General features: G+C 58.2%; 52 protein-coding genes and 5 tRNA genes (2 of these 57 cut by a window edge). 40 read left to right on the top strand and 17 right to left on the bottom strand.

The genetic code is table 11. From position 1 onward, the window contains the following. Together KTF55_RS03060 and KTF55_RS03055 are read right to left on the bottom strand one after the other, a co-directional pair. Positions 1–203 carry the start of a helicase C-terminal domain-containing protein gene (locus KTF55_RS03060; protein ID WP_217107361.1) on the bottom strand. Its footprint begins 2,692 nt before the window's first position, so the window shows 203 of its 2,895 coding nt (coding positions 1–203); its start codon is at positions 201–203; its stop codon lies off the left edge, out of view. Then, positions 197–1,162, bottom strand: coding sequence for a D-alanine--D-alanine ligase (locus KTF55_RS03055; protein ID WP_035136496.1), 966 nt, complete (start codon positions 1,160–1,162; stop codon positions 197–199). The genes KTF55_RS03060 and KTF55_RS03055 overlap by 7 nt, the downstream gene beginning before the upstream one ends. A gap of 85 nt (positions 1,163–1,247) precedes the next feature. Between KTF55_RS03055 and rlmN the strand changes: the two genes are divergently transcribed. After that, entirely contained in the window at positions 1,248–2,300 is a 1,053-nt protein-coding gene (gene rlmN / locus KTF55_RS03050) for a 23S rRNA (adenine(2503)-C(2))-methyltransferase RlmN (RefSeq protein ID WP_217107362.1), read from the top strand. Positions 2,301–2,499: 199 nt separating this feature from the next. Here the strand turns inward: rlmN and KTF55_RS03045 are convergent, their stop codons facing one another. The 9 genes from KTF55_RS03045 to rpmH all read right to left on the bottom strand — a co-directional run bounded on the left by KTF55_RS03045 (position 2,500) and on the right by rpmH (position 7,539). Then, positions 2,500–2,754: a hypothetical protein gene (locus tag KTF55_RS03045; RefSeq protein WP_148331771.1), complete on the bottom strand. Its 255-nt coding sequence runs from the start codon at positions 2,752–2,754 to the stop codon at positions 2,500–2,502. Then, the gene (locus KTF55_RS03040) at positions 2,744–3,649 is read right to left on the bottom strand and encodes a ParB/RepB/Spo0J family partition protein (RefSeq protein WP_217107363.1); all 906 of its coding nucleotides are present in this window, start codon (positions 3,647–3,649) and stop codon (positions 2,744–2,746) included. The genes KTF55_RS03045 and KTF55_RS03040 overlap by 11 nt, the downstream gene beginning before the upstream one ends. After that, the gene (locus KTF55_RS03035; protein ID WP_022093800.1) at positions 3,642–4,442 is read right to left on the bottom strand and encodes a ParA family protein; all 801 of its coding nucleotides are present in this window, start codon (positions 4,440–4,442) and stop codon (positions 3,642–3,644) included. The genes KTF55_RS03040 and KTF55_RS03035 overlap by 8 nt, the downstream gene beginning before the upstream one ends. Positions 4,443–4,576: 134 nt before the next feature. Further along, entirely contained in the window at positions 4,577–5,242 is a 666-nt protein-coding gene (gene rsmG / locus KTF55_RS03030) for a 16S rRNA (guanine(527)-N(7))-methyltransferase RsmG (protein WP_254179402.1), read from the bottom strand. A 168-nt stretch (positions 5,243–5,410) separates the two neighbouring features. Next, the gene (locus tag KTF55_RS03025) at positions 5,411–5,980 is read right to left on the bottom strand and encodes a R3H domain-containing nucleic acid-binding protein (RefSeq protein WP_148331769.1); all 570 of its coding nucleotides are present in this window, start codon (positions 5,978–5,980) and stop codon (positions 5,411–5,413) included. A gap of 44 nt (positions 5,981–6,024) precedes the next feature. Next, positions 6,025–6,795, bottom strand: coding sequence for a YidC/Oxa1 family membrane protein insertase (locus tag KTF55_RS03020; protein ID WP_217107365.1), 771 nt, complete (start codon positions 6,793–6,795; stop codon positions 6,025–6,027). A 29-nt stretch (positions 6,796–6,824) separates the two neighbouring features. Continuing rightward, the gene (yidD, locus tag KTF55_RS03015) at positions 6,825–7,049 is read right to left on the bottom strand and encodes a membrane protein insertion efficiency factor YidD (protein ID WP_148331768.1); all 225 of its coding nucleotides are present in this window, start codon (positions 7,047–7,049) and stop codon (positions 6,825–6,827) included. Then, positions 7,046–7,384 carry a ribonuclease P protein component gene (gene rnpA / locus KTF55_RS03010; protein WP_148331767.1) on the bottom strand — a complete coding sequence of 113 codons (339 nt, stop codon included), beginning with the start codon at positions 7,382–7,384 and terminating at the stop codon, positions 7,046–7,048. The genes yidD and rnpA overlap by 4 nt, the downstream gene beginning before the upstream one ends. A 20-nt stretch (positions 7,385–7,404) precedes the next feature. Next, positions 7,405–7,539: a 50S ribosomal protein L34 gene (rpmH, locus tag KTF55_RS03005; protein ID WP_019127408.1), complete on the bottom strand. Its 135-nt coding sequence runs from the start codon at positions 7,537–7,539 to the stop codon at positions 7,405–7,407. Between the two features lie 345 nt (positions 7,540–7,884). On the opposite strand from rpmH, the gene KTF55_RS03000 reads away from it, so the two are divergent. From KTF55_RS03000 to KTF55_RS02920, 17 genes are all read left to right on the top strand, one after another. Further along, entirely contained in the window at positions 7,885–9,237 is a 1,353-nt protein-coding gene (locus tag KTF55_RS03000) for an ATP-binding protein (RefSeq protein WP_217107366.1), read from the top strand. A 15-nt stretch (positions 9,238–9,252) separates the two neighbouring features. Beyond that, positions 9,253–10,977: a DnaA ATPase domain-containing protein gene (locus tag KTF55_RS02995; RefSeq protein ID WP_117848455.1), complete on the top strand. Its 1,725-nt coding sequence runs from the start codon at positions 9,253–9,255 to the stop codon at positions 10,975–10,977. 238 nt (positions 10,978–11,215) lie between these two features. After that, entirely contained in the window at positions 11,216–12,319 is a 1,104-nt protein-coding gene (gene dnaN, locus KTF55_RS02990; RefSeq protein WP_022094338.1) for a DNA polymerase III subunit beta, read from the top strand. Positions 12,320–12,328: 9 nt separating this feature from the next. After that, complete coding sequence (locus tag KTF55_RS02985) at positions 12,329–13,435, top strand: DNA replication/repair protein RecF (RefSeq protein ID WP_217107367.1); 1,107 nt, start codon at positions 12,329–12,331, stop codon at positions 13,433–13,435. Beyond that, a complete protein-coding gene (locus KTF55_RS02980) occupies positions 13,422–13,985 on the top strand; it encodes a DciA family protein (RefSeq protein WP_226790509.1) in 564 nt (187 codons plus the stop codon). Before KTF55_RS02985 ends, KTF55_RS02980 begins: the two co-directional genes overlap by 14 nt. A 105-nt stretch (positions 13,986–14,090) precedes the next feature. Continuing rightward, the gene (gene gyrB, locus KTF55_RS02975; RefSeq protein WP_217107368.1) at positions 14,091–16,121 is read left to right on the top strand and encodes a DNA topoisomerase (ATP-hydrolyzing) subunit B; all 2,031 of its coding nucleotides are present in this window, start codon (positions 14,091–14,093) and stop codon (positions 16,119–16,121) included. A gap of 41 nt (positions 16,122–16,162) precedes the next feature. Next, positions 16,163–18,874: a DNA gyrase subunit A gene (gene gyrA / locus KTF55_RS02970; RefSeq protein ID WP_217107527.1), complete on the top strand. Its 2,712-nt coding sequence runs from the start codon at positions 16,163–16,165 to the stop codon at positions 18,872–18,874. Positions 18,875–19,175: 301 nt separating this feature from the next. Next, positions 19,176–19,252, top strand: a tRNA-Ile gene (locus KTF55_RS02965). A 67-nt stretch (positions 19,253–19,319) separates the two neighbouring features. Then, positions 19,320–19,395 (top strand) — tRNA-Ala (locus tag KTF55_RS02960). Positions 19,396–19,399: 4 nt separating this feature from the next. After that, positions 19,400–19,476: transfer RNA gene (locus tag KTF55_RS02955), tRNA-Ile, on the top strand. Between the two features lie 159 nt (positions 19,477–19,635). Continuing rightward, on the top strand, positions 19,636–20,136 hold the full coding sequence (locus KTF55_RS02950) for a bifunctional nuclease family protein (protein ID WP_217107369.1): 501 nt from the start codon (positions 19,636–19,638) through the stop codon (positions 20,134–20,136). Next, complete coding sequence (locus tag KTF55_RS02945; protein WP_217107370.1) at positions 20,137–20,526, top strand: hypothetical protein; 390 nt, start codon at positions 20,137–20,139, stop codon at positions 20,524–20,526. It abuts the gene before it with no gap. A gap of 30 nt (positions 20,527–20,556) precedes the next feature. Then, complete coding sequence (locus KTF55_RS02940; protein ID WP_035136509.1) at positions 20,557–21,006, top strand: hypothetical protein; 450 nt, start codon at positions 20,557–20,559, stop codon at positions 21,004–21,006. 117 nt (positions 21,007–21,123) lie between these two features. After that, positions 21,124–22,962 carry a translational GTPase TypA gene (gene typA / locus KTF55_RS02935; RefSeq protein ID WP_217107371.1) on the top strand — a complete coding sequence of 613 codons (1,839 nt, stop codon included), beginning with the start codon at positions 21,124–21,126 and terminating at the stop codon, positions 22,960–22,962. A 219-nt stretch (positions 22,963–23,181) separates the two neighbouring features. Continuing rightward, entirely contained in the window at positions 23,182–23,640 is a 459-nt protein-coding gene (gene tnpA / locus KTF55_RS02930) for an IS200/IS605 family transposase (protein ID WP_055287554.1), read from the top strand. A gap of 500 nt (positions 23,641–24,140) precedes the next feature. Then, entirely contained in the window at positions 24,141–27,893 is a 3,753-nt protein-coding gene (locus tag KTF55_RS02925) for a Spy0128 family protein (RefSeq protein ID WP_217107372.1), read from the top strand. Beyond that, positions 27,847–29,529, top strand: coding sequence for an isopeptide-forming domain-containing fimbrial protein (locus KTF55_RS02920; RefSeq protein WP_217107373.1), 1,683 nt, complete (start codon positions 27,847–27,849; stop codon positions 29,527–29,529). The genes KTF55_RS02925 and KTF55_RS02920 overlap by 47 nt, the downstream gene beginning before the upstream one ends. A gap of 221 nt (positions 29,530–29,750) precedes the next feature. Here the strand turns inward: KTF55_RS02920 and KTF55_RS02915 are convergent, their stop codons facing one another. The 4 genes from KTF55_RS02915 to KTF55_RS02900 form a co-directional block, all read right to left on the bottom strand. After that, on the bottom strand, positions 29,751–30,896 hold the full coding sequence (locus KTF55_RS02915) for a polymer-forming cytoskeletal protein (RefSeq protein WP_217107374.1): 1,146 nt from the start codon (positions 30,894–30,896) through the stop codon (positions 29,751–29,753). A 107-nt stretch (positions 30,897–31,003) separates the two neighbouring features. Beyond that, on the bottom strand, positions 31,004–31,693 hold the full coding sequence (locus KTF55_RS02910) for a trimeric intracellular cation channel family protein (protein WP_226790508.1): 690 nt from the start codon (positions 31,691–31,693) through the stop codon (positions 31,004–31,006). Positions 31,694–32,063: 370 nt separating this feature from the next. After that, positions 32,064–32,154, bottom strand: a tRNA-Ser gene (locus tag KTF55_RS02905). Positions 32,155–32,202: 48 nt separating this feature from the next. Further along, positions 32,203–32,293, bottom strand: a tRNA-Ser gene (locus KTF55_RS02900). Between the two features lie 504 nt (positions 32,294–32,797). Here KTF55_RS02900 and rpsF point away from each other — a divergent pair. The 15 genes from rpsF (at position 32,798) to KTF55_RS02825 (ending at position 49,805) form a co-directional block, all read left to right on the top strand. After that, on the top strand, positions 32,798–33,091 hold the full coding sequence (gene rpsF / locus KTF55_RS02895; protein ID WP_006235831.1) for a 30S ribosomal protein S6: 294 nt from the start codon (positions 32,798–32,800) through the stop codon (positions 33,089–33,091). A gap of 48 nt (positions 33,092–33,139) precedes the next feature. After that, positions 33,140–33,592, top strand: a complete 453-nt coding sequence (locus KTF55_RS02890) for a single-stranded DNA-binding protein (RefSeq protein ID WP_006235830.1) — start codon at positions 33,140–33,142, stop codon at positions 33,590–33,592. A gap of 72 nt (positions 33,593–33,664) precedes the next feature. Then, on the top strand, positions 33,665–33,931 hold the full coding sequence (gene rpsR, locus KTF55_RS02885) for a 30S ribosomal protein S18 (protein WP_006235829.1): 267 nt from the start codon (positions 33,665–33,667) through the stop codon (positions 33,929–33,931). A 15-nt stretch (positions 33,932–33,946) separates the two neighbouring features. Continuing rightward, positions 33,947–34,486: a 50S ribosomal protein L9 gene (gene rplI, locus KTF55_RS02880; protein WP_022094073.1), complete on the top strand. Its 540-nt coding sequence runs from the start codon at positions 33,947–33,949 to the stop codon at positions 34,484–34,486. Positions 34,487–34,705: 219 nt separating this feature from the next. After that, positions 34,706–36,103 (top strand): replicative DNA helicase, encoded by a 1,398-nt coding sequence (dnaB, locus tag KTF55_RS02875; protein WP_006235827.1) that lies wholly within the window; start codon positions 34,706–34,708, stop codon positions 36,101–36,103. Between the two features lie 93 nt (positions 36,104–36,196). After that, positions 36,197–37,483 carry an adenylosuccinate synthase gene (locus KTF55_RS02870; protein ID WP_161160904.1) on the top strand — a complete coding sequence of 429 codons (1,287 nt, stop codon included), beginning with the start codon at positions 36,197–36,199 and terminating at the stop codon, positions 37,481–37,483. Between the two features lie 118 nt (positions 37,484–37,601). Next, the gene (purD, locus tag KTF55_RS02865) at positions 37,602–38,906 is read left to right on the top strand and encodes a phosphoribosylamine--glycine ligase (protein WP_217107375.1); all 1,305 of its coding nucleotides are present in this window, start codon (positions 37,602–37,604) and stop codon (positions 38,904–38,906) included. Positions 38,907–38,927: 21 nt separating this feature from the next. Further along, entirely contained in the window at positions 38,928–39,623 is a 696-nt protein-coding gene (locus KTF55_RS02860) for an NUDIX domain-containing protein (protein WP_195232596.1), read from the top strand. 82 nt (positions 39,624–39,705) lie between these two features. Beyond that, complete coding sequence (locus tag KTF55_RS02855) at positions 39,706–41,478, top strand: ABC transporter ATP-binding protein (protein ID WP_217107376.1); 1,773 nt, start codon at positions 39,706–39,708, stop codon at positions 41,476–41,478. Positions 41,479–41,497: 19 nt separating this feature from the next. Further along, positions 41,498–42,463, top strand: a complete 966-nt coding sequence (locus tag KTF55_RS02850) for a hypothetical protein (RefSeq protein WP_161144963.1) — start codon at positions 41,498–41,500, stop codon at positions 42,461–42,463. A 206-nt stretch (positions 42,464–42,669) separates the two neighbouring features. Beyond that, a complete protein-coding gene (gene carA, locus KTF55_RS02845) occupies positions 42,670–44,109 on the top strand; it encodes a glutamine-hydrolyzing carbamoyl-phosphate synthase small subunit (RefSeq protein WP_217107377.1) in 1,440 nt (479 codons plus the stop codon). A gap of 1 nt (position 44,110) precedes the next feature. Continuing rightward, the gene (carB, locus tag KTF55_RS02840) at positions 44,111–47,425 is read left to right on the top strand and encodes a carbamoyl-phosphate synthase large subunit (protein WP_195193236.1); all 3,315 of its coding nucleotides are present in this window, start codon (positions 44,111–44,113) and stop codon (positions 47,423–47,425) included. A gap of 268 nt (positions 47,426–47,693) precedes the next feature. Then, entirely contained in the window at positions 47,694–48,170 is a 477-nt protein-coding gene (locus tag KTF55_RS02835) for a PTS sugar transporter subunit IIB (protein ID WP_006235818.1), read from the top strand. 14 nt (positions 48,171–48,184) lie between these two features. Continuing rightward, positions 48,185–48,961, top strand: coding sequence for a PTS sugar transporter subunit IIC (locus KTF55_RS02830; RefSeq protein WP_006235817.1), 777 nt, complete (start codon positions 48,185–48,187; stop codon positions 48,959–48,961). Further along, on the top strand, positions 48,945–49,805 hold the full coding sequence (locus KTF55_RS02825; protein ID WP_006235816.1) for a PTS system mannose/fructose/sorbose family transporter subunit IID: 861 nt from the start codon (positions 48,945–48,947) through the stop codon (positions 49,803–49,805). The genes KTF55_RS02830 and KTF55_RS02825 overlap by 17 nt, the downstream gene beginning before the upstream one ends. On the opposite strand, the gene KTF55_RS02820 is transcribed toward KTF55_RS02825, so the two are convergent. Then, positions 49,802–50,557, bottom strand: a complete 756-nt coding sequence (locus KTF55_RS02820; protein WP_006235814.1) for a GntR family transcriptional regulator — start codon at positions 50,555–50,557, stop codon at positions 49,802–49,804. The genes KTF55_RS02825 and KTF55_RS02820 overlap by 4 nt on opposite strands. Before the next feature lie 124 nt (positions 50,558–50,681). Between KTF55_RS02820 and KTF55_RS02815 the strand changes: the two genes are divergently transcribed. From KTF55_RS02815 to KTF55_RS02790, 6 genes are all read left to right on the top strand, one after another. Beyond that, positions 50,682–51,749 (top strand): alpha/beta hydrolase, encoded by a 1,068-nt coding sequence (locus tag KTF55_RS02815; protein WP_217107378.1) that lies wholly within the window; start codon positions 50,682–50,684, stop codon positions 51,747–51,749. A gap of 331 nt (positions 51,750–52,080) precedes the next feature. Then, positions 52,081–52,401, top strand: a complete 321-nt coding sequence (locus tag KTF55_RS02810) for a type II toxin-antitoxin system prevent-host-death family antitoxin (RefSeq protein ID WP_055287606.1) — start codon at positions 52,081–52,083, stop codon at positions 52,399–52,401. After that, positions 52,398–52,748: a type II toxin-antitoxin system RelE/ParE family toxin gene (locus KTF55_RS02805; RefSeq protein ID WP_006235811.1), complete on the top strand. Its 351-nt coding sequence runs from the start codon at positions 52,398–52,400 to the stop codon at positions 52,746–52,748. Before KTF55_RS02810 ends, KTF55_RS02805 begins: the two co-directional genes overlap by 4 nt. 336 nt (positions 52,749–53,084) lie before the next feature. After that, complete coding sequence (gene purE / locus KTF55_RS02800; protein ID WP_006235810.1) at positions 53,085–53,549, top strand: 5-(carboxyamino)imidazole ribonucleotide mutase; 465 nt, start codon at positions 53,085–53,087, stop codon at positions 53,547–53,549. A gap of 35 nt (positions 53,550–53,584) precedes the next feature. Continuing rightward, entirely contained in the window at positions 53,585–54,583 is a 999-nt protein-coding gene (locus tag KTF55_RS02795; protein WP_217107379.1) for a class B sortase, read from the top strand. Between the two features lie 67 nt (positions 54,584–54,650). Then, positions 54,651–55,067 carry a molybdenum cofactor biosynthesis protein MoaE gene (locus tag KTF55_RS02790; RefSeq protein WP_254179292.1) on the top strand — a complete coding sequence of 139 codons (417 nt, stop codon included), beginning with the start codon at positions 54,651–54,653 and terminating at the stop codon, positions 55,065–55,067. Between the two features lie 90 nt (positions 55,068–55,157). On the opposite strand, the gene KTF55_RS02785 is transcribed toward KTF55_RS02790, so the two are convergent. Beyond that, positions 55,158–56,387 carry a putative ABC transporter permease gene (locus KTF55_RS02785; protein ID WP_217107380.1) on the bottom strand — a complete coding sequence of 410 codons (1,230 nt, stop codon included), beginning with the start codon at positions 56,385–56,387 and terminating at the stop codon, positions 55,158–55,160. Positions 56,388–56,681: 294 nt separating this feature from the next. On the opposite strand from KTF55_RS02785, the gene KTF55_RS02780 reads away from it, so the two are divergent. After that, positions 56,682–57,671, top strand: the 5' portion of a protein-coding gene (locus KTF55_RS02780) for an amidophosphoribosyltransferase (protein ID WP_118289420.1). It continues 681 nt past the right edge of the window; the window shows 990 of its 1,671 coding nt (coding positions 1–990); it begins with the start codon at positions 56,682–56,684; its stop codon lies off the right edge, out of view.

Here is a 57,671-nt window from a genome sequence, read left to right as displayed (position 1 = left end):
ACCTCGCGGCCCGAAAGACGGGCCGCCGAGATCTCGATCAGCTCGTTGTCCTGCACCGAAAGACCTGTGGTCTCGGTATCGAGGACAATCACATCTTCCTCGATAAGGCCGAAGGACTGCGTTTTGGCGCGTTCGGCAAGCGTGGCATAGGAGTCGATGACAAACTGCGGCGTTCCTGACGAAACCGCGTCCTCGATTAGCATGCAATGCCCGCTCGACGAAGGCCCATACGGATCAGGCTGTCACAGACCTGCGGGAACGTCATGTCGTCGGTGTGGCGAATCTCATCCGGATACAGCGACGTATCGGTCATGCCGGGAATGGTATTGGTCTCGAGGATAACGGGGCCGTCCTCGCTCACGATAAAATCGCTGCGCGAGATACCCAGGCAACCGAGGGCCTTGTGAGCGGCGCAGGCAAGCTCCTGAGCGCGAGCGTAATTCTCGGGTGAAATCTGCGCCGGAATGCGATGAATGTCCGTAGGGTCGACATATTTCACGTCCAGATCGTAGAACTCGCAGTCCTCGGGCTTACGAATCTCGACAATCGGCAGAGCGCGCACGTCATCTTCGCCGTATACGCCGACGGTGATCTCGGTACCCTCGATGCACTTCTCGACCAGCACTTTGTCGCCGTACTCAAACGCCTTGGCGATTGCCGCGGGCAGCTCGGAGGGCTCATGGACCAGGGAAATGCCATAGCTGGAACCGTTGACGGCCGGCTTCACAAAGCAGCGCTCGCCACAAACCTCGACGATATGATCGATATCGACTTCATCGCCCACCTCGAGCGCAAGGCCGGGGGCAATGGGAATGCCCGCCTTGGCGTACAGGAGCTTAGAGACCTCCTTGTCGGCACCGCAGGCGCTGGCAAGCACGCCCGAAGCCGTGTAGGGGATACCCAGGGTCTCCATGGCGCCTTGCATGGCGCCATCCTCGCCGCCGGCACCGTGCATGGCGATAAACGCCACGTCAAAGCCGCCGGTCGCCATGGTTACCATAAAATCATCGGCAGCCGTGTCGAGCAGCTCCACCGAAGTGTAGCCGGCCTCCTTCAAGGCAACCACGACGTTCTTTCCCGAATTGAGCGAGATCTCGCGCTCAGCGGAATGACCGCCCGCCAAGACCGCTACGTGCATGTTCTCTAGGCTTTTACCCGGCATGGGCAGACTCCTCCTCTATAATTTCTGCAGCTGATACCATATTGTAGCGATACCCTCTACGTTTCCCCAAAATCGAAAGGCTTCCATGAATCCCAGGACTAAATCTCAGGACATTCGCGACTTGAGCCAAAACGATATTCGCGAGCTCGTGGCCGAGCTTGGCCAGCCCGCCTTCCGCGCGAAGCAGCTCATCGAATGGGTCTTTGAGAAGAACGTTTGTTCGTTTGACGATATGACCAACCTTCCCAAGGCTTTCCGCGAGCAGCTTAAAGAGGCTTTTGCCTTTGACACGCCGACTGAACTCACCAAGCAGGTTTCCAAAGATGGCTCTCGCAAGTATCTGCTCGAGTACCACGACGACGTTTCCGTCGAGACCGTCGGCATGCCCCGTCGTAACAAGCTTTCCGTCTGCGTTTCCACCCAGGCAGGCTGTGGCATGGGCTGTGCCTTTTGCGCTACCGGTCTCAACGGCCTCAAGCGCTCTCTGACCGCTCAAGAGATCGTCGACCAGGTACTTCATGTATCCAACGACTTTGGCGAGCGCGCCACGAGCGTTGTCTTCATGGGCCAGGGCGAGCCGTTTGCCAACTACGACGAGGTTCTCAAGGCGCTGCGAATCCTCAACGACCCCGATGGCATTGGTATCGGTGCTCGTCACCTCACCGTCTCCACCAGCGGCGTTATTCCCGGTATTCGCAAATTTGCCGATATCCCCGAGCAGTTCACGCTTGCCGTTTCTCTGCATTCCGCCATTCAGTCGACGCGCAATAAGCTCATGCCCGGTGTTAAGAAGTACACGCTGCTTCGCCTTCACGAGGCGCTTCAGCTCTACACCGAGAAGACTGGCCGCCGCCCGACCTATGAGTATGCCATGATCGAAGGCGTTAACGATACGAATCCCGAGATGCAGGCGCTCTGCGACTTCTGCGAGGGAACGCTGTGCCACGTTAACCTGATTCAGCTTAACGACATCGAGGGCAGCCCGCTCAAGCCGTCGCCGATTCATAAGGTTGAGGATCTTCAGCGTCGTCTTGAGTCCCGTGGCATCGAGACCACGATTCGTAACTCCCGTGGTAACGATATTGACGCCGCTTGCGGACAACTGAAGCAGCGCTTCAAAGTTCAGAAGAACGCATAGGGGAGTCGCACCCCAAAACGTTTCATGTGAAACATCGAACGACCCCGGTTACAGAATATGCAACCGGGGTCGTTTCATTTATTGACCTTTATTTTGAATCAGCTGCTACCTGTCCCATTTTTTACGGCCAAAATAAGGGGTCCTTGTCTCGTGAACCGGACAAGGACCCCTCAATATATGCTGAGTAATTGTTAGGTACCTAATAGCCTACATTTTCCCATTGGTTGCTAACCCAACCTTGATTAATCTTGGGATTCTTCGTTACCTGAGCAGTACGCATGGCAACATCTTCCGTCATAACATCCATTTTCTTTTTGGAAGTATCGACGATATCTTGCGCGCCACGAAGCAAACGACCTCGAAGTTCATCGTCTGTCGCGATCTTATAGCCAGCAAAGGTACCAGCCGCGACAGTCGTCACCAATGCAATCGCTGTTAAAATCTTATTCCTCATCTTGGCCTCCTTGATCGAACTGAATCATTTCGCCAAGAATACGAGAGAGCTCTTCCTCGTCTTTAAACTCAATCTCAATCTTATTCTTTCCACGCGAGCTCTTCACACGCACGTTGGTATTAAAAAACTGACGAAGCACACGGGCAGCCTTTTTAAAAGACTGAGGCGTTGCAGGCCTCGGAGTCTTAGGTGTCTCTCCGGCAGAAAACAACGGAGCAAGATTTTCTGTCGCTCTTACGGAAAGACCCTCTGCAACAACTTTCTCTGCAAGTCGAATTCGAGCATCCTCATAGGGAACCGCAAGAATTGCACGTGCATGACCAGCAGTAAGTTTGCCCTCAAAAATCATCTGCTGAACTACTTCGGGGAGATCGAGAAGACGCAGCGAGTTTGTAATTGCAGAGCGTGACTTGCTTACCGCCTTCGACAATGCCTCCTGGGTCATACCGCTGGCGTCGATGAGCTGGCGATAACCCTTAGCCTCTTCGACGGGATTCAGATCAGAACGCTGAAGGTTTTCGATAAGAGCAAGAGCCAGCATCTCTTCATCATTAACATCTTTAATGATGACAGGCAGCTCCTCAAGACCAGCAAGCTTTGACGCCTGATAACGACGCTCACCAGCGATGATCTCATAGCCGTTTCCATGCTTGCGAACCAAAAGCGGCTGCAAGACGCCATGTTCTTGGATTGACTCGCTCAACTCACGAAGTTCAGTTTCGTTAAAGTGAATTCGCGGCTGATTAGGGTTGGGAACGATATCCTCAATAGGTAGTTTTGTTTCAGATGCGACATTTGAACCCGATACAGCCGAACCACCGGTCTCATACTCGGCCTCTGAGACCAAAGCATTGAGTCCACGTCCCAATCCGCCACGTTTCTTTACACTAGGCACGCTTGATCACCTCTTTTGCAAGGTTCATATATGCTTTTGCACCCTTATTTTGAGGTGCATAGGTAATTACCGGTTCTCCAAAAGACGGAGCTTCGGAGATTTTAACCGTACGGGGTATCAACGTCTTAAACGCCTTATCACCAAAGTACGATTGAACCTCCTCAACAACCTGATTCGATAGAGAAGTACGCGAGTCATACATGGTCATAAGCACACCGTAGGTGTCTAAGCCCTTGTTCAGACGAGATTTGACCATCTTCATTGACTCAAGCAGCTTCGTAACGCCCTCGAGTGCGTAATACTCGCACTGGATCGGAATCAAAACGCTGTCTGCTGCGGTCAAAGCGTTGATAGTAAGCAGTCCGAGCGAAGGAGGGCAGTCAATGAAAATAAAATCGAACTCGTCCTGAATCGGCTCAAGCAAATCTTTGAGGCGGGTTTCACGAGCAATTGCGCTTACGAGCTCAATTTCGGCGCCTGCAAGCTGAATTGTAGCCGGAATTACGAATACCTTTTTGCAATTTGTATCAAGAACCAGCGATTCTGCCGGCACATCATTCAACAACGCATCATAGATGCAGTGATCAAGGTCTTCTTTTTCAATTCCGAATCCACTGGTGCTATTTCCTTGCGGATCAAAATCGACAATCAGTGTCTTACGACCCTGCTCACCCAGTGCTGCTGCAAGGTTTACAGCCGTCGTTGACTTACCGACGCCGCCTTTTTGATTGATGATTGCAATGATACGCGTGTCTTTTGCGCTCTTAGAACGCTTAACGTCGCGAAATCCCACGGTCCCTCCTGGTGTGTATTAAAGCTGTCAAACGGAGGATGTTTCACGTGAAACATTCCGATTCGATATCAACCGCCCTGTTTCACGTGAAACACTGCAAGTTGTTAGTATCCATTATGTTTCACGTGAAACATCTAGGCAAGCGGATTCTTCTTTGCCACGCCATTTGCACGAGGCAGTGAGACGGATGCTGGATGACTCTTCTTAAGAACAATGAACTCCCTGTGACCCAAGCCTTCAGGCAAATCAATTGCGTCATTCAGAAGCAAAGTGAAGCCGCAAATCTTAGCTGCTGACATGCCGGAAGCAAGCTCCTCAACCGAAGGATTGCCCTTGGTTATAACAAATAGCCCTCCATCCTTCAGATACGGAGCCGCATACTCAACAAGAATCGGTAGAGGGGCCAGTGCGCGGGCGGTTACAACAGAGAACTGCTTCTTATGGCTTCGAGCATATTCTTCAAGACGATCATGAACCGCATGAGCATGTTTCAATCCAAGAGCATGGACAAAGGAATTGACTGCATCAACCTTCTTACCAACAGAGTCAATATAAGTAGCTTTACGATGCGTGGTTATGGTTAATGGAATACCAGGGAAGCCCGCACCTGTTCCCATATCGAGCAAAGCTCCCTCAGGAGCCTTGTTGATATAGGGGAGCAAAACAAGTGAGTCGAGGATATGCAGTACTGCAGCATCTTCTACGTTAAGAATACGGGTGAGATTGGTTGTCTTATTTGTTTCTAGAACCAAATCCAAATGCTGAATACATTTCCTCAGCTCAACATCAGTTACGCTCAAGGAATACTCTTTGCAATAGGAAGTTAGACGACTCAACATCTCGTCAGCCTGCTGATCAGTAAGTACTAACAACGAAAGCTCCTTTCTGACAAAAATCAGTGTATCGAGAACTTTTGACAAAAAAAGGGGACGTGGAAACCACGTCCCCTTAGCATAAGCTCGAGAAGATTATCGAGCAACAATCACCACATGGCGATCAGGGTCAGAACCCTCAGAATGAGTATCGACGGCATCATTGCTACGAAGTGCAATGTGAACCAGTCGACGCTCGTAGGCATTCATGGGCGGAAGCGAAACACTCTTATGAGTGCGGATGGCACGCTCGGCAGCAGACTGAGCCATGGAAGCAACCTTGTCCTGACGGCGACTCTTGTATCCCTCTACGTCCACTACAACCGGATACCTAAAGCCAAGTTTGCGGCTCACCAGCAAAGAGAACATAACCTGAAGGGCATCAAGGGTGCGACCATGACGGCCAATGAGAACAGCAAGGTCGGGAGCCGTTACATCCAAAATCAGCTCACCCTCGTCGCCCTCATACTCATCGATAGGAGAGTTGGCGGCATCGAAGTGCGAAAGGATGGAACGCAGGATGGAAATCGCAACATCGGCAATGGTGTCGAGCTCCTCATCGGTCAGCTCTTCACCAGCCTTGTAGCGCTGTGCAATCTCGGGATAATCGCCCGCGACCTGCGGGGCAACCTCCTCAAGCATATCCTCGATGATCTCTTCAGACATAACGTACTCCAAAAGTTAGGTACCTAAATAAGATTGATATCCCACTACTTCTTCTTGTGCGGGCGCGGCTTCTTCTCTCGACGAGTGACCTCAACCTGCAGCGGAGTGTTCTTAAGACGCTCCTCCTCATCGGCCTTCGCCTTATCGATGACCTTCTGCGTCACAAAAATCTGCTGGATAACCTGCCAAGCAGACGAGACGTCGTAGTACAGCAGAACACCAACGGGAAGGCTCCAGCCCATCCAAAGCATCATGACCGTCATGACAACGGCCATCATACGCATGCTCTGAGCCTGCTGGCCGGTCTGGTTGCGCGACATATAGAGCTGCGGAATCAGGGTCAGGACGGCGAACAGGATCAGGCAAACCAGCGCAGGCAGTGCAACCATAAAGCCATCGGCAAAGGAAGCGCTCGGCGTGGTGGTCAGGTCGGGCAGGATGTTGAAGAACGAGAACGTGCCGTCGTTAAAGTACTGCGGCAGGTTGCGCAGCAATGTAAACAGGGCGAACAGGATAGGCATCTGAATCAGCAGCGGCAGACAGCCAGCCATGGGGTTGAACTTGTTCTCGCTGTAGAACTTCTGCATCTCCTCGGCCTGACGCTGGGGATCGTCGGCATAGCGCTCCTGGATCTCGAGCATCTTGGGCTGCAGCACCTGCATGCGAGCCGTCGACTTGGTCGACTTGAGCATGAGCGGCGTCAGCAGCAGACGGATGATGACCACCAGGATGATGATGGACAGGCCCCAGTCGACCGCAAAGGTCTGGATGAGCTTGAGCAGCTCGAAAAGGATGTTAACGATCCAATCCCACATGTAAGTTTTCCTCCGATAGCGAGTGCCCGCTAGGGCACAGGGTCATAACCGCCGACGTGCAGGGGATTGCAGCGAACGATGCGCCTCACGGCAAGCCAGCAGCCTCTCAAAACACCGTGCTTCTCAATCGCCTGGACGGCGTATTGCGAGCACGTTGGGTAATAAATGCAGGCGTCAGGCAATAAGGGCGAAATAACCTGTTGATATATGCGAATAGGAGCGATGGCAACACGTCGCAAAACGTGATTGCTCATCGCTCCTCCCCGGCAACGCCGGCGCGCTTCATAAGCGAACGCAACGCCTTGTCCATCTCCTGCGGCGAGGAAACCCTCGTCTTGGGAGTTGCAAACAAGATGATGTCATAACCCGCAACGGGAAATCCGCAGCTGCGGGCGGTCTCGCGCATCACACGCTTAGATCGGTTGCGCACGACGGCACAACCGAGTCGCTTAGCACCAACGAAGGCGACCCTTCCGGAGTCGCCTTCGCCAACCGATTCACATATGGTCATTCGAATCAGAGGGTGATTGAAACGACGCCCCTGACTGAACACATGCTCGAAATCTTGCCGAGACTTAATAGTCTTCATGCGAGATGTGTGTATCGCTGCTAGACAGTGAGACGCTTGCGGCCCTTGGCACGACGACGGGCGAGCACGGCACGACCACCCTTAGTGGCCATACGGGCACGGAAGCCATGGGTCTTGGCACGCTTACGCTTATTAGGCTGATACGTACGCTTCATCTTAAGTTCCTCCTGCTGCATTTCGAGTGTCCGCGGGGACGCGGACGCAGATATAGACACGTGAGCTTGAAGATTGTAGGGAAATCAATGTTCAAATGTCAAGAAATCAAAGGTAAAAGGTTGCGCAGTTCACACGGTTCCCCCATAAGCGCAACCGAAATTTGCGCCTCATGGCAACCTTTCACGATATTTCATCGAGTTTTCAACAGGTCATGTTGGCAATGTTGAGAACTTTTCGCCCGTTTTCCAAAGTTTTCAACAAGTTTTGAAAAGTTGTCGAAAGATGAGAAACGTTGCACGGTGAGCTACTATTTGTTCGAAACCTTTTGAAAGATTGCGAGCGGCATGTCTGACGACTTTTACACCATGGTCGATTCCGGAGACCCGGCACCCGACAACGAGCACATCACCGGCGTGCGCGAAGAGCGTGCGGAAGGCGAGCAGGCGACCACGCAGGCGCCAAAAGCCATGTACGCCGCGCGCATCGCCGTCTATGACGACATGCTGTCGACACCGCGGGTGATCGTCATTGATCCGCAAGATGTCCGCACGTATTTGGAAGAGACGACCAACACCGTCTACCAGTGCATGAAAGAACAAGGTGGCCATATCTCGCTCATGGTCATCCGCGAGATTGTCGAAAACTTTATCCACGCACACTTTGCCGAGCCCATCATCTCGATTCTGGACGACGGAGACACCATCCGCTTTGCCGATCAAGGACCCGGCATCGACGACAAGGAACGTGCTTTCGACTTTGGCGTTACCAGCGCAAACAGCAAGATGAAGCGCTATATCCGTGGAACCGGAGCAGGGTTTCCCATGGTGCAGGAGTATTTGGAAAACGCCGGCGGTGCCGTATCCATCGAGGACAACATGGGCAACGGCACCGTGGTTACGGTAAGCCTGAACCCTAAACGCGTGCAGGAAATCGAGCGTGCCGGCGGACGCGGCGCTGCCGTGCGGCCCGAGACGGAGCAGCCCACATATCCCCTGCCGGGAGCTTTTGCGCAGCAGCCCGTGGCAACGCAGCAGATGCAGCCCCCCGTGGGACAGATGCAGCAGCCCGGAATGCTTCCCACACAAGAACCCCAGGCGGCATCTATGTCGATGCCGCCAAACATGCCAGAGGCCATGCCGCTGGCTGATCAGGATGCAGCAGCAATGCAGCAGGCGACGGGGGCGCCGGGTGGCCAGCAAATGGGCTATCAGCCGTACCAACAGGGATATCCATATCAGCAGATGCCGCCACTGGGGTATGGCCAGCAGTTCCCGCAGCAGTACCAGCAGGGATATCAGCAGCCGTACCAGCAGATGCCGCAGCAGCAGTACAACCCCTGGGCCCAGCAGACGCCTCCGCAGCCTTACCAACAGTGGCCTCAAAGTTTTCAACAGCAAATGCCGCCGACGCAGAGTTCTCAACAACCAGCAGCTCAAATGATGTATCCTAATGCAGTAAATCAGTATGCACAGCCACAACCGGACGTGTTCGTAAGCGATCGCGGCAACGCCGCGCTGGGCTATCTGGCGCAAAATCAAGCGTGCGGCGCAACCGATCTTGCGAGGGCGTTTGGAAACTCGGCCCCCACTTGGTCACGCACGCTCAATGACTTGGCGCAGGCCGGCTTGGTCATCAAGCATGGCCAGAAATACCATCTGACCGAACTCGGCGCCGCTCGCGTGCGAGCTCAGAGCTAAAGAACGGGAGAGACAGTGGACGAGGAAGCAAGCATCATCCTGGGGGATGCCATCGCCTTTTGCCAGCGCGACGGCCAAGATGCACGCCTCATCAACATGCTGGGGCAATCGCGCGCCATAAGCCTGACCGAAGATACGCTCACGATCGAGGCCCCCTCGCGCTTTGCCATCGCGCAGCTCAAAAAGCATCAGCCGACTATTGAGGCCTATCTGGAAGAAATCGCCTTTGCACCGATTGCTCTCGACATCGTGGCACCGCAAGGCGCCGCGACGGAATCCGCTGCCGCCACGGCGCCCGCCACGGCTCCCGCTGCTTCCCCGGCGGTGCCGGCCTCCGCAGGCGATGTGCCGACAATCGAGCACCAGCACAGCGATGTTTCCCGTGAAACAATGGCACCGTTGACGAGCGCGGCGGCGACGTCAACGAACGCACCCGTCACGCACATGCCCATCGCTCACGACGCAGCGGCGGGCGCGGATTCGGGCATTGCAATCAAGAACACGCTCTCGGCCGACGATTTTCGTCGCATGATGAACCAGATGAAGGGCGGAGCGCCGACTAAATCCACGCAAGCTGCGGCCCCCGCTTCACCCATGCCAGCACCGACCGTGCCGGCCGAGCAGAATACGGATGGAGCCCCGCTCGCCGCGAACTCAAAATTTACCTTTGAGAACTTTGTCTACGGCCCCGAGAACAGCCATGCCTATCGCTCGGCACTCAAGTTTGCCGCCCTCGCGGACGAGCGCGGCACATGCACATCCCTGTTCATCTATGGCAAATCGGGGCTGGGCAAGACCCATCTGCTGCTCGCCATCAAAAACGAGCTCGCCGAGAAGTCGCCCGAGATCAAGGTCAAGTATGCCAACTCCCAGGCATATCTGGACGACCTGATGACCGAGTTCGACCGTCAAAAGAAGAGCAACGCCCCCATCATGCAGGCGTACCACGGCGTGGACGTGCTCATCATCGATGACATCCAAAACATCATCGGCAAGCGCGCGAGTGTGGACTACTTTTTCCAGCTCATGGACGAGTTCATCCGCAACAACAAGAAGGTCGTCATCGCGGCAGACCGCGCCCCCAAGGACCTGAGCATGGACGAGCGTCTGACCAGCCGCTTCAACGCCGGAATGCTCTGCCTGGTCGCAGAGCCCAGCTACGAGATGAAATACAAGATCTTGCAGCGCTATTACGAGAACACCATCGTCGCCGCTCCCGAGGCGGGCGACGACTCACTGCTGGCGGCCTATGGGGGCGACGGCGGGCACCTGACCGACGAGCACTTTAAACACATGGCCGAGGTCTCGGGCACCAACATCCGCGAACTCGAGAGCTTTTGCGAGCGCTGCGCCGGCGAGGCGGGCGACCGCGAGCGCGAGGGCGGAGAGCTCACCTTTGACGATATCGACGCCATCGCCAGCCAGTACTTCGACACATCGGCCAAAAAGATCAACGTCCAGACGGTTCAGTCCGTCATCGAAGAGCAGTACGGCGTGACACACGAGGAGCTCATCGGCCCGCGTCGCAACGCCAATATCGCCAAAGCACGCCATATCGCTATCTACCTGGCCATCGAGATGTGCGAAATGACGACCACGGCGGTGGGCGCCGAATTTGGCAACCGCAACCACTCGACCGTCAGCACGAGCTACAAAAAGGTCCAGAAGATGATCCAGGAAGACCGCACCGTCACCGAAGACCTCAAGTCGCTGCGCGATAAAATTACACTGCGCTCGTAGGGAAATAGAGACACCTGTTGAAAACTTGTCGAAACCACGGGCATAAGGTGTCTAAAACCCAACCCGCGGTGATGAAAAGTTTTGCGCAGGTTTTGAACGTGGAAAACCACCCCCGTTGCACACAGGTTGCTGTCGATTCTCTTTCTGGGTCTGACCTGCGTCTTTGGGAGTAATCAACAGTTTCGTCAGTGCTATTACTATTATTAAGATATTTATATCTATAGAAAGGTATTAAAAGATGAAGTTCACCGTCAGCCAGAGCTCGCTTACACAAGCCATCGGCGTCGTTATGAAGGGTGTCGCTTCGGCATCCACCCTTCCCATCCTGTCGGGCGTGCTCGTCAAGGCGCAAGACGGCATCTTGGAATTCCAGACCTCTAACTACACCATCTCGATCCGTCATCGCATCGCGGCGCATGTCGAAGAAGAGGGCGAGATGGTTATCCCCTGTAAGATGCTCTCCAATATCACCAAGACCCTCCCCGATGCCCCGGTCACCTTTGAGCTGTCCGAGCGCCAGGTGCTGATTGGTTGCGAGAAGAGCTCTTTTAGGCTGAACACGCTCGATGCCAATGACTTCCCCGAGTTTCCGGCCTATGCCATCGAGAGTGCCGTGGAGCTGCCGACCGATATCTTGTCCGAGATGGTCGGCCGCGTGTGGCGCGTCACCTCGACCGACAAGGCCCGCCCCATCCTGGGCGGCGTGCACATGAAGGTCGAGAACAACACCGTGCGCCTGGTAGCGACCGATTCCTTCCGTTTGGCCGTGTGCGATACGCAGGTCGAGACCTCGACCCTCGAAGGCTCCTTTGAGCTCAACGTTCCGGCCGACGCCTTTAACGACGCACTGAACATCATGGCCAGCCAGGCGACCATCATGATCGGGGCTACCGACACCCAGGTCGTCTTCGAGGCCGGCAACACCACCTACGTGTCGCGCCGCATCGAGGGCGTGTACCCCAACTACAAGCAGCTCATCCCCGATTCGTGCGTGACGAGCGTCAAGATCGACGTCGCCGCCTTTAACGCCGCCCTCAAGCGCGTGGCCGTTATCGCGAGCGCCAACCCCGCCGTCAAGTTCGAGATCGATGTCGAGAACGGGCAGATGGGCCTGTCCTCCATCTCCAATGACCAGGACCTTGCGCAGGAGACGATCGATGTCGAGGCCGAGGGCGAGTCGGGCACCATCGCCTTCAACTACCACTACATCTTCGGCTGCCTCAATGCCCTATCCAAGGAGAAGGAGATCACGCTGGAGCTCAAGAGCTACTCGCAGGCGGGCATCTTCAAGTCCTACGACAAGATCAACTACCTGTACCTGGTCATGCCGGTCCGCATCTAGCGCTGCGCTATGACCATGTTCGCCCGCGATCTTTCCGTCGCGCACTACCGCAGCTTCGATAGCTATCGTCTTGCCCTGGACGAGGGCGTGACGATACTTGCGGGACCCAACGCGGCGGGAAAGACCAATCTCATAGAGGCGCTGCAGCTGCTGACGAGCGGCGCCTCGTTTAGGCATCCGACCGCAGCCGAGCTCGTCCATGACGGCGTGGGCTCGTGCAAGGTCGAGCTGAGGCTCGAGGGCGACGGCCGCGTGCTTGATATGGGATTGAGCGCGGAGGACGGTAAGCGCTCGTTTAGCCGCAACGGCAAGAGATGCTCTGCCGCCGGTGTGCGCGGGGTTCTGCCGAGCGTGCTGTTTTGCCCCGACCATCTGGACATGGTTAAGCGAGGCGCCAGTGTGCGCCGCGCCGCCCTCGATGACTTTGGCATGCAACTGAGCGCACGCTATGCCGATCTTGCGAGCACCTATGCGCGCTGCGTGACCCAGCGTAACGCCTTGCTCAAGGAAACCTGGTGCTGCCGTGAGATGCTCGGCGCGTGGAACGATTCGATTGCCCGCGCGGGCTCGGCCCTGCTCGTGCACCGGTTGGCCCTGCTCGACCGGCTGGCGGGCCATGTGCGTACTGCCTACGGGCAAGTGGCGTCCGGTGAAGCCGCCAACGTGTCCTATGCGTCCACACTGGGGGATTTGCCCCAGGTCGAGGATCGCGAAGAGCTGAAGGGCTGGGCGTACGAGCGCATGCTGGCCGCCCTTGATGAGCACGCCGACGAGGAAATTCGCCGCGGCGTGACGTTGGTGGGACCGCATCGCGATGAGATTGAGTTTACCGTGGCGGGTCGCTCCGCTCGTTCATTTGCCAGCCAAGGACAGCAGCGAACGTTGGTGCTGTCCTGGAAGGTGGCCGAGGTGGCCGTGGCTCGCGATGTTCTGGGTACTGCTCCGCTGTTGCTTCTGGACGACGTGATGAGCGAGCTCGACGGCGAGCGTCGCGGTGCTTTTCTGCGGCTGATCGGCGATGATATCCAGACGGTCATAACCACGACCAACCTTGGGTATTTTACCGATGACCTGCTTGATCGAGCCAAGGTGGTGAGCATGGGTGAGACGTACTAATTACGAGCGCGAGAGCGAGACGGTCGCCTTCAGTGGGTTTTTAAACGCAGAGCGCCAGCGCATCCTGGCGGCTGCAACGCCTGAGCGCCGTGCACAGATGGAGGCTGCCGAGGAGTCGCGCGCGGTCTATCGCGCGTGGAACGCGGTGTGCTCGGGCACGCGCGAGGGGCGGCATGTGACGGGTCTGCGCTACCTGCCCGAGTCCAATGAGCTGCTGGTATATCTCGATTCGCCCTCGTGGACGCAGGAAATGACGCTGTTGCGTGAGATCATCCGCGCGCGCATGGAGCGCGCCGGTGCACATGTGGACGGCCTGGTGTTCAAAACCACCGCGCCCGGCCACACGCCACCCGCCGCCAGGGAGCGCCTGCGCCCGGCGACGACCGAGCGCCCGCCGGCTCCGCACGCCGACCTCAGTGAGGCCGAGCGCACCGAGATCGAGTGCCAAGTGGCGCCCATCGAAGACCAAAAACTGCGCGAGGCCCTCGAGAACGCCATGAGAGCCAGCGCCGAGTGGGCCAAGGGCGTGCAAAGCAAAAAAGAGCCTTAAATCGCATCTGGTGGCCTTGTAGAGCCAAACACCCTCGTTCCCGAGGGTATTTTTTTACGATAAACTAGTAAGGCTGTACACATTTTCTTGACTGAAGGAGGACGTGTGGCAAACGAAAACGATTACGATGGCGGCGAGATTAAGATTCTCGAAGGTCTCGAGGCCGTTCGTAAGCGCCCGGGCATGTATATCGGCTCGACGAGCGCCAGCGGTCTGCATCACCTGGTGTGGGAGATCGTTGACAACTCCGTCGACGAGGCCATGGCCGGTTTCTGCACCGAGATCCAGGTGACGGTCCACGCCGACAACTCCATCACGGTCGTCGACAACGGGCGCGGCATCCCCGTCGACGAGCACCCTGTTAAAAAGATTCCGACGCTCGAGGTCGTCATGACGATTTTGCACGCCGGCGGTAAGTTCGATAATTCGGCCTATAAGGTCTCGGGCGGCCTGCACGGCGTTGGCATCTCCGTCGTCAACGCACTGTCCAGGCGCGTGGTCGTTCAGGTTCGTCGCGACGGCAACATCTACGAGATGGAGTTCTCGCGCGGCAAGACCGTCAAGAAGATACAGGTCGTGGGCACCTCGGATTCGACGGGCACCACCGTCACCTTCTGGCCCGACGACGAGATCTTCGAGACCTGCATCTACGATTTCGATACGCTGCACAACCGTCTGCAGGAGACGGCGTTCCTCAATAAGAACCTCAAAATCGTGCTGACCGACGAGCGCGATGCGACTCCCCGTGTGGAGGAGTTTTGCTACGAGGGCGGCATCATCGACTTCGTCAAGTTCCTCAACGAGGGCAAGGACGTCCCCGAGGCCTTTAAGGAGCCCATCTACATCGAGGGCAAATCGGACCCGGACGCGCCTGTGGCCAAGATGGGCGAGGTCGAGGTTTCCCTGCAGTGGAATAGCGGCTACGGCGAGAACGTCATGTCGTTTGCCAACGACATCTACACCCCCGAAGGCGGCATGCACCTTGAGGGCTTCCGTACCGCGCTCACCCGCGTGATCAACGATTACGCGCGCAAGCAGAACCTGCTCAAGGAAAAAGACGCCAACCTGACCGGCGACGATGTGCGCGAGGGCCTTTCGGCCGTTATCTCGGTCAAGCTGCCCGACCCGCAGTTTGAGGGCCAGACCAAGGCCAAGCTCGGCAGCTCCTATATGCGCGCGCTCACGCTCAAGATCGTGACCGACGGCCTTGCCGATTACCTCGAGGAGCATCCCAAGCCCGCTCGCGAGATCGTCAAGAAGGCGCAACAGGCCTGCAAGGCGCGCAATGCCGCCCGCAAGGCGCGCGAGGCGACCCGCCGCAAGAGCCTGCTCGAGACAGCGTCCCTGCCCGGTAAGCTCGCCGACTGCTCGGTGCGCGATGCCGAGCTGACCGAGCTCTTTATCGTAGAGGGCGACTCGGCAGGCGGTTCGGCCAAGGACGGCCGTCGCCGAGACATCCAGGCGATTCTGCCCCTGCGCGGCAAGATTTTGAACGTCGAACGCGTTGGTGACCATCGCGCGTTCTCGAGTGACACCATCCAGTCGCTGATTACCGCGATCGGCTGCGGCGTCACGACGAGTGCCGGCGACGGCGGCGACTTCGATATCACCAAGGCGCGCTACCACAAGATCATCATCATGACCGATGCAGACGTCGACGGCGCGCATATCCGCATCCTGCTGCTGACGTTCTTCTACAAGTACATGCGTCCGCTGATCGATGCCGGCTACGTCTATGTTGCCTGCCCGCCCATCTTTGGCATTAAGGTTCGCAACAAGATCCACTACGTGTATCCCAACGGCCGCCAGCCCGAAGACGAGATCCTGCGCGACACCATTCAGAGCCTGGGTTTGAACCCCGACGATAACGACGAGGACGGCAAGGCCAAGGACGGCAAGATCACCAAAAAGCGCAAGGGCTATACCGTCCAGCGCTACAAGGGCCTGGGCGAGATGGACCCCAAGCAGCTTGCCTCGACGACGATGGACCCCAAGACCCGCATCCTGCAGCGTGTGTCGATCGAGGACGCCGTGGTGGCGGACCGCGCCGTGCGCGAGCTGATGGGTTCCGAGGTCGGCTATCGCCGCGAGTACATTGAAAAACATGCGCATGACGCGCGTTTCCTTGATGCTTAAGAGGAGGTAACGTGGCAGACGATATCAACAACAACGAGGGTATGGACGAGGCCGGCGACGCCGGTATGCCCGATGATCTGAAGCGCCTGCTCGCCCGCGCTGAGCAGGGCGAGGACGGCGATCCGGATTCCTATAACCCCGACGCCGAGGATGAAGAGGAAGAGGATGACGACGCCGAGCTCGAGGAGAGCTTCGGTGCGGTCGATCGCGGCGCCTCGGCCGGCGAGGATATTAACGGCGGTCAGCTCCAGATTTCGGAGTTCGGCCGCGAGATGAAGCAGTCGTTCATCGAGTACTCGATGTCGGTCATCACGGCGCGCGCCCTGCCGGACGTGCGCGACGGCCTAAAGCCGGTGCACCGCCGCATCCTGTACGCCATGAACGAGAGCGGCATCTACCCCAACCGCCCGCATAAGAAGTCGGCCTGGACGGTCGGCGAGGTTATCGGCAAGTACCATCCGCACGGCGACTTCGCGGTCTACGAGGCCATGGTTCGTCTGGCGCAGTGGTTCTCCATGCGCACGCCGCTCATCGACGGCCACGGTAACTTCGGCAATATCGACGGCGACGGCGCCGCCGCCATGCGTTATACCGAGAGCCGCCTGGCAAAGCCCGCCATGGAGCTGCTGCGCGACCTGCAAAAGGATACCGTCGACTGGCAGCCCAACTACGACGAGTCGCTCGCCGAGCCCGTGGCGCTGCCCGCGCGCTTCCCCAACCTGCTGGTCAACGGCAGCCAGGGCATCGCCGTCGGCATGGCCACCAATATCGCCCCGCACAACCTCACTGAGGCGATCGAGGCCACCTGCTACCTGATTGACAATCCCGATGCCACCGTCGACGAGCTTATGCAGATCATGCCCGGTCCGGACTTCCCCACCGGCGCCATCATCATGGGCAGCGCCGGCATTAGGCAGAGCTACGAGACCGGCCGCGGCTCCATTACCGTGCGCGCCAAGGCCCACGTGGAATCCACCAAGACCGGCCGCAGCCGCCTGGTCTTTACCGAGATTCCCTACATGGTCAACAAGGGCACCCTGCAGGAGAAGATCGCCCAGCTCGTAAACGACAAGCGCATCGAGGGCATCTCGGACATGCGCGACGAGTCCAACCAGAAGGGTATCCGTCTGGTCATCGAGCTCAAGAAGGGCGTTATTCCGCAGGTCGTGCTCAACAACCTGTATAAGTACACCTCGCTGCAGACGACCTTTGGTGCCAACAACCTGGCGCTCGTAAACGGCGTTCCCAAATGCCTGAGCCTGCGCGAGATGCTGCAACACTACATCGACCACCAGGTCGACGTCGTCACCCGCCGCACCCGCTTTGACCTTAAGAAGGCCCAGGCGCGCGCCCATATCCTCGAGGGCTACTTGATGGCTCTCGACCATATCGACGAGGTCATCAGCATTATCCGTTCCTCGCAGACCGACTCCGAGGCAAGCGGCCGCCTGATCGAGCGCTTTGGCTTTACGCCCGAGCAGACCACGGCCATCCTCGAGATGAAGCTGCGTCGTCTGACCGGCCTGGAGCGCGACAAGATCCAAGAAGAGCTGGACGGCCTGCGCCGCGCCATCGCCTACTACGAGGACCTGCTGGCGCATGAGGAGAAGATCCTGGGCGTCATCAAGGAGGAGATGCGCGAGATCTCGAAGAAGTTCGGCGACAAACGCCGCACCGAGATCAGCCATGTCGAGAAGGATCTGGATGTTGAGGACCTCATCGCCGACGAGGACATGGTCGTGACCATCACCCACACCGGCTACGTGAAGCGCATCCCGGTGGCTGCCTACCGCGCCCAGAAGCGCGGCGGCAAGGGCGTGTCGGGCGTCAACCTTAAAGAGGACGACGTCATCGACGAGATGTTTATCGCATCCACGCACGAATACGTGCTGTTCTTCTCGAGCAAGGGCAAGGTCTACCGCCTGAAGGTGCACGAGCTGCCGGTGGGTACGCGCCAGGCGCGCGGTACCGCGATCGTCAACCTGCTGCCCTTTGAGGAGGGCGAGAAGATCGCGAGCGTCATCAGCTGCCGCGAGTTCCCCGCCGACGAGTACCTGATGTTTGCCACCAAGAGCGGCATGGTTAAGAAGACCGTGATGAGCGCCTACGACCGCAGTCGCCGTGATGGCCTGATCGCCATTAACCTGAGGGACGACGACGCACTGCTCGCCGTGCGCCGTGTGCGCGAGGGCGACAAGATCATCCTGGCCACCACTGCGGGCAAGGCGATCATGTTCCCCGAGGACCAGGTTCGCGCCACGGGACGCGACACCAGCGGCGTTCGCGGCATCGGCATGAAAGACGGCGTGAGCGTTTTGGGTATGGAGGTTACCAACGGCAACGGTGACCTGTTTGTCATCACCGAGCGCGGCTACGGCAAGCGCACGCCGGTCGCGGACTATCCGGAGCAGAACCGCGGCGGTCAGGGCGTCTATACCATCCAGATGACCGAGCGCAAGGGCAACCTCGCGGCCATGAAGACGGTGGGCCCACAGCACGAGCTGTTCATCGTGACGGAAGGCGCGACGGTCATTCGCGTCAAGACCGACGAAATCAGCCAGACCGGCCGAGCCACCCAGGGCGTCAAGATGATGACCGTCGACGACAACGACCGCGTATGCGCTGTCGCCCGCATGACGGCAGCCAAGGAAAAACCCGAAGGCGAAGGCGCCGAGGCCGCAGCCGACACCGAAGAGGCCCCAGTCGACCTAGGCGACGGCAACGACATGCCAGAGGATCTCCTGGACGAGTAAGAGGCCCTAACTGGTAAAAATCATCAGACCCCTCATATCGGCGGTCGGCGCACCGCGCGCCGACCGCTTTTTTTGAAAACCTTGGGACTCGCGTTCGCCCCGGTCGCACGGCGGCATGTGAAGTCGATCGCGAGTTCCGCACGAGCCAGAGAGCACTTAATGTGCTCTCTGCGCGAGTCAGGACTGTCCGAGCAGGCGACTTCACATGCCGCCGTGCGACCGGGGCGGGCACCCTCCAAAGATTTTCAAAAAAGTTGTTGACGCGCGCGTAACGACTCGTCTAATATATCCCTTGCGCGATGGACCTGTAGCTCAGTTGGTTAGAGCGTCCGGCTGATAACCGGGAGGTCACAAGTTCGAATCTTGTCAGGTCCACCACTTTCTTTCGCAATAAACACCCCAGCGAGAGCCGAGTCGCCGCTGGGGTGTTTATTACTGTCTCCGTGGGGGTTTAGCTCAGCTGGGAGAGCGCGGGCTTTGCAAGCCTGAGGTCAGGGGTTCGATCCCCCTAACCTCCACCATGATGGACCTGTAGCTCAGTTGGTTAGAGCGTCCGGCTGATAACCGGGAGGTCACAAGTTCGAATCTTGTCAGGTCCACCATCAAAACTGTGAAGAGCCTCGAGGCATGGCCTCGGGGCTTTTTTCTTGTGTGCTATAAAACTCATTTTGGTTTTGTGTGCTGTGCGAAAGATTGGGTAGTATAGCTATTCAATGCGGCGAAGGCGCCGCGTGTTAACCGCTACGTACCGGAGGTGTTCCATGGTTCGTGTCGACATAGAGACCATCGTCATGGCCGCCGGTCCCGTGCCATCGCTTATCGTACTTCGCGAGCGCTGCAGCAAATCGGACTCCCCCGCGCCGCTGCGCTCCCTCTCTATCCAAACTGGTTCCTTTGAGGCTGCGGCTATTAGCCGTGGTATCGACAGCGGTCGTGCCGAGCGCCCGATTGCCCATGACCTGCTGCTCGACACGCTTGATGCCCTAGATGCAAAACTCGAGCGTATTGAGATTGTCCGTGCCGAGCCGCCCGTGTTCTACGCGACGGTCGTCGTTTTGGCCGGCGGCAGCGAACACGGCATCGATGCCCGTCCGAGCGACGCCATCGCCCTCGCCGTGCGTAGCAATGCCCCCATGTTTGTGGAGGACGACATCATGAACCGCCTGGGGACCGTCTCTCCGGTTGCCGAGGAAATCGATGACGAGCAGGAATTTGAGAAGTTCGACGAGTTCGTCCATACGCTCTCGCCCGATGATTTTTAAATGACGGGTAGCTATGAGACGGAGTGTACGCTGATGGAGCGTGGCGTCTCGGCCGAGGTCGCCGCCATCGCCCGCGAGGCCCAGATGCGCTCGGAGGCGTCCGAGGCCGCGCGCATCGCCTACGTGACGCAGGCCCGTACGCTTCGCGAGCGCCGTACCTCCTTTATCAAGATGGTTGCCGTCTCCGCACTTGTCGCGGCAATCTCATCGCGCCTTCGTGGTACAGTTGGTGCGCTTGGGTTTTCGATTTCGACGGGCTTGGTCATCTGGGGCGTAGTCGACGCCGTGATGCTGACCAACCAGATCAAGGTACTCGATAAGCGCGCGGCCGATATGATGCGCGCCCGCGACGCCGCCGCCAAGATCGCTGCCGAGGCACAAGAGATGTAACGACGCCGGACTCGATGGGAAGGTCTAAAAATGGCACAGGATATGCAGGACGCCGGAAACGTCTCCGCCGAGCTCGACGCCATGGTGTGCGACCTCATCGGGGCATTTTTAGACGATCTTGCCGCTGGTGAGAACCCCGGCGTTGTCGTTGCGATCGAAGACGCCGCGTCCAACCGCTATCTGGCGGCACTCGACGAGGACGGCGAGGAGGCATGCCTCGAGGCTGCCACCAACTTTATCTCCGAGCACAAGATGGGCCTTAAGGACGAGGGGCTGGGCCGCATCGCCCGTTACGCCATCGGCTACACCGGATGTGTCGAGATCGATGGCGGCTACCATGACGCCCTGCTCGTGAGTTTCTTTGAGACGACGCTCGAGAGCGGCTTTTCGGCATACGTACTGTACGAGGGCGTGGGCGCCGGCGATGGTTTTATGTGGAGCGACCCTGAACCTGCAGGCGAGGAAACCCCTCTTATCTAAAATCGCTAAAATAAACGAGTTTTCGGTAAAAGGCTCAATATTCCCGCCGAGCGTTGTGTTGCTGGGTGGGTCGCATACGCGTGCCGGTTGTATATAGATAGAAGATAGGGGAACTACATGCGCGTAGACAATCTGAGGAACATCGCCATCATCGCTCACGTCGACCACGGTAAGACGACGATGGTCGACAAGCTCCTGCGTGCCACGGACGCCTTCCGTGCCAACCAGCAGGTCGAGGACCGCGTCCTGGATTCTAACGACCAGGAGCGCGAGCGCGGCATTACGATTCTCGCCAAGAACATCTCTATCGAGTACAAGGACGTTAAGATCAACGTCATCGACACCCCGGGCCACGCCGACTTTGGCGGCGAGGTCGAGCGCGTGCTGCGTATGGCCGACGGCGCCCTGCTGCTGGTCGACGCTTTTGAGGGCCCCATGCCCCAGACCCGCTTCGTGCTGCGTCACGCCATCGACACCGGCCTCAAGATCATGATCGTCATCAACAAGATCGACCGTCCGGGCGCCAACCCCGAGAAGGCCTACAACGACTGCCTGGACCTGATGGCCGACCTGGGCGCCACCGACGACCAGCTTGAGTTCGCCATGGAGCATGTGGTTTACGCCAGCGCCATGAATGGCTTTGCCCGCCTCGACCCCAACGACGGCAACATGGACATGTATCCGCTGCTCGATATGATCATCGACGACATGCCCGCGCCCGAGGTTGACGAGAACGCCCCGCTCGCTATGCAGTGCGTGACCATCGACCACTCCAACTTCGTCGGCCGTATCGGCATCGGTCGCGTGTACTCCGGCACCATCCACCAGGGCGACCAGATCTTGGTCGTCAAGAACGACGGCTCCAGCGCTACCGCTACCGTCAAGCAGCTCTTTACCTTCGACTACCTGGGCCGCACCGAGTGCCAGGAAGTCGGCGCCGGTGACATCGCCGCCGTCGTGGGCATCGACCGCACCGATATCGGCGATGTCTACACCGATCCCGAGAACCCCGTCGAGCTCGAACCCATCGAGATCGACCCGCCGACCCTGTCCATCGTCTTTGAGGCCTCCACCTCCCCGCTCGTCGGCCGCGACGGCGATATCGTGGGCGCCCGTCAGCTCAAGGAGCGCCTGTTCAACGAGGCCGAGAACAACGTGACCATGAAGATCGAGGAGCTCGAGGACAAGAGCGGCATCGAGGTCTCGGGTCGCGGCATTCTGCACCTGTCCGTCCTGATGGAGTCTATGCGCCGCGAGGGCTTTGAGTTCCAGGTCGGTCGTCCCCGCGTTCTGTTTAAGAAGGACGAGAACGGCAACAAGATGGAGCCCGTCGAGCAGGCCGTCGTCGAGTGCCCGGACGAGTACTCGGGCAAGGTCGTTGAGGTCTTCGGCACCTCCGGCGGTATCATGACGAGCATGGATACCTCGGGCATCGTGACGCACCTCGAGTTTAAGATCCCGACCCGCGGCATCATGGGTCTTAAGAACCGCATCATGAACGTCACTCACGGCGAGGGTGTGTTCTACCATACCTTCCTGGAGTACGGCCCCTATGCCGGCGAGATCGGCAACCGCCAGAACGGCGCCATGATCTCCATGACCACCGAGAAGGCCGTTGCCTACGCCCTGGGTACGCTGCAGGAGCGCGGCCAACTGTTTGTTGAGCCGGGCACCGAGTGCTATGAGGGCATGATCGTGGGCGAGCGCAGCAAGGCAGGCGACATGGTCGTCAACATCGCCCGTACCAAGAACCTGGGCAACCAGCGTTCCTCGACCTCCGATATCTCCGTCCAGCTGGTGCCGCCCCGTACCTTCTCGCTGGAGGAGGCACTGGAGTACATCGCCGACGACGAGCTGGTGGAGATTACTCCCAAGAACATCCGCCTGCGCAAGCGTCTGCTCAATGCCACCGACCGCAAGAAGGCTGCCGTCCGCGCCGGTCAGGTCAACAAATAAGCGCTGGGCTTTATAACGTCTAACGAGAAAGGGCGTCGACCGCAATGGTCGGCGCCCTTTCTTTGGTTGCTTCAAGACTTTAGTCTGCTGGCCGCGCAGCGGCCAGCTTTAAACCACCCGCTACGCGGGTGGAGACGAACGGCTTTACAAAGCCACCCCTCCGACCGATATTGACGATTGTTCAGGCCGTCAAGAATTCGAGTCGAAGGGGTGGTCGCCATGGCCCAGAAGGCCTACAGCCTTTCCCACACGAAGTGGATGTGCAAGTACCACATCGTGTTCACGCCGAAGTATAGGCGCAAAGTGATCTACAACCAAATCAGGAGCGACATAGGGGAGATCCTCAGGAAGCTGTGCGAGTACAAGGGGATCGAGATAATCGAGGGGCACCTGATGCCCGACCACGTGCACGTGCTGCTGGCGATCCCGCCGAAGTACAGCGTCGCGAGCGTCATGGGCTACCTGAAGGGGAAGAGCTCGCTGATGATATTCGACAGGCACGCCAACCTCAAGTACAAGTTCGGCAACAGGAAGTTCTGGGCGGAGGGCTACTACGTGTCCACCGTCGGCCTGAACGAGGCGACGATCGCCAAGTACATCAGGGAGCAGGAGTCCCACGACATCGCGCTGGACAAGCTGAGCGTGAAGGAGTACGAGGACCCCTTCAAGAGGGGGTGATGCTGCCGGTTCGACCGGCGCGCCACGGGTCAAGATGCACTAGGCCTGGACGAAGTCCGGGCCCGCGCCTTTAGACGCGAGCCCGGGGCCCGTGGGTTATACCCTAAGAGCAAACCACCCTTTTTAAGGGTGGTTCTGATGTAAGGGGACGGGTTCGTTTGCACCACAGCTGGGGCGGCTATCCCCCCCAATCGGCTTTCCAACCAAAGTTAAGTTGTTTAAACATATACATAATTCCACTGAATATAGCCGGTATGATGCAAAACTGTTAACAGATAAATATCAACTGGTATTAAATTAAAAGACCTATTGACCTGCGGTTTACATGATTGGTATCTATATATTATTTTATGCATTGTGGCATAGACGAACCGTCTTAGAAGGTGCTCCCCAATGGGTTCTTGCAATGCGCTAGGTAGGTTCTCGTTGATGTTGGGGCTTGTGTTCGATCCGACGATTCGCCGTATTCCACACTGTGTTGTAGGAATTAGGGGACAACTATGGACGCACACCGCTCACGGTCGCTGGGTATGGCGGCCCTGATCTTTATTCTAATTAGCCTCACCGCCGCAGTTTTTCACGGCGCAGCCCCCGTGCGCGCCGAGGACGTGAGCACGCCGACGCCGATTGTGATTGATGGGACGACGGCGGACGTTACGGTTGGGCTGTTTACCGACGAGAGCCATACTCAAAAGCTCGATAGCGCTGTAACGTCTACTTCGAAGCTCTATGGAGCTTTCTCGGCAATGTTCAACACCGGCAAGGAGCCTAAGCCCGGGAATAACATCGCTGTCTATGAGTTTCTCGATACCATTGTCGTCGACGATAACGACGGTGGCGACCTCATGGAGGGTCCGGAGGCTACCGCCGCCAAGGCTGGCACATGGAAGATCAAGGGCAACAAGGTTATCTTTACGTTTGACGAGGCGTGGCTCTCGTCCAATCCCGCAGACGTTCATGTCGCGGCGAACTTCTCGTTCCAGCTTAAAAACAAGGATGTCGGTTCTGGTGGCAACGCATCTGTCGTGTTCCCCGGTATGGGAACGATCAATATCCCCACCAAGGACGGCAATGTCACGGGGGAGAAGTCGGGGGCCTTCTCCCAGGGCGCCGACGGCGTGGCCAAGGTGACCTGGACCGTTAAACTCACCGTCGAGTCATATGCCACGAATGTCAAGTTCACCGATACGCTGGGCGCCAACTTCGAATTTGTGAAAGACAGCTTTAAGCTCGATAACAAGACGATTGGATCGCAGCCAAAAATCGAAGGTCAGACCGCGACCATCGAGAACTTGGGCAGCCTTCCCCAAGGTGTCCATACGATTACGTATGAAACCAAGCTGAAGAGAGATATCTCCGCGAAAAACGGAGAGTTCATCCACAATCAACCTGCATCCAAAAACACAGCAGCCTGGGAGTGGGGCGTCGGCGATCGTCCTAGCGGCAAGATTGAGGGCGTCGCACCCAGCAGCTTCCGTTATGACATGATTCAGAAGACGGGCAAGGGCACCCCGTCCGACATCGCATGGACAGTCAAACTCAACCAAGGCGAGCTCAAGGCTGACATGAGTGGCTACAAGTTCACCGATAAGTTGGACGCTAAACAAACGTATACGGGGAGTTACATGGTTTACAAAGGTACGTCAGAATCGGATGGAGTCAAGATCTACGAGCGTGCTCTTGATTCGTCGAAAGATACCTTTTCCTATACGTTCCCGGACAACCTTAACGATAAATATGCCACCTACTGCATCGTTTATCACACCAAGATGAACGATACGAACTCGTACGACACCGTGCGCAACAGCGCGACCATCGAGCGCAAAGGTTCCGTTTCCGGTACGGATGATGGCAGTTTCACGCCGCAGCTGACGGGTGTTGTGCCGATCACCAAGAGGCTCGTGAGATACGATGAGGCGGCGACGACGGGCAGGGCGACGTGGGAGACGAGGGTCGCGCTGAAGGCGATCGTCAATGCGGCCCATCCAGGCGAGGTGACGGTGAAGGACACGTTTCAGTCGGCATGGTCGCAGAAACTTGGTGTCGACGAAAGCTCCATTACCATTAAAATCGGCAATACCGAGCTGGTTCCGGGCACCGACTGGAGACCAACGACCAGCTATCCGGGTAATGAAACAAAGAAAAACTACGACCTCAAAATCATCGTTACCGACAACGTGAAAGCCGCTCTCGAGAACGAGGACTACGCCGTTATCACCTATGACACCACATCAGAAGCGCTGTCGGGCTGGTACTCAAACTTCGCAGCGGTCGAAGCGCCGGGCCTGAGACTACAGTGGCCGTTCACCGAACCCATCAAGTACGTTGTCAACCGAGAAACGATGCCCGCGGTCGAGAAGCCGGAAGCGGAGTCGAAGGTGTCTTGGGTTGAGAACTTCGATTGGCATACCGTTGACGGCTCGGATGAGAAGGGCGCCTGGATCGTCGACTGGACGGTGTATGCAAACCGCCAAAAGGGTAATAAGGGCGCAAATGGCGAGTTCGAATACTATGGAGCTGGAAAGCTGGGCGGGAAACCGCTGAATATCGTTGATAGCCTTCCGGATGGTATGAGCTATGTTGCGAATTCCGCAAAGTATACGCTCGTGCAGAACCCCTATGATAAACATACGGGGCTTCATCGCGGAGGCGAGGCCAAGGAGGTCGTTACGGGTCGGACGCTCGCCGCCGACAACGTCAGCCGCAACGGCAATACGGTCACCTTCTCCATCCCCACGACTGAGCTTGAAAGCTATGCCGGCTACGCAAAGCTCACGTACAAGACGGCGGTCAAGCGCGGTGAGCTCGATACCTCCACAAACGAGGTGAAGTTCACCAACAAGGCCAGCGCGGGGTCAGGAGTTAAAAAGTTCGATTCCGGTAAAGGTGACGTCATCATTAAGAACAACGTCATCAAAAAGTCCGGCGAGCAGGTTGCCAATAGCAATCGCATCAAATACACCATTCTTGTTAACGAGTCTGCCGTTGCCCTTAAAAATGGCACCGACTTCCTTGAGCTCGTCGATACCATGGATGCCAAGTGCGCGCTGGTGCCGTCGACGTTTAAGGTCTATGAGCAGGTGAATGGTGCCTGGTCACCGCTGGCTGATAAGGACTATTCGTCGAAGATGGAGCAAGTCAAGGATGAATCTGGCTCGCGTACGAAGTTGACTCTTGAGGTGCCCGACGGGAAATACCTCAAGGTCGAGTATGAGGTTATCCCGACCGGAAACCCCGGCGAAGAGGTGTCCCTTTCCAACACCGCCGAGCTTGCGGGGGTGACGGAGGGTTCGGCGGTCGACGAGCAAAAATGGAAGATTCAAAATGCGTCCGCCAGCGCGGGCGGCAACGGCTACAGCATCACGATGACCAAGTACGACGCCCAGCAGGTCGGCGCGACGCTCGAGGGGGCGAAGTTCACACTCTACAGCGTGGATATGGGCCAGGTTGCGGATGACGGAAATGTAGAGAACGCCAGAACGCCGTTTGACGAGGCCGCGATCGACGTCCCCACCGACGCCAACGGCAAAATCTCGTTCGGCACAAGCGACAAGAAGATGAGTAATTGCGTGCTCTATCAGCTCGTGGAGACCAAGGCGCCTGTTGGCTATGCCAAGGCCGATCCCACGTGGATCATGCTCAAGGGCAGCGCGAGCGACAAGGATTATCAGGCTGCGCTAACTAAGGCAAAGGACATCGTCGACGGTGCGGAGATCATCGACGATACAAAGAAGGACGAGATCTGGGTCTACGACAACCGCATGACGGGCAAGGCGGTTATTAACGCAGAGAAGGTGCTCGCAGGCGGAACGTTCAAGGAAGGTCAGTTCTCGTTCGCGCTCAAGGATGACAAGGACAGGGTGCTCCAAACGGTGACCAACGATGCCATGGGCAACGTCTCCTTCAACGTCGACTACAACAAGGCCGATACCTATACTTATACCATCTCTGAGGTCGTCCCCGAGGGCGCCGAGAACAACGTCAAGGACCACATCACCTACGACAGGACCCAGCACAAGGTCACGGTTAAGGTGGACAACGGTGAGAGGAATCTCGTCGCCACCGTCACCTACGACAATGGCTCTTCGACCCCGCCGACTTTTACCAACAGATACTCGACCACGCTTCCCGAGGCAGGCGGTGCCGGCTTGACTATGACGTATCTGGCTGGCGCTTCGCTGCTGTGCTTTGCCGCGACATGGATGCATGCTCACCGCCATCGCGATCAAGATCGAGGTGGTCGCCGTGAGTAGGCTTTGGTGCCGCTTGTTGGCCGTCGCGACGATAGCTACGGTCGCTATGTTCTCTTTTGCGATGCTGCCCAGGACGGCTCGTGCTGCCGACACCGGTGCCATTACGGTGGACGGTACAGTCGCGACGCGGTATGACGCGTACCAGCTCTTTTCGGCGACAGTTATCGATGATGACGATGCTGGCCATAAAATTGCAACTGACGTAACGTGGGCGAATGGCGCGGTTCGTCAAGCCGTTCTTCCCGTGCTTCATGATGCGGGGCTTGATGGCTCGGCATCGGCGGCGCAAGAGACTGCCGAGTGGATGAATGCCGACGGGCATATGACGACCGCGCTGACGGCAAAGCTTGCCCGCGCGATTTGCAATGCCGACGCAACTTCCGTGGCCCTTAACGCGGGCACGGCGGCCGAGCTGCCCTGCGGCTACTGGCTCATCGTCGCCGACGGCGACGCCATCGCCCAGGGCGAGGCCGGCACCGCGCCGATCATGACCCTGGTCGGCGGCAGCGCCGTTACCGTCAAGCCTAAGGCGGCGACCCCCAAGGTCCAAAAACACGTGCTGGAGGACAGCACCGCCGCCTGGCAGAAGGCCGCCGACGTCACGGTTGCCGACGACCTGTACTGGCGCCTCTCGGCCACGGTCCCGGCGGGGCTCACGGCGTACGACACCTATACGGTACAGTTCGTCGACACCATGAGTGCGGGGCTCGACCCCTCCAAGGTGGCCGCGAGCGTGCGCGTGTACGTGGCGGCGGGCGCGGACGGCGGCTTCGACGCCGTCGCATGTGAGGGCGGCAACGCCAACTCGACGCCGGTTAAAGGGTGGACAGACATTACTTCACAGTGCAAGGTCTCGGTCGAGGGCAATGCCTTCACCGTGCGCACCGGCGACCTCATCGCCGCGCTCGGCGGGGCTGACGCCTTTGCCGCGGGCGCCCGCGTGGTTGCTGTCTACAATGCGCCGTTGGGGGCCAACTGCAATCGAGGCGCCACCAAGGGCAACCCCAACGAGGTCTACCTGCGTTACCCGCGCTCTCCCCTCGTCGACCAGTCCGGCGATGCCGGATTCACCCATACGCCGAGTGATGACGCCACGGCCTATACCTGGGGACTCAGCCTCATCAAGCGCTCGAGCTCGGACGATAAACCGCTCGCGAGTGCCAAACTGCGCATCATCGATGACCGCGGGCGCATCCTAACGACCGACGGCTCGTGGTCGACGGATGCTGACGCGTGCGTCACCACGGGCGCGGACGGCCACGCGGAATTGAGCGGTGTGGACGCGGGTGTCTACACCGTCGAGGAGGCCGCGGCTCCCAAGGGATACACCGCCTTTGAGGGCAAACGAACGGTAACGGTTACGTCTGAGGGATTGGACGCTAAGCAGGTGGCGGCCGCGAAGCTCAAGGTGACCGTGTCGGCCGAAAGCCCTCTGCGGGTTGATACCGCCGATGCCGGGACGGGTTCGATTGAGCTGTCGGTGCTCAACACCCCGAGCAAAGAAGCAAGTCGTGGCTTTATACCCTCGACGGGAGATAGAACGTTGGTGCTGGTGGCGGCTTTGGCTGCCATCGGAGTGGCGGCTATTGTTGTCGGGCTCGTCATCAAGCGGGGAGGCGGTCGTCGTGAAAAATAATTGCCTTTCATGCTCACTGGCGTACTGCCTCCGTAATGAGTGACGCGCAGGCCTACCGACCTGATGATCATTGGTTTTGAAAAAGTTACTAGAGAACCCTCCAAGAAAAGCGGGGCACCCGGTCGATATGACCGAGTGCCCCGCCTCGTTTGTTGTTGCAAAGTAACCTGACCCCTTTGCACCACCACAAAGGTGCCTGGCCCCTTTGTGGTGATCGGCTGCTAAGCGGTGGGAAGCTCTGGCGTGTTAGCCGGCTGCTGCGGCTTGAGGTGGGCGTTGTGCCAGATGATTTGGATGATGTAGCCGAGCATAAAGACAAAGGCCACGCCGCTGATGAAGCCGCCTACGAGGGGAAGCCCCGTGAGGGCGCCTGCGATTACGCCACCAGCGGCTGCCATGGCGTAGCGGTTCTGGCTGTGTCCGACCATGCGCGCGATCGCGCACCCTGCAAAGGCACTCGACACCAGCGCGATGCCAATAACACCGCACATGAGGGCTCCGGCAAGCGACAGACCAGCGATAGAGATAATTAGCAGTAGGACGGCGGGGACGATAGCAATCGTGCCCAGAAGACCGCTCACCCACAGGGGCATGGGGCGCTGGTGGAGCATACCGGCGGCGCTGGCAGTCGCACGCGGAAAGACGAGCTCGAGCAGCAGAGCGACAAAGCAGGTCGAGAGTGCCGCGGCGACGATACCGCCGATGACATCGTTAACGGTGGAAGTATCCTCGTTCTCGGTGCGGTCGATCTTGAGTGCGCCGACCTCGGCTCCCGCGGCGCGCTCGGGGTCCTCGGAGACGTGCGCGTTCACGGTGCCGGTGATATGGGCGTTCTTGCCCAGGATGAGCTTGTCGGCCCAAACCTCGACATCGCCCTCGACGGTGCCATCGATGGTCACCGTATCGCCCGCAAGCGCTGCCGACTTGGTGGAGCCTCGCAAGGCAACCGTCTCGCCTATCGCGTAGAAACAGTTGGCGGTGCTGTCGGAATTGAGAACGACATGCTGGCCAGCAACGGTCACGCTGCCATCAACCGTGGTCTGGGCGATATCAATCGTGCGCGCCGCAAGACGAATGGCGCCGCCCACTGTGCAGTCGCGAATTGAGAGGGTATCGCCCGCGGCGATGATATCGCGGTCGATGGACGTATCGTCCAAGTTGAGGGCCTGACCTGCCCAGTACAGGTCACCTTCGACGCCGGACGGATTGGCGTCATTGTCGGTCGCAAGTACGTTGCCTGCGGTGTCCGTGCTGGCGAACGACGCCGTGGGAAGCGCGGTGATCGCCAGAGCGATGAGTGCGAATGCCATAAGCAGGCAGCGACGCATCTTGTGTGACGGCGCCGCCGCGGTTTGATTGAAAGCCATGGTTGATCCTTTTGTTAGGTGTTCGGCATATACCTAACAGGGTACCCAACGTGCGGGCGCTCTAAAAGAACCTCTCGGTTGCATTTCGAAGGGTCGTGCCGTGCTGTCTACTTTTTACGGTGCAAGAAGCGCGCGATATCTTCTTCGGTGGGGCTTTTGATGTCAAAGCGCAGCGAGAGCCAGCGCAGACCCATGGTCACGACAACGCATACGACCAGCGCGGCGACATTGCTCATGATGCCGCTCATAACGAGACACACATAGCTTGTCGATCCGGCGATGGCGGCGATGGCATAAAAGTTAGTACGTTGGAAAATGCCCGGAACCACGCCCATAAAGCCGTCGCGCAACATGCCGCCGCCCACCGCGGTGAAAAAGCCCATCATGATGCACACCGCCGGCGCAAAGCCGTAGACCAGCGCCTTGTCTGCTCCAGTGGCGGCGTAGATGCCGACCGAGATGATGTCGAGCAGGGGAATGAGTTTTTCGGGTTTGTCGACGATTGCCGGGAAAATATAGATGATGGCTGCCGTGGCAATGGAAAGTGGCAGCGCCATCGGCTGGTTGAGGATGTAGACGTTGCCCACCTGCAGCGTCATATCGCGCAAAAGACCGCCGCCCAGACCGCAGACCACCGCGAGCGCGACCGCGCCCACCAGGTCGAGCTTGTGCTCGCGCGCAACCAGCACACCCGAGATCGATGCAGCGACAACAGCGAACATCTCGAGCCAAAACGGAATGGCGACCATGGCATCCGATGCATGTGAGGTAATGGTCATAGCGGCGACGACGGGCAAGATGGGGTCCTTCTGATTGTGGGTTTAGACAATGCCCGTACATAGTACATGGTTGGCGGGCGTGGCGACCCTATTGCTCGGTAAACGGTCGGGACCGGGTGCGGGCGCAGGTCCCATGTTTGGGGATCTGGGTTGATGCTGAACGCGATGGGGGTGTGGCTGAATAGGAGGGATGTCCAAATTTTGAGCTTTGCTCAAAATTTATCCGGTCGGCTTACGCCGACCGCGCTGCGCTAAAAACGCGCCACGGGCGCGTTTTCTTTACGCTCCGCGCCCGTGGCGGGTTCGAATCCCTCCTCCTCCACCGTATTTGCTTGTTAGGGACTCAAAACAAAAAAGCTCCCATTCTTGGGAGCCTTCTCAACCAAAATGGCGGAGGAGGAGGGATTCGAACCCTCGTGACCTTATACAGGCCAAACGGTTTTCGAGACCGCCGCATTCAACCACTCTGCCACCCCTCCGCGTGGGGTAAAAACAAAGCAGGCTCGAAGGCCTGCTTTGGAATTAACTGGCGGAGAGTCAGGGATTTGAACCCTGGAGACGCTTTTGACGCCTACACGATTTCCAATCGTGCTCCTTCGGCCACTCGGACAACTCTCCGTTAAATGCGAAAGTCAGTATACACGAGGAATCGCAAAGTGCAAACAGAAAAGTTGGCATTTTTTAAAACGCTTGGCTGCGCTTGTCGTTGCAGTGGGGTTTGAGGTGCCAAAAAACGGCTTCCGACCAGCGTGGTTGATTAACTCAATTGTTCAAAAGGGGTATTCATAAGCGACTTGGCAATGAATTTAAAAATCTTTGGGTGGTGCTGTGGACCACTGGTATGCATTTTGCGACCACGGCCTTGTGCCCGTTGACCTGCGGCTTGGCTCAGCTTGTCCCCGCGGCGTCGTATCTTGTCCACAAATCCGTCAAGCTCTTGGTCGGCATTTGGTTGGAATGCGCATGAAACGTGGTGCGAGCATTGGCATATGTGGAGGTCATGAGGTTGTAGCTGCATATTCTTGCGGCCTGGGAGGTTGAAAGATATTATTACCAAGTCTTTTCCTGCTTCAGGCGCACCTTCACGACCTGAAGCCACATTTGCCCAGAGGAGGTGACAATATGAAGGCTTATGAACTGCTGTTCTTTGTTGACCCGTCGCTCGACCCCGAGACTCGTCTCGCTGTTATGAAGCGTATCGATACCACGATCGCTGAGGGCGCTGGCAAGGTCGACTCCGTTGACGAGTGGGGCAAGCGCAAGCTCGCCTACGAGATCAACGACCTCACCGATGGTGACTACACCCTCATCAACTTCCACGCAGATCCTACCCAGATCGCCGAGCTTGATCGCGTCCTGCGCATCACCGACGCTGTGGTCCGCCACATGATCGTCCGTCGCGACGACCAGGAGTAAGACTGTCGTTTTGGACTGGGCTTGTGCCCCAAGAGGAAGTAGTGAGTTATGAGCATCAATCGAGTGAACATCACCGGTAACCTCACCCGCGATCCCGAGCTGCGCGCCACCGCCGGCGGAACCCAGGTTCTGTCCTTTGGCGTCGCCGTGAACGATCGTCGCCGCAACGCGCAGACTGGCGAGTGGGAGGACTATCCCAACTTTGTCGACTGCACTATGTTCGGCACCCGCGCCGAGGCCGTGAGCCGTTTCCTGGCAAAGGGAAACAAGGTCGCGATCGAGGGCAAGCTGCGCTACAGCTCTTGGGAGCGCGACGGCCAGCGCCGGAGCAAGCTTGAGGTCATCGTCGATGAGATCGAGTTTATGAGCTCCCGTGGTGGCCAGGGTGGCTACGACCAGGGCGGTTACGCCCCCGCAGCTCCCGCGCCCGCAGCACGTCCTGCCGCGCCGGTGGCTACGCCGCCCGCGGTCGACGTCTACGATGAGGACATCCCGTTCTAAGGGTTGTTCACCTATTTTTGAGTGAGAGGCGGCTTCGGTTCGCCGAAGTTGCCAAATGAAAGGTATTTTGACATGGCTAATGATTTTTCTGCACGTCAGCCGCGTCGTAAGTACTGCCAGTTCTGCAAGGAGAACACTGAGTTCATCGACTATAAGGATACTCAGCTTCTCCGTAAGTACATGACCGATCGTGGCAAGATTAAGCCCCGTCGTGTCACTGGCGCTTGCACGCAGCATCAGCATGACATCGCCAACGCCATCAAGCGCGCCCGCGAGATGGCTCTCCTGCCGTACACCGTCCCCGTGGTTTCCTCTCGTGGCAACCGCGACCGCGGCTAAGAAGGGAGACGCATCATGAAGGTTATTCTTCTCGATGAGATCAAGGGCAAGGGCGGCGAGGGTGACGTCGTAGAGGTCGCTCAGGGTTACGCTGAGAACTTCCTGTTCCCCAAGAAGCTCGCTGTTGCCGCCACCAAGGGCAACCTCAAGCAGCTTGACGAGCGTCGCAACAACATCGCCAAGCGCGAGGCCGTCCGTCTGGCTACCGCCAACGAGACCAAGGCTGCCTTCGAGGGCAAGACGGTCACCGTTGACGTCAAGGTCGGCGACGAGGGCATCCTCTTTGGCTCCGTTACTGCCGCTATGATCGCTGACGCCATCAAGGCTCAGCTCGGTATGGACATCGACCGCAAGCGCGTCGAGCTCGGTAAGCCCATCAAGGTTGCCGGTGCCCACACCGTTGCCATCTCGCTGTACCGCGAGATCAAGGCCGAGGTTGTCGTTCTCGTTGGCGTTACCGCCGAGGAGCTCGCTGCCGAGGCTGAGGTCGAGGAGGCCGCTGAGGTCGCCGAGGCCGAGACCGCCGAGGTCGAGACTGAGGCTGCTGCCGAGTAGCATTTGCTGCAACGCAACAATCTTGTTCTAAGAAGGGCGCTCTGGGAAACCAGGGCGCCCTTTTGTTTTTTTGCGCTGAGTGAGTGTCATGGTAAACGTTGCGTCGAAGTCCTATATACAGGACCGTTCATCCGTTTGGTTCGGTGATGATTGGCGGCGCGCGGCGCGTTTTGGGACCGTGGCTGATACTATGGATGCTCGCAAGCGATATGAATGAGGATGCTCATGGCATATGACGATAGGGAGACCGGGCTGACGGTCGAGGACCGCGGCTCAAAGTTGGGTCTTCCCCAAAACCAAGATGCAGAGGCCAATGTACTGGCCGCTATGCTGCTATCGCCCGAGGTGGTCGAAGAGGCCCAGGTCGAGCTGCAGCCCGATGACTTCTACCGGCCCATTCATAAGACCATCTATACCGCGATGGTCGATATGTACAACAGCCGCATTCCCATCGACTCCATCTCGCTGATCGATTACCTGCGAAGCATCAACAAACTCGATGCCGTGGGCGGCGAAGCGTACATTTTGGAGTTGATGGGTCAGACCCTGTCGCTCGTCAACTGGCAGCACCATGCCGCCATCGTTCGTCGCGATTCGATGCTGCGCGAGCTGATCGGCGCCACCAACGAGATCAACGCGCTGGCTTATAACGCCCCTACCGACACCAAAGAGGTCGTGGAGCTGGCCGAGAGCAAGCTGCTCAAGGTTACGGCGCGCGAGGTCAAGTCGAGCTACAAGACGCTGACCGAGTTTATGGTCGAGGCCTATAACGAGGCCGAGGAAGTGTGCCAGGCCGGTGGCCAGGCTGCGGGCGTGCCCACGGGCTTCCCGTCGCTCGACCGCATGCTCATGGGTTTTCGCGAGGGTCAGCTCATCATTATCGGCGCCCGTCCTGCCGTGGGTAAGACGTCGTTCGCTCTGAATCTGGCGCTCAACGCTGCCGCTGCCGGTTATACCGTCGGCTTCTTCTCTCTGGAGATGTCGGGCAAGGAAATTGCCCAGCGTCTGATTTGCGCCTACGCCATGATCTCGATCAGTGACTTCCGCATGGGTCGCATTAGCCCCGAGCAGTGGGCCAATATCAACGAGGCCACGCAGACCTTGTCCAAGCTCGATATTCTGATTGACGATACGCCCGGCACCACAGTGACCGAGATTCGCGCCAAGAGCCGCCGCATGCTCCATAACAAGGAGAAGGCAATCATCATCCTGGACTACCTGCAGCTGGTGAGTCCTCCACCGGGACGCCGCTCCGAGAGCCGTACCGTCGAGGTTTCGGAGATGTCGCGTGGTCTTAAGATCATGGCCAAGGAGCTCAAGATCCCGCTCATCGCGCTGTCACAGCTCTCGCGTCAGGTCGAATCCCGTACCGGCAAGCGCCCGCAGCTTTCCGACCTTCGTGAATCGGGCTCCATCGAGCAAGACGCCGATATCGTTATGTTCTTGGACCGCTCCGCCGACGAGGCCGAAGCCTCGCGCGACGATCGACCCGACGAGGGCGTTACGCGTATCGTCGTGGCCAAGAACCGTTCGGGCCCGATCGGCGACGTCGACCTGATGTTCCTGCCGGCATCTACCAAGTTCTATGAGCTTGATGGGGCACATGCCGAGGAGTAGGACAGGCGCCCGTTGCACGGGTATACTGGGAATGTTTTGTGCTTCTGCGTGCCGGCGTGGCGCGCAGACAGTCCATGAATGTAAGGAGTAAACATGCCGTCAACCGTTTTGGTCGGTGCCCAGTGGGGCGATGAGGGCAAGGGTAAGATTTGCGACCTGGTCGCCGGCGACTTCGATGCCGTCGTGCGCTACTCGGGAGGCAACAACGCCGGCCACACCATCGTCGTCAACGGCAAGAAGTACGGCCTGCACCAGGTGCCCTCCGGCATCATGTATTCCGACCACGTGTCGGTGATCGGTAACGGCTGCGTCGTCAACCCCAAGGTTGTCCTTGAGGAGATCGACATGTTCGAGGCCGACGGCATCACCACCAAGAACCTCAAGATTAGCGGCAACGCGCATGTCATCATGCCGTACCACATTGATCTGGATGGCGCCTTTGAGCAGAAGCTCGGCAAGAAGAACATCGGTACCACCAAGCGTGGCATCGGTCCGTGCTATCAGGACAAGATGGCTCGCATTGGCCTGCGCATGCAGGACATGCTGGATGAGGCGCTGTTCCGCGACAAGCTGGAGACCGCTCTCGCTCGCGTGAACCCCGAGCTCGAGCTCATCTACAACCTGCCCACCTACACCGTGGACCAGATTTGCGACGAGTACCTGCCGATGGCCGAGCGCCTGCGCCCCTACATCACCGAGACGAGCCTGCTGCTCAACAACATGATCGATGAGGGCAAGAACCTGCTGTTTGAGGGCGCCCAGGCGACGCTGCTCGACATCGACCACGGCACCTATCCGTACGTGACGTCTTCCAACTGCACCGCCGGCGGCGCCATCACCGGCTCCGGCGTGGGCATGAAGAATGTCGACCGTGTGCTGGGCGTCATGAAGGCCTATATCACCCGCGTCGGTTCGGGCCCCATGCCCACCGAGCTTTCCTATGAGTCCGAGGCTGGCCACACGCTGACCGAGGAGGGCTATGAGTACGGCGTGACCACCGGTCGCCGTCGTCGTTGCGGCTGGTTTGACGGCCCTATCGCCAACTATGCCTCGCGCGTCAACGGCCTCACCGACATCGCCGTGACCAAGCTCGACGTGCTTTCGGCCTTCGACACCATCAAGGTATGCGTGGCCTACGACGTCGATGGCGAGCGCTACACCAGCGTGCCCGAGCATCAGGTGCGCTTTGAGCATGCCAAGCCCATCTACGAGGAGCTCCCTGGCTGGAAGTGCGACATCACCGGTTGCCGCAGCTTTGACGAGCTGCCGCAGGAGGCTCAGGACTACGTGGCGTTTATCGAGGATCTGGCACACACCCGCGTGACGTTCATTGGCGTTGGCGCTGGTCGCGAGCAGATCATCAACCGATTCTGGAAGTAATCGGGACTATTTGGTTATTGCGATATACCCCTTTGCAGCCCGGGCGGGCGGCCGAGGGGTATATTTGCTTGCAAGGGGCTCGCGCGGAGCGGGCCATTCATCCATAGAGGAGGCACCCTTGAAGGCGGACACTCAAACCATCGACATCCTGTTGTTGGGCAGCGGCGGCCGTGAGCATGCTTTGGCAGCCAAGCTCGCAGCATCACCGCGCGCCGGCAAGCTCTACATTGCGCCGGGCAACGGCGGCACCGCGAGCTGCGGCGAGAACGTTGTTCTCGACGACTGCGATCCTGCGGCCGTGGCGGCGTTTGCGCAGAGCCACGGATGCGGGCTCGTGGTAATTGGCCCCGAGGCTCCGCTCGTGGCGGGCGTGGCCGACGCCGTGCGCGCGGCGGGTATTCCCTGCTTTGGCCCGGGTGCCGAGGGCGCCCAGATGGAGGGCTCCAAGCTGTTCTCCAAGCAGCTCATGGAGCGTGCGGGCATTCCGACGGCAGCCTATGGTTCGTTTACCGACGAGGCTTCGGCTCTCGCCTACGTGCGCGAGCAGGGCGCCCCGCTGGTCGTCAAGGCCGACGGCCTTGCCGCGGGCAAGGGCGTTATCGTGGCGACCGAACTTGAGCAGGCCGAGGAGGCCGTGCGCGAGTGCTTTGGCGGCACCTTTGGTGATGCCGGCAACACCGTGGTTATCGAGGAGATGCTCGTTGGCCCCGAGTGCTCGCTGCTGGCCTTTACCGACGGCAAGACCGTGCGCCCCATGGCTACCTCGCAGGACCACAAGCGCGCGCTCGAGGGCGACAAGGGCCCCAACACCGGCGGCATGGGCGTCTACAGCCCGGTGCCCATCGTGACCGACGAGGAGCACGCCACCATGGTGAAGGTCATGGAACAGACCGTTGCCGAGCTTGCTGCCGAGGGCATCGACTACCGCGGCTGCCTGTACGGCGGCTTTATGCTCACGCCTGCCGGGCCCAAGGTGCTGGAGTTCAATGCCCGCTTTGGCGACCCCGAGACGCAGGTCGTGCTGCCGCGCCTTAAGAACGACCTGGTCGAGGTCATGCTCGCCTGCGCCAACTGCAAGCTCGATCAGATTGAGCTCGACTGGCGTGACGAGTGGGCCGTGGCCGTTGTCCTGACGAGCGCGGGCTACCCCGGCAGCTACGAGAAAGGCAAGGTCATCACCGGTATTGAGGATGCCGAGGCCATGGAGAACGTGACCGTGTACCACGCGGGCACTGCCGTGGTGGACGGCCAGCTCGTGACCAATGGTGGCCGCGTGCTTGCCGTGACCGCTCTGGGCGACACGTTCGAGAACGCTCGCAACCTTGCCTACGAGGCCTGCGAGAAGATTGATTTTGAGGGCAAGACCCTGCGTCACGACATCGGCCTGCGCGCGCTGCGCGGCCGCGACGCCTGGGATGCCTAAAATCCGAGAGGAATGAGACGGATGGACGAGAAGAACGAAGAGCTCGTGGACGCGCAGATCGTCGAAGAGGACAGCCGCATGTATGGGCACGCCGAGGGCGAGCCTGGTGGCGAGGTCGCTGACGAGCCGGCGCTGGTGCTGGGCGACGACGACCCGCACGATGCCGAGCTGCACGAGAAGATTCTTTCGGAGGAGTGTGCCTGGAAGGGCAAGATCCTCGACGTCCACCGTCTTGAGGTTGAGCTGCCCAACGGTCACCGCAGCGCCCGCGATATCGTTCGCCATCCGGGTGCGGCGGCCGTTGTGGCACTGACCGAGAGCGGCAAGATCGTACTGGTGCGTCAGTACCGCACCGCCATCGACCGCGTGACGGTCGAGATTCCTGCCGGCAAGCTCGATCCAGGCGAGGACCCGCTCGATTGCGCCAAGCGCGAACTGCATGAGGAGACGGGCTTTAGGGCTGGTCGTATTCGCTTTTTGACGTCGATTGTCACGTCCTGCGGTTTTTGCGATGAGATTATCCACATCTACTTGGCTACCAAGCTCGAGTTTGATGCGCCCAACCCCGATGATGACGAGTTTGTCAACGTGGACCTGGTGCCGCTGCACGAGCTGATCGACGCCGTACTCGACGGCAAGATCGAAGACGCCAAGACCGTCGTAGGCGCCTTAGCTTGCGACAGCATCGCGCACCGCTTGGGTGGTGCTGAACTGTAACGAGCGGGGATAGCCCTGGGGCAAGTACTACTGATTGCTTTGTCCCAGGGCCTTACGTTGCTGATATTTCTTTGAGGATCACATGCTGAAGAGGTTTCTTTCGTATTACGAGCCCCAGATGGGGCTTTTTGTTGCTGATACTGTTTGTGCTCTGGTGCTTGCCGCCATTGACCTGGCGTTCCCCATTATTCTGCGCAATTTGACCGGTGGGCTGTTTACTCAGGGTCAGGCTGCCATTATGCAGGCGCTCGGCATGATCGCGGTGGGCTTGGTGTTGATGTATGCCGTCCGCTGCGCCTGCCGCTACTTTGTGAGCTATTGGGGCCACGTGATGGGCGCGCGCATGGAGTCCAAGATGCGCGAGGACCTGTTCGACCAGTATGAGCGCTTTAGCTTTGCGTACTTCGACCGCAACAGCTCGGGCGACATGATGAGCCGCGTGGTCAACGACCTGTTCGATATCTGCGAGGCGGCGCACCACGTGCCCGAGTGGATCATCATCTGCGGCATCGAGATTATCGGCTCGTTTGTGATTCTCTTTACCATCGCCCCTGTGCTGGCGCTCGCCATGGCCGTGGTGACGGCGGCGTTTGCGGTCATCATGTTTTGGCAGAACATGCGCATGCGCGAGGTCTTTAGCGACAACCGCAAAAAAATCAGCGGCATCAATGCGCAGCTGCAGGATTCGCTGGCGGGCATGCGCGTGGTCAAGAGCTTTGCCAATGAGGAGACCGAACGCTTCAAGTTCCGCGCCTCCAACAATCGCTACCTTTCGTCCAAGGAGAACATGTATCACGCCATGGGCGTCTATACCGCGACGTATGGCCTGCTCTCGGGTGTGCTCTATGTGATCGTGGTGCTGCTGGGCGGCTGGCTGGTCGCCCAGGGACAGCTGCAGGCGGTCGATATGGCGACCTTCGCGCTCTACATTTCGCTGTTCTGCACGCCGCTCGAGACACTCGTCAATTCGGCCGAAACGTATCAGAAGGCTATCGCCGGCTTTAAGCGTATGGACGAGGTGCTCTCGACCGCGCCGGATATCCAGGACAAGCCGGGCGCCACGGATCTGCAGGTGACTGCCGGCGCCGTGGAGTATCACGACGTGTGCTTTAACTACGAGGATGTCGAGCTGGGCGAGGGCGATGCCGACGAGCGTCCCGTTATCGACCATATGGACCTGTCCATCAAACCCGGGCAGACCATCGCTTTGGTTGGCCCTTCGGGCGGTGGCAAGTCCACGACCTGTTCGCTGCTGCCGCGCTTTTATGACGTGGCTGCCGGATCCATTAGCATCGACGGCCAAGACGTGCGCGATGTGACGCAGCAGAGCCTGCGCCGTGCCATCGGCCTGGTGCAGCAGGATGTCTATCTGTTTGACGGTACGATTGGCGAGAACATCGCCTACGGCAAGCCGGGCGCTACAGCGGAAGAGATCGCCGGGGCCGCCCGTCGCGCCAACATCGATGCCTTTATCGAGTCGCTTCCACAGGGCTATGACACGGTCGTGGGCGAGCGCGGCAGCCGTCTTTCGGGCGGACAGAAGCAGCGCGTTGCCATCGCGCGCGTGTTTCTCAAGAACCCCAAGATCCTGATTTTGGACGAGGCGACGAGTGCTTTGGATAACGAGAGCGAGGAGGCAGTCCAGGAGTCGCTCGAAGAGCTGGCACGCGGCCGCACCACGATTATCATCGCCCACCGCCTCTCGACTATTAAACATGCCGATGAGATTGCGACCGTTGAGCATGGTCGCGTTGTGGAGCGTGGCACGCACGAGGAGCTTCTCGCCCGTGTCGGCACCTATGCCCGTTACTATCGAATGCAGTTCGAAGGTGCGCGTGCGCACGAGCTCGACTGATTGATATGACAGGAAGTTTATGGCTGACAAGAACCCTTTGACTCCGGAAGAAGTGACGGAGTTATTCTCCGAAATCGATGCATCCGGTGTCTTGGATCCCACGCTTGCCAAAAAGCGAACCGAGCGCATGCGTGAGAAGGAGGCTGCGGCCAAGCGCGGTGACAAAGCGGCGCTAGCGCAGCTGCGCAGCGAGGACCGCGCGAGCCAGGCAAAACATATCGACCCGCTGTCCGAGGACGATCCTTCGGGTTCGCAGGTGAGTCATACCATTACGAAGACCGCGATGGCCGTGGTCATCGGTATTTTGGTGTTGATCGTGGGCATGCAGGTCGGCTACGGCGTGATGCGTCGTCTGAACACCGCCAACCTGTCCGAGAGCGTTTCGGTCGATACCGTTTCGACGGCGCTGAAGGGCGGCCTTGAGTGGGGCAACGGCTTTACGCAGTTCCCACTCGACTTTACCGTCGATGAAGCCGATGAACGTACGGGCACGGTCGAGGTGACGGTGTTGGACACATCGTCTACCAACGAGCTCGAGCTGCTGTCCAATGGCCAGATCCAGGCCGCGGCGCTTGCGACCAACGCGCTGCTCAACGATAAGATCGACCGCGTGGTGTATAACGTTCACGCCTATATCGACGAGGATAGCAACATTCAGCACGATTCCTTCTTTGGCATGTTTCCCGCCCACGGCCACCAGAGCGCCATCCTGACGTTCGTGTGGACCAAGAGCTCATCCAACGCCACGAATATCGACTGGAAGATGCGCATCGTGAGTATGGATGACACCATCGCCGAGCGCATTCAAAAACAGGTGAACTCGGTGTCGTCGTTGATTGAGGACCCGGTGGTGAGCCAGACCAAGATTGACGAGGAAAAGACCGAACGTGACCTGGAGCATCGTCTGCATGGCCGCGAGATTTTCCGCGGCGGCAAGCCCGATCGCTCACCGTCCGATCTGCTGGAACAGGACAAGAAAAAGTAAGACGCCATCATCCCGCGTGAGCCACAAGCCCCGCGGGATGATTTTTCTGGGACGGGGATTAAAAAACATTATGCATAGAAAGTCATAATTATCATTTCGTAAACATTTCGATGAAATTAACGCCATGAGGCATGCTTGCGGTTACAATACCGCGAGGCCTAACTACACACCTTTAAGCCGGTCCTGTGAGACCGGGAAGGAGAATTATGGCGAACAACCATACCGCGGGCGCTGCCGCCCGCACCTTCGCGCCCAGCGAGCTTTGCCAGCGTATGCTGGCCAAAACCAGCAAGGGCACCTGCGGTCCCTGCATCCTGTATCTTGAGGATGGGACCATTTTTTATGGACGTGCATGCGGCGCCGCGGGCACCGCGACCGGCGAAGTCTGCTTCAACACCTCGCTCGAGGGCTACTTTGAGGTCATGACCGACCCGAGTTATGCCGGCCAAATCGTAACCATGACCTATCCGCAGATCGGCAACTACGGTATCGACGAGACCGACGTCCAGTCGGCCTTCCCCGGCGACGCCGTGCGCCCTGCGAGCGCTCCGGCTATGCGCGGCATGATCGCTCGCGATATGTGCGCCACGCCTTCTAACTGGCGCTCGGCCGTCAGCGTGCCGGAGTACCTGCGCGCTCACGGCATCGTCGCTATCGAGGGTGTCGACACCCGCGCTCTGGTGCGCCATCTGCGCGACAATGGTTCCAAGATGGGCATTGTCTCGACCGAGATCTTCGATGTCGATGAGCTTGCCGAGCGTTTGGCCGCAGCGCCGACGCTGGTGGGCGAGAATTTGGTCAAGACCGTGAGCTGCCCCGCGCCTCACGAGTTTGTGGCCGCCGACCTGCCTGCCACGCATGACTTTGCACTTGCTGCTGCCGCTCCTGCCCGTCACAAAGTGGTCGCCTACGACTGCGGTGTGAAGCGCGGCATTCTGGAGGGCCTGGTCCGCGCCGGCTGCGACCTTACCGTCGTGCCGTGGGATACGCCCGCTCAGCAGGTGCTCGACATGAATCCCGACGGCGTCTTTTTGTCCAATGGCCCCGGCGACCCCGACGCCGTGGTGGAGACCTACGAGCAGGTGCAGCAGCTGATCGGCAAGGTGCCGGTCTTTGGTATTTGTCTTGGTCACCAGATGATCAGCCTGGCCTGCGGCGCCCAGATGGAAAAGCTTAAGTTCGGTCACCGCGGTGGCAACCAGCCGGTCATGAACCTGGTAAGCCGTCGCGTGGAGATCACCGCGCAAAACCATGGCTTTGGCCTGCTGTTCCCCAGCTTGGGCAAGCTTGTCCCCGAGCTTTCCGGCGGCGAGACCGAGCATGCGGCCGATGGAGATCTGCGCGTCTGGGTGCGCCGCGGAATCGCGCCGGTCGTGATGAACGAGCGCTTTGGCCGCATTCGCCTAACACATGTGAACCTCAACGACGGCACCGCCGAGGGCATCCAACTGCTCGACGCCCCGTGCTTTTCGGTCCAGTACCACCCCGAGGCTTCGCCTGGCCCCACCGATGCCCACTATCTCTTTACCGCCTTTACGCGACTCATGGACGGCGAGGAGAACTACCTGGACATCGACACCGCGAAGGACCGCCTGGCTGGCTGGAATTTCGCCGAGACCGCCGCGACCGAGACCGAGGAGAACTAACATGCCGAAACGTACTGACATCAAGCGCATCCTTGTCATTGGTTCGGGCCCCATCGTTATTGGCCAGGCATGTGAGTTCGACTACTCCGGCGCCCAGGCCTGCAAGGTGCTCAAGGAGGATGGCTTTGAGGTCATCCTGGTCAACTCCAATCCGGCGACCATCATGACCGACCCGGGTCTTGCCGACCGCACCTATGTCGAGCCCATCACCGCCGAGTTTATCGAGCGCGTAATCAAGAAAGAGCGCCCGGACGCGCTGCTGCCCACATTGGGCGGCCAGACCGGTCTGAACGCCGCCGTCGAGCTGGCAAAGGACGGTACGCTCGACAAGTATGGCGTCGAGATGATCGGCTGCGACCTTGCCGCCATCGAGCGCGGTGAGGATCGCAAGCTCTTTAACGAGGCCATGGCCGAGATCGGCCTGGAGGTCGCGCGCTCGGGCTATGCCTACAGCGTGGCCGACGCCGAGGCCATCGCCGAGCGCGTGGGCTATCCCTGCGTACTGCGCCCGAGCTTTACCCTCGGCGGCGCCGGCGGCGGCATCGCTCACACCCACGAGGAGCTCGTCTCCATCGTGAGCCAGGGCCTGGAACTCTCGCCCGCCCACGAGGTGCTGGTCGAGGAGTCCATCGAGGGTTGGAAAGAGTACGAGATGGAGGTCATGCGTGACCACGCCGGCAACGGCATCATCGTGTGCTCCATCGAGAACCTCGACCCCATGGGCGTGCATACCGGCGACTCCATCACCGTGGCGCCGGCGCAGACGCTCTCCGACCTTGAGTATCAGCGCATGCGCGTGGCCTCGCTCGCCATTCTGGAGAAGATCGGCGTCGAGACCGGCGGCTCCAACGTGCAGTTTGCCGTGAACCCCAACACCGGCCGCCTGATCGTCATCGAGATGAACCCGCGCGTGAGCCGTTCGTCCGCGCTGGCCTCCAAGGCCACGGGTTTCCCCATTGCCAAGGCCGCCGCGCGCCTGGCTGTGGGCTACACGCTCGACGAGATCGTCAACGACATCACCAAGGCAACGCCCGCCTGCTTTGAGCCCACGATCGACTACTGCGTGGTCAAGGTGCCGCGCTTTGCCTTCGAGAAGTTCAAGGGTACTGATCCTACGCTCACCACGCGCATGAAGGCCGTGGGCGAGATTATGGCGATCGGCCGCACCTTTGAGGAGGCCTTTGGCAAGGCCATGCGCTCGCTGGAGGACGGTCACCAGGGCATCTGCGCCGGTGGCAAGGAGGGTGCTGACAAGCTGAGCGACGACGAGCTTGCTCAGGCCGTGGCAACCCCGACCGAGCATCGCATCTTCTTTGTGGTCGAGGCCCTGCGCCGTGGCTGGGACATCGCTCGCATCCATGCCATCTGCGGCATCGATCCGTGGTACCTCAACCGTATCAACGATATGGTGCAGGTCCAGGAGAGCATCCGCGGCCTGCGTGTGGAGGATATCGACGCCGACGCGATGCGCCTGCTCAAGCAGTACGGTACGAGCGACGCCGAGATCGCCGCGCTGACCGGCTCGGACGAGCGCTTTGTGCGCGCCTATCGCAAGGGTCTGGGCGTGGTTCCCAGCATGAAGACGGTCGATACCTGCGCTGCGGAGTTCTCGAGCGCCACGGAGTACCACTACAAGACGTACGAGAACATCTACCGCACGAGCCCGGATGCCAAGAAGTGCGTGGCTCCCGACGAGACCACGCCGGCGGACAAGCCCAAGGCGATGATCCTGGGCGCCGGCCCCAACCGTATCGGCCAGGGCATCGAGTTCGATTACTGCTGCGTGCACGCGAGCTACGCGCTGGCGGCCCGCGGCTTCGAGACCATCATGGTCAACTGCAATCCCGAGACCGTCTCGACCGACTATGACACGTCCGACCGCCTGTACTTTGAGCCGCTCACCTACGAGGACGTCATGGACGTTATCGATGTTGAGCGCCCCGACGGCGTCGTGGTGACGCTCGGCGGCCAGACCCCGCTTAAGCTGGCGCGCATGCTCGAGGAGAGCGGCGTGAACATCATGGGCACCAAGCCCGATGCCATCGACTTTGCCGAGGACCGCGAGCGCTTCGCCGCCCTGCTCGACAAGCTGGGCATCATGTATCCGCCGGCGGGCCAGGCCACCTCGTTTGAGGAGGCCGAGGCCGTTGCCGCACACATCGGCTACCCGCTGCTGGTGCGTCCGAGCTACGTGCTGGGCGGCCGCGGCATGATGATCGCCTACGATGCCGAGCATCTGCGCGATTACATGGCCGAGGCTGCGCGCATTAGCCCCGACTACCCGGTGTACCTCGATCGCTTCCTGGAGGGCGCGATCGAGTCCGATGTCGACGCCCTGTGCGATGGCGAAGAGGTCTACATCGGCGGCATTCTGGAGCATATCGAGGAGGCCGGTATTCACTCCGGCGACTCTGCGACCTGCATCCCGCCGTTCAGCTTTAGCGAGAGCCTGCAGGCAAAGCTTCGCGAGACCACACGCCGCATCGCGATGGCGCTGGGCGTACGCGGCCTGGTCAACGTGCAGTATGCCATCAAGGGCGAGACCGTCTACGTGATCGAGGCCAACCCGCGTGCCAGCCGTACCGTGCCGTTCATCTCCAAGGCCACCGGCGTACCGCTGGCCAAGTGCGCGGCGCGTATCATGGCGGGCGATTCCATCGCGAGCCTGGGCCTGCCGAGCGACGAGCGTCAGCTGGACTGGTTCTGCATGAAGGAAGCCGTTATGCCCTGGGGTCGTTTCCCCGGTGCCGACGTTATCCTGGGGCCCGAGATGAAGTCGACGGGCGAGGTCATGGGTATCGCCAAGAGCTATCCCGAGGCATACGCAAAGACGCAGCTGGCGATTGACTACAAGCTGCCCGACCCGAGCGCCGGCAAGGTGTTCATCAGCGTGTGCGACCGTGACAAGCGCCACATCCTTTCGGTCGCGCGTATCCTGCGCTACCTGGGCTTTGATATCTGCTCCACCGAGGGCACGGCGCGCGTGCTGCGCGGCGGCAACGTGACCTGCGAGGTCGTGGAGAAGATTAGCGGCCCGCACGACGGCGAGCGTCCCAACATCGGTGACCTGATCGCCGATGGCAAGATTGCGGTAATCATCAACACGCCGTACGGCCCGGGTTCGCGTGGCGACGGCTATCTGTTGCGTACCGAGGCGGTGCGCCGCGGCGTGACCTGCGTGACGGCGATGTCTGCGGCCAACACGTACGTGAGTGCCATCGAGGCCGTGCGCGAGGACCAGCAGGGTCACGGCAGCGCCAACGACATGGGCATGGACGTCATCGCCCTGCAGGACCTGCCACAGCACACGGTGTAGGTCGAGCTGTCCGGCCGGGGCGGGAGGGGCCGAGTTTCCCCCTTTCGCTCCGGCTGCAAGCAGAGTCGCTCAGGAGGAAACTCGGCCCCTCTCGCCCCGACGCACTGTGTCTAGACGGATTGCACCTCCTGTTTTTAGAGATAAATACCATTTAGCGGTGATATTCAACCGTTCAAGATATTATGTAATGGCATATTACGTCATATGACGTAATATGCCATTAGCAGTCAAGGATGATTGTCTGTGTTCAAGTCGAGAAAGGGGCAAAATGATTAAACTGTGTCGCGTCGATAGCCGGTTAGTGCATGGGCAGACCGTGTTCTCTTGGTATCCAACGCTTGAAGCAAACGCTATTCTTGTGGTTTCAGATGAGTACGCCGCAAGCAAAGAGCGAATTCAAGCACTGCGAATTGCAAAACCCGCTGATGCCAAATTGGTTGTCAAAAGTGTAGAAGATTCCATCGTGGCCCTTAACGGAAGCGCGGTGGATAAATACGAGCTAATTGTTGTTGCGGGAAATGTACATGACGCCTGTGAAGTTGCGCGTGCGTGTCCAAAAATAACGTCTGTGAATTTAGGCGGCGCTCGACCGTTGGGGGATAGCGTAAAGGAGCTTGGCCCTGCTGTGCGCCTTTCCCAATCCGATATTAATGAAATTAAGAAAGCCATGGCTGATGGAATCGAGTTCGAGGTAAGGCAGGTTGCTAGCGAGAAAAAACGCATCGTAACAAGTTTTGATTTGTAGGAAGAGGGAGAAATATGCTGCTTCAGGCTTTTCTGGTTGGTCTTGCCGCTGCGATAGGTCAATCGGATTATTTACTCGGTACTGCGATGGTCGAGCGGCCGATTGTCCTCGGAGCGATCGTCGGTATTTTTTTGGGTGATATTCCGACTGGCGTTATTGTTGGTTTCCAGCTCGAACTCGCGTTTATGGGGGTCTGGCAGGTTGGTGCTGCCGTGCCGCCCAACGTAATTGTTGGTTCAGTTTTGGGAACAGCCTTTGCGATTACTATGGGTGCGGGTCCCGAGACCGCTCTGACTATTGCTATGCCCACTGCGGTGCTTGCCGGCATGTTTGACAGCCTTATGTATAGCGTTGTTACGCCTCCTATGGCTGTCTGGGCTGATCGTGGTGCCGAAAAAGACGACCCCAAAACGATTGCAGCCGCTATGTGGACCAATGGAATTCTCTACATCATTGCGCTTGGCTTGATTTGCGGCGTGGCTTTTTACGTTGGAAATGATGCTGTTCAGGCACTGATTGACGCCATTCCTGATTGGCTTACGAATGGGCTTACGATCGCAACGGGTATTCTGCCCGCGCTTGGATTTGCGCAGCTTATGTCAATCCTGTCCACCAAGGAGCTGAGCTTCCTATTCTTTGGAGGCTTCTTGCTGAGTGCCTATCTAAACATTCCGACGATCGGTATCGTGGCGTTTTCGCTGATCCTGATTGGGATTCTCAATATGGCTCACATTTTTATGCCTGCCAGTGCGGCGGTCGCTAAGGAGGTTGACGATGACAACGAATTCTAATGATGTTCTTGAGCTCTCGCCGGAGTCAAATAAATCGACCGATAAGAGAATAACCAAGAAAGACTTAAAGGCGTTATTTTGGCGCAGCTTTCCACTCAACATCATGTGGAGCTTTGACCGACAAATGAACGTTGGTTTCTGCTACGACATGATTCCGGTAATCAAGCGGTTATACGATAAGCCTGAAGACCGGATCGAGGCATATAAGCGTCATCTTGAGTTCTACAATATTCAAGTTACGTTTAATCCTCTGGTCGCCGGCATTGTGGCCTCCATGGAGGAGGAGAACGCCAACAATCAGGACTTTGACACCGCCTCAATTAACGCCATGAAAGCATCGCTTATGGCTCCGCTTTCCGGTATTGGAGATTCACTGATTGCCAGTACGCTTCGCATGATTGCGACGGGCGTTGTGACAGGACTTTGCCTTTCGGGCAGTCTGCTCGGCCCAATCCTGTTCCTGCTTCTTTATAATGTCCCAACGATCCTGATCCGCTGGTTTGGGCTTCAGTATGGTTATTCGCTTGGCAGTGGCATGATTTCGAAGCTGAACGATTCTGATGTAATGCACAAAGTTACGTCCGGCCTGGCGATTGTGGGACTAATGGTAGTTGGTGGAATGGTGGCGACCACCGTTGCAGTTACCACTCCGCTCGCTCTTAACTTCGGCGACACCGCGTTTAAGTTGCAGGAAACGCTCGATGGGATATTCCCGGCTCTTTTGCCGCTCTGCGCGTTCGGGATCATGTGTCTTTGCAATAAGAAACAGGTCAAAATTATTTGGCAGATTGTGGGCATTCTCGCTGCGGGTATTGTGCTCGGCGTCCTGGGGATTTTGGGCTAGAGAAGGCGTCCATCTTTTGAGATGCTGAACTCGAAGGACGATGCGTCTGCTCGCCAAACGGTTTTCGAATAGTGGAGCGGCATTTCATTGCAGGCATATGTGACGTGCTCGACAACGCTCACGGGGGCTCCAACGATATAACCGAGAAGGTTTGCTTCTTGGAGCCCCGCTATTCCTGCGGTGATTTTGAGTTTCTCAATACCGGTTGCGATGCTGTAATGGTTGGCGATCAGGTCGAAAAGACTGGCATTGTCTGTGAGAAGCTCCAGTAGTCCGGGTAGAGTGCCCTGCGTTGCATAAATGGTGTCGATGGCGCAGGGGGCATTTTCGATATAAACCAAGCGCGCAACTCGTTGCACTACGGTTCCGTTGTCAATTTTGAGCTCCCGTGCAATGTGGGCATCAGCCTTGATCAAGCCTGTTTCCAAGATGGACTTGGTTGTTTTATCGCCGTATTGGGGGTCGGAGCTCAAATTGAAAATGGTGCTTGTTCCTCGTTTCAGGGTGAGCTTCGATGGGTTTACGAATGTCCCCTTGCCTCGCAGGCGGTAGAGCAAGTTTTGGTCAATGAGATTCTGTACGGCGCGTCTTACGGTGATCCTGCTTACTTTGTATTGCTTGCAAAGCTCGGTTTCGGTGGGAATCTGACTGCCGCCGGGGAGTTCGCCAGAAACTATTTTCTTGAGGATATCGTTTTCAACGGTCTGATAGAGAAGCTCTGGCTGAGTGAGCTCGTCTTTTGCTGCAGGCATGGTGGACCCCTTGGTCTTCAGTTTCTTTAGTACATAGATATACGACAACTGAGGACATCATAAGCCGTTATCTCAAAAGTTATGGAAATATCGATTTGGCGTTATCGCCGAGAGGGGATTTAAGATGGGCAGACAATACGACGAGGCGTTGATTGGCGCCATCTCCGGTCGCTCGTTTATAACCGAGAAGAGGGGACTCGAGGTTCAAATTCGTCCGGTTCCTGATGATGAAAGAGAGCATGTGCTTGACCCACGAATTCTCGAGGTATCCCGCAAGAAGATGCGGAATGTTAGCATGTCTCCGAGCTGGACGAGCCTTATTGGAATGCGTCATCGCCCGGATAAGCCGACATACCGCCTACTCGATGGTGAGGTTCAGCGCGATGAGGTCCTCATGGAGGCAGCCGATCGCTATATAGATTTATTCGTCTGGACGCCACCAAATCATAAGGAGGCAAGTCCAGCGCTAGTTTACCTGCATGGCGGCGCGTTTATGGCGGGGAATGTTCTGCAATTTGAACATCAGCTCGAGTTCATCGCCGAAAAGTCTGGTGCAGTGGTGGTTTATCCGGAATACCGCTTGGCGCCGGAGACGGCATTTCCCGGGCAGATCGAGGATTGCGTTCTTGCTCTTGATTATGTGCGCGAGCATGCCGGGGATCTCGGAATCGATCCTCATAAAATAATGGTCGCCGGCGACTCTGCGGGAGGAAGCCTTACTAATGCGTGTGTTCAGCTCAGGGGTGCTGGAGCTGTAGCCCACGCCTTCGAAATCTATCCTGAAGTCGACCTTGCGGGCGAACAGGGCGAGGGATATGAGGATTTTCCTGCGATAGCCGATCAAGAGGACGTTGCGCGTTTTCGCATCGACCATCTTCGCGATTCGGACGGCCCGATGGTCGAACTTTGTGCACACGGAAAAATGTCTCCTCATGACCCGTTGATTTCTGCGCTAATGCTTGAGGACTGCACTGATTTCCCCCCGGTGACTATCGTGACATCCGAATACGATCCGCTTCGTATCCCCGATGAAAAATGGGCTACAAAATTACGGTCTTCAGGAATCGATGTCGAGGTCATCGAATATGCCGGATGTGACCATGGTTTCTTCGATCATTTTGGCGTGTACCCGCAATCGGAAGACGTGTGTTTGTTGATGGCTGAGAAGCTTAAAGAAATGGCTGCACAATAACGTCTCTCGGCGATAAGGGACTGAAGTCGCCTGTGTTTCTGCATTCGTGGTTCTCAGTCTGATTAAAAATGAGGCTTGCTCCTTGCCCGAGTGGGTGGGGAGCAGTTTGTTTTTTGTAGCGATGCGAGGCGAGTGCCGCGCACTTTAGATCGCCATTTTGCTTCGCTGTATACCACTTGACGTAATAAAAGAGGCAAGGGCGGTGCGAGGGCCAACAGTCATTCTAAGCTCGGATTCGTATTCTAAAAGGTTGTTTCGGTTGCGCGGTACAATATAGCAAAAAAGAATGATAAAATGAATTCGAAAAAGAATTCATTTTTAGGAGGTATGTATGCCTGCTTTGCAGATGCTCGACAACCTTGTTCCAATTAGCGATTTCAGCCACGGTAAGGGCTCGGCTGCATTTTCGAAGGTTGGGGACGACAATCCTGTTGTGGTTCTCAAACACAACAAGCCAGCGTTTGTGATTGTGACACCCGATGAATATAGGGAAGCGAAGCAAGCGGAGGAGGACCTCACCTTGTTAACGTTGGCGCTTAAGAGAATGGCTGTGGCAAGTGACGATGCGCTTGTTTCCCTGTCTGATGTTATGGAAGAGCTGGGTGTGAGCCAGGACGAACTCGATCAGATGGATGAGGTCGAGTTTGAATGAGTGGGTACGAAGTCGCTTTCTACCCGGATGCTCTCAAGGATATTAAGCGTCTGGACGGCTCCCAACGAAAGATCGTCCTTAAGGCTATAGAAAAAATCAGAACGAACCCATTGCCGCAGAACGAAGGTGGATTCGGCAAGCCTCTTGGAAACAAGGCAGGTACGGATTTGACTGGCTTTATGAAGATCAAGCTCAGGGGAAGTGGCATTCGAATCGTGTACCGCCTCATCAGAATTAAAGAAAAGATGGCCATCGTAGTGGTAGGCGCTCGCGAAGACATGGAAGTCTACCGAACTGCTCAGAGACGAGAACTCGATTTCGAGAAATGGGCGGAAGAGAATATCTAGCTTTAATGATGAACGACGAGTGAGTGTTGGTGGGGCCCTGACGAATTAGATTCGTCAGGGTTTTTCGCTGAACCAATTGCCTTCAGCCTCCGTTGACCTTTCCTTCCAATTCATCAGCAAACGTACGTCATAGCAATTCCCGGTAGGTCGCAGGGCGCTTCGCGGGCGGGCCAGGCTTTATCTGAACGACTTTGCGAAGCAACCGGAGTGAAGATGAAAACACCAGACCGCCGCGGGGCACTCGCAGACCGCAGGGACGGGAGCAGCTATACTACTCTCAGTAGTTAAGGGTCGCGGATCCGCCGCGTCGCCGCTCTCAACAGGAGGTCTTTGTTTATGGCAGATCAAAAGCCGGTCGTCGGGATCATCATGGGTTCCAAGTCCGATCTGGGCGTTATGGAAGGTTGCACCGCCGAGCTCGAGGCGCTGGGCGTGCCCTATGAGCTTGTCATTGCGAGCGCACACCGCACACCGGCGAAGGTCCACGAGTGGGCTTCGACTGCCGCCGATCGCGGCATCAAGGTGATTATCGCCGCCGCCGGCAAGGCCGCTCACCTGGGTGGTGTCGTGGCTGCCTTTACGCCGCTGCCGGTCATCGGTGTGCCTATGAAGACGAGTGACCTGGGCGGCATGGATTCGCTGCTGTCGATGGTGCAGATGCCTTCGGGCGTGCCCGTGGCCTGCGTTGCCATCAACGGCGCCAAGAACGCCGCCATTTACGCCACGCAGATTCTGGGCGCATGCGACCCCGAGTACCGCAAGGTTATCGAGAAGATGAAGCAGGAGATGGCCGACGCCTAGGCGTTCCGCCGTTTCACCGCAGTATAAGGAGAGCCATGTCCGACTATCAGGGAAAACGATTCAAGGCTTCTCAGATTCCCGATCCGTCGAAGCCGGGTGCTGCCCATGTGGCACAGCAGGGTCGGGCATCCTCTCCTCAGCAGCCGCGCGCGCCGCGCCCCGTGACACCGGCGACGCATCGTCGACAGGACGCGCCGGCCGCATATCGACCTTCATCTTATAGCACCGCTAAGAAGCCGCCCCGGTCTTCATCGCATGCCACGCCGTCGGATTACACCGAGCCGCCGCGTAAAAAGCGCCGCTCCATCATTCCTATTCTGCTCATCATCGTGGGCATCGGTCTGATTGTTGCCGCCGCTGCCATCTTTATCAATGCCCAGATTGGCTATAAGCAGGCGAGCGATTCGTATCAGAAAATCGAGAAGCAATATATAAGCGATAAGGACGCCAGCGGCGTGCCGATTATCGACTTCGATGCGCTTGCTCAGACAAACCCCGAGATTGTGGGTTGGATTTATGTGCCGGGAACCAACATCAACTATCCCGTGGTGCAGACCAACAACAACTCCAAATACCTCAACACACTGTTCGACGGTACGGCCAATGCATCTGGGGCCATTTTCCTGGATAGCGATGACACCGCGCCGGGAATGGTCGACCAGCAGACCACGATTTACGGCCACCATATGAACGACGGATCGATGTTCAATGTGATTTCGGACACCACCGACCAGGCGACGTTCGATAGCATCGAGTTCGTGTATTACATCACACGGGATGCTACGTATAAGCTGCGACCACTGGCGACCAAAGTTGTCGAGGACACGTATGCCAAGGCGCGCACGCCCAATTTTGAGGGCGACGACGGGCTCAGGAACTACCTGTCCGAGATGCTCGACGGTGCCTCTGCCGTGGCGAGCGATGCCACCGATCGCGCCGCCTCGGCAACCAAGGTCGTAACGCTTGTTACCTGTCGTTCGTTATCGCTGAGCAACACGCGTGCCGTCATGGTGCTCACGTCGGTCGAGGAATAAGTTGTTCGAGAGTAGCTAAAAAAGCCCCGTTCCAAATTGGCTACTCGATGACGGTAAGGGAGAAATGATGCTTGAGAACGGCAAAACGATGCCTTCGATTGATGCTTGGCTGCGCGAGGCCAAGGTCGATTCGTCGGCACCTGCGTGCGGTATGTATCTGACACATAACGGTGTGGTGCGCGCGACGCCCAAGGCCGAGGCGCGCGGTGTCGAGACCGATGGCGTGGCGCCGGGCCACAAGGTGGGCGGCATGGTGTTCGGCTACGACGCCAGCAAGGTGCAGGCTGCTATCGAGGCCACGCGCGCGATGCCGGGTATCGGCTATGTGCGCGTGTGGCTGGCAAGCGGCGAGCTTGCCGTAGGTGACGACATCATGCTCGTGCTCATTGGCGGGGACATTCGCCCGCACGTGGTCGATGCGCTGCAGGCGCTCGTCGGCACCATCAAGAATGAATGCGTGAGTGAGGTCGAGCGCGAGGCGTAGAGACTTGCGTCGATAGAAGGCTCGTTTATAAAAATGCCCGCCGGTACGTGTGATACCGGCGGGCATTTTGCGTTTTGGGCGCGGTTGGCGCTACACGCGCGTCGCATCCTTGGGGCTCATGGTCATGCTCTGGAAGCGATTCTCCATAAAGCCATTATCGAAGTACTTGCCGTAGAACTGCGCAACGGGAATATCCGGTTCCGTGCCGTTGACGCGCTGATACCAATAATCGAGCGACTGCAGCGTCATAACGCCATCGACCAGCATAATGATGGTGAAGATGACGGTAGCGGAGTAGCGGCTCTTCCACGGAATCATGTTGATAAGCTTGAGCAGCCTCGGCAGCAGCAGCTTGATCCAGATGAGGCCACCCAGGCCCCACAGGCAGGCGAAGCCCGTGCAGGTACGTCCGCCGGTAAAGACGGCGAGCGGATCGGGCATGCCAAAGAGCTTCATATGCGAGTAGCTCCACGAGACCACGCCAAACGAGGTCTGCATAAACCAGCCCACGAACACCTCAAAGCTTGCACCGAGCAGCGCACTCACCAAAAAGATAATGATGGGGTTCTTTTTATAGAAGCGGTTGAGCACCATGGTCATGAGCACGGCGCCAAATCCGTAGATGGGGCTAAAGGGGCCAAACAGCATGCCGGCGCGGTTCTGGTAGACGCCCGGGTCGTCGACCGTCATGTGCCAGATGTCCTCGGCGATCAGGCCGAGTATGCAGCAGACAAAGAATACCCAGAACAGGTTGAAGTAGTTGAGCTTGATGTAGCCTTCGCCGGTTTCATCGCGCCCGAGCATGCCCTCGGCGGCGGCGTCGCGATCGAGCATTTCCTGCAGGCGGCGCTGCAGCTCGCGCTCTTGGCGCAGCGTGGGGTCGACGGTGGCCGAAAGCGCGACGAGGATGCCGAGCTGGATGGCAGGGCGCAGCAAGAAGGGCCCGATACCCTGGAGCATCACGTCGACCAAAAGCTCGACGACGGTAAACGCGATAAGGATGTAGGACAGGCGAGCGGCGTTGCGGCGCTGGTTTTTGATAAGGTCCAGGCCAAAGATGATCAGGATGACGGCGCTTGCCGCAGAGAGCATGATGCCGGCGACGATAAGGCCGACCGCGACGAGCGTGTTGTCGCCGAGCTTGGCGGCGGCGTTGCCGTTGATGAGCGCGGTGATGACCTGCCACATAAAGGCGCCGACCGAAGGGAGCGTGCCCACGCCGGACAGGATGCACAGGGCGGCGTATACCTTAATGATGAGGGGGATCTTCTTGACCTCCGTGGCGCTGGGGACGCTGGGGTCGAGTTCGTTTCGATCCATACATAACCTTTCTCGTTTTGCTGTAGGTACAAGGATACGCCGCCGACCTGCCAAAAGACAGGACGAACGTCCCAATTGCAACAATGTAACCCTCAACGGTGAGCGAGGCGCGTCGCAACGGAAACATGCGGGATCGTCGACCCCGAGGCGGTTGCCCAATAAAATGTTTGGCTGCAAAACGGATTATAAGCTCGGTGGGCTTTTAAAAAGCGCTGTTCATGCGCGGGAGTGCTTGTCTTGCCGTGCGTATAATAGGGCAGGTAACGCCAAATAACGAGGCTCTGAGGGGATGCCATGTCTCAAGAAACCATCCACGCGGCCGAGCGCGCCGCGGGACAGGTGAAGACCATGTCGACGTATGATCCGGACTCCGACCAGCTGCATGAGGAATGCGGCATTTTTGGTGTGTGGGCACCCGATCGCGATGTGGCTCGACTGACGTACTTTGGTCTGCGCGCGCTGCAGCATCGCGGCCAGGAATCGGCGGGAATCGCCGTGGGTGATGGCGGCACGGTTATGGTTCGCAAAGACCTGGGACTGCTCGATCGCGTGTTCTCCAACGCCGACCTGTCGACGCTCTCCGGCCAGCTGGCCGTGGGCCACGTGCGCTATGGCACCGCCGGCGCCAAGAGCTGGGAAGCCTCTCAGCCGCATCTTTCTACCATCAACAGCGTCATCATCGCGCTTGCTCACAACGGCACTCTGGTCAACACCGACGAGCTGCGCCGCCAGCTGATCGAGCTGGGCGTGCCGTTCCTCTCCAATTCGGATTCCGAGGTCGCGACCAAGCTTATCGGCTACTTTACCCAGCGTACAGGCCATCTGCGTGAGGGCATTCGCAAGACCATGGAGCTCGTGCGCGGCGGCTACGCGATGACGCTCATCAACGAGCAGGCGCTCTATGCATTCCGCGATCCGCACGGCATTCGCCCGCTCGTGCTGGGCAAGCTGGTGGACGAGGGTCTGGACCAGGCCGATGCCGCATCCGTTTCGCAGCTGCCGTCGCAGGACGGCGCCGCGACGGTCGACGCCACCACCCATGTCACCCGCGCCGGCGGCTGGGTCGTTGCCTCCGAGACCTGCGCACTCGACATCGTGGGTGCCGAGTACGTCCGTGACGTCCGTCCCGGCGAGATCTTGCGCATCAGTGCCGAGGGTCTGGTATCCGAGCAGGGCGTGCCTGCAGCCGAAGAGCCCGCCAACTGCATCTTTGAGCAGGTCTACTTTGCCCGCCCCGACTCCATCATGAACGGCAAGAGCGTCTATGCCTGCCGTTACGACATG

Origin of the sequence: Collinsella sp. MSK.8.10, from assembly GCF_019041915.1 — a bacterium.
GTDB lineage: Bacteria > Actinomycetota > Coriobacteriia > Coriobacteriales > Coriobacteriaceae > Collinsella.
Note: the sequence above shows the minus strand (reverse complement) of the source record. Positions and strands in the feature narration are given on the sequence as shown.

Bases quoted from the DNA above. Each gene is read 5' to 3' on its own strand.
- typA (WP_217107371.1), top strand. From the start codon at position 21,124: ATGCGCGTAGACAATCTGAGGAACATCGCCATCATCGCTCACGTCGAC.
- dnaN (WP_022094338.1), top strand. From the start codon at position 11,216: ATGAAGTTCACCGTCAGCCAGAGCTCGCTTACACAAGCCATCGGCGTC.
- KTF55_RS02795 (WP_217107379.1), top strand. From the start codon at position 53,585: ATGTCCGACTATCAGGGAAAACGATTCAAGGCTTCTCAGATTCCCGAT.
- KTF55_RS02805 (WP_006235811.1), top strand. From the start codon at position 52,398: ATGAGTGGGTACGAAGTCGCTTTCTACCCGGATGCTCTCAAGGATATT.
- KTF55_RS02890 (WP_006235830.1), top strand. From the start codon at position 33,140: ATGAGCATCAATCGAGTGAACATCACCGGTAACCTCACCCGCGATCCC.
- KTF55_RS02790 (WP_254179292.1), top strand. From the start codon at position 54,651: ATGCTTGAGAACGGCAAAACGATGCCTTCGATTGATGCTTGGCTGCGC.
- KTF55_RS03000 (WP_217107366.1), top strand. From the start codon at position 7,885: ATGTCTGACGACTTTTACACCATGGTCGATTCCGGAGACCCGGCACCC.
- KTF55_RS02945 (WP_217107370.1), top strand. From the start codon at position 20,137: ATGACGGGTAGCTATGAGACGGAGTGTACGCTGATGGAGCGTGGCGTC.
- carB (WP_195193236.1), top strand. From the start codon at position 44,111: ATGCCGAAACGTACTGACATCAAGCGCATCCTTGTCATTGGTTCGGGC.
- rlmN (WP_217107362.1), top strand. From the start codon at position 1,248: ATGAATCCCAGGACTAAATCTCAGGACATTCGCGACTTGAGCCAAAAC.
- KTF55_RS03045 (WP_148331771.1), bottom strand. From the start codon at position 2,754: ATGAGGAATAAGATTTTAACAGCGATTGCATTGGTGACGACTGTCGCG.
- KTF55_RS02785 (WP_217107380.1), bottom strand. From the start codon at position 56,387: ATGGATCGAAACGAACTCGACCCCAGCGTCCCCAGCGCCACGGAGGTC.
- KTF55_RS02915 (WP_217107374.1), bottom strand. From the start codon at position 30,896: ATGGCTTTCAATCAAACCGCGGCGGCGCCGTCACACAAGATGCGTCGC.
- KTF55_RS02830 (WP_006235817.1), top strand. From the start codon at position 48,185: ATGCTGCTTCAGGCTTTTCTGGTTGGTCTTGCCGCTGCGATAGGTCAA.
- KTF55_RS03055 (WP_035136496.1), bottom strand. From the start codon at position 1,162: ATGCCGGGTAAAAGCCTAGAGAACATGCACGTAGCGGTCTTGGCGGGC.
- KTF55_RS02825 (WP_006235816.1), top strand. From the start codon at position 48,945: ATGACAACGAATTCTAATGATGTTCTTGAGCTCTCGCCGGAGTCAAAT.
- KTF55_RS02820 (WP_006235814.1), bottom strand. From the start codon at position 50,557: ATGCCTGCAGCAAAAGACGAGCTCACTCAGCCAGAGCTTCTCTATCAG.
- KTF55_RS02950 (WP_217107369.1), top strand. From the start codon at position 19,636: ATGGTTCGTGTCGACATAGAGACCATCGTCATGGCCGCCGGTCCCGTG.
- KTF55_RS03025 (WP_148331769.1), bottom strand. From the start codon at position 5,980: ATGTCTGAAGAGATCATCGAGGATATGCTTGAGGAGGTTGCCCCGCAG.
- KTF55_RS02810 (WP_055287606.1), top strand. From the start codon at position 52,081: ATGCCTGCTTTGCAGATGCTCGACAACCTTGTTCCAATTAGCGATTTC.
- purE (WP_006235810.1), top strand. From the start codon at position 53,085: ATGGCAGATCAAAAGCCGGTCGTCGGGATCATCATGGGTTCCAAGTCC.
- rpsR (WP_006235829.1), top strand. From the start codon at position 33,665: ATGGCTAATGATTTTTCTGCACGTCAGCCGCGTCGTAAGTACTGCCAG.
- KTF55_RS02850 (WP_161144963.1), top strand. From the start codon at position 41,498: ATGGCTGACAAGAACCCTTTGACTCCGGAAGAAGTGACGGAGTTATTC.
- KTF55_RS02835 (WP_006235818.1), top strand. From the start codon at position 47,694: ATGATTAAACTGTGTCGCGTCGATAGCCGGTTAGTGCATGGGCAGACC.
- rpsF (WP_006235831.1), top strand. From the start codon at position 32,798: ATGAAGGCTTATGAACTGCTGTTCTTTGTTGACCCGTCGCTCGACCCC.
- dnaB (WP_006235827.1), top strand. From the start codon at position 34,706: ATGCTCATGGCATATGACGATAGGGAGACCGGGCTGACGGTCGAGGAC.
- rplI (WP_022094073.1), top strand. From the start codon at position 33,947: ATGAAGGTTATTCTTCTCGATGAGATCAAGGGCAAGGGCGGCGAGGGT.
- KTF55_RS02860 (WP_195232596.1), top strand. From the start codon at position 38,928: ATGGACGAGAAGAACGAAGAGCTCGTGGACGCGCAGATCGTCGAAGAG.
- KTF55_RS02985 (WP_217107367.1), top strand. From the start codon at position 12,329: ATGACCATGTTCGCCCGCGATCTTTCCGTCGCGCACTACCGCAGCTTC.
- carA (WP_217107377.1), top strand. From the start codon at position 42,670: ATGGCGAACAACCATACCGCGGGCGCTGCCGCCCGCACCTTCGCGCCC.
- rnpA (WP_148331767.1), bottom strand. From the start codon at position 7,384: ATGAAGACTATTAAGTCTCGGCAAGATTTCGAGCATGTGTTCAGTCAG.
- KTF55_RS02940 (WP_035136509.1), top strand. From the start codon at position 20,557: ATGGCACAGGATATGCAGGACGCCGGAAACGTCTCCGCCGAGCTCGAC.
- KTF55_RS02925 (WP_217107372.1), top strand. From the start codon at position 24,141: ATGGACGCACACCGCTCACGGTCGCTGGGTATGGCGGCCCTGATCTTT.
- KTF55_RS03020 (WP_217107365.1), bottom strand. From the start codon at position 6,795: ATGTGGGATTGGATCGTTAACATCCTTTTCGAGCTGCTCAAGCTCATC.
- gyrA (WP_217107527.1), top strand. From the start codon at position 16,163: ATGGACGAGGCCGGCGACGCCGGTATGCCCGATGATCTGAAGCGCCTG.
- KTF55_RS02815 (WP_217107378.1), top strand. From the start codon at position 50,682: ATGGGCAGACAATACGACGAGGCGTTGATTGGCGCCATCTCCGGTCGC.
- yidD (WP_148331768.1), bottom strand. From the start codon at position 7,049: ATGAGCAATCACGTTTTGCGACGTGTTGCCATCGCTCCTATTCGCATA.
- KTF55_RS02855 (WP_217107376.1), top strand. From the start codon at position 39,706: ATGCTGAAGAGGTTTCTTTCGTATTACGAGCCCCAGATGGGGCTTTTT.
- tnpA (WP_055287554.1), top strand. From the start codon at position 23,182: ATGGCCCAGAAGGCCTACAGCCTTTCCCACACGAAGTGGATGTGCAAG.
- KTF55_RS02870 (WP_161160904.1), top strand. From the start codon at position 36,197: ATGCCGTCAACCGTTTTGGTCGGTGCCCAGTGGGGCGATGAGGGCAAG.
- KTF55_RS02920 (WP_217107373.1), top strand. From the start codon at position 27,847: ATGCTCACCGCCATCGCGATCAAGATCGAGGTGGTCGCCGTGAGTAGG.
- rpmH (WP_019127408.1), bottom strand. From the start codon at position 7,539: ATGAAGCGTACGTATCAGCCTAATAAGCGTAAGCGTGCCAAGACCCAT.